Origin of the sequence: Alicyclobacillus suci, assembly GCF_017329615.1 — a bacterium.
GTDB classification, from domain to species: Bacteria; Bacillota; Bacilli; order Alicyclobacillales; family Alicyclobacillaceae; genus Alicyclobacillus; species Alicyclobacillus suci.
Genome location: NZ_JAFMTW010000025.1, coordinates 1 through 48,260, shown reverse-complemented (window position 1 = coordinate 48,260; position 48,260 = coordinate 1). Strand labels below are relative to the sequence as shown.

The window sequence follows — 48,260 nt, the reverse complement described above, 5'->3', positions numbered from 1 at the left end:
GATCTTATCCGTATAAGCCATCGAAGTGCCTCCTCTACTGATTGCTGCACACTTTTAGTAGATTGCACTCGATGGCTTTTTCGTCAAGATTCAGCCTCCAGAAGAATTTACACCACTATTTGAGACTTTAACTCAAATTGATACATACCGCACGCCATTGCTTACGAATGGTGCGCAACGGAATCAGCGTACCCATGTGAATAATGAGCGGGCAAATCATGATGGAGCCTATCGTCGGCATCGTCGAATTGGTGAGCAAATCTTGCGGAATCACGCGAAGTCGCGCGCAGGTGCGGATATTATCAAGGTGCATGCGACAGGTGGCGTCCTTAGTCCAACAGATCACCCTGAATTTACGCAATTCTCACAAGAAGAGCTGCATGTCATGCTAGAAGAGGCGTCATTCCGAAAAGGGATTAAAGTCATGGCTCACGCCCAAGGTGCAGAGGGAATTAAGAATGCAGTTCGAGCCGGTATTCACTCGATTGAACACGGAATTTTCCTAGATGATGAAGCGATTGAACTCATGCTGGAACACGGCACATACTTAGTACCCACCCTGCTCGCCCCCGTCGCTGTCCTGGAATCGGCTGAAAAAAACGACGACATGCCAGAATACGGAATCCGCAAATGCCGTGAAGTGATTGAACAACACTAGGAGAGTATTGCAAAAGCGTATCGCGCTGGTGTCCGCATCGCAATGGGCACGGACGCCGGTGTCATGGCACATGGAACGAACCTGCGTGAACTCGGGCTGATGTGCCAAATTGGCATGTCGCCCATGGAAAGTATCGTCGCTACGACAAAGACAGCGGCCGAATGCCTGGGATGGGACCACATTATTGGCACCTTGGCAGTCGGAAAGCTGGCCGACATCATCCTGACAAACACCACCCCCTGGACGACATTCGGTCACTAGAGAACCCGAATCATATCGTGACTATCATTCAAAATGGAAATATCATGAAGACCTTGCAGACCAAATCGGCATTGAATGCTGTCTACGCGTAAATGTTCGTAGATGTTAGGGTTCGAAAAGGTTCACCTGTGAAAGTAAAAATTCGGGATGCATATAATCGCCTTCCGAAGCGAAACACTGTGAACCTTTTCGAACAAAGCTTAAGGTCTTTGTCAAAAAACGCTGTTGGGATACCCGTATTAATTCCCCAGTTATATGCAACCACAGCAGCGGCACAGACTGCAATCTGATTCCATGGGGCATTTAATGCACTGTGTCCCCGACCAAATATCCCCATATAGGATGAGCGTTTTGCAAATTCCTAAACCCTTTGCAGGGCAAGGAATAACAGGACACAAAAAAGAATCCTGAAACATAAAAGACAATATAACAAAAATGTAATTTTATCCATTTATCACAATATAGTTACTTTTTTACTTTCTCAAAAATATTCATTCTGTAAAAGGCTCATATAAGAACGTGTAACAGTGCCTCTACCTATCCCTCTACATGAGCAAGATGTTGCACATCATTCTCTGAAGTTGTAGTGCGTTTGCGAATTATCCGAGCATAACCCGTTGTGATAATTGGTACCAGAATTGCTGTAACGATAACGCTAGCCGCAACCTGCACAGTCGCCGTTGCAGCAATTCCCTTATACCCAACATAAGTTGCTGCTACAGCTACAGGTACCGCAGAGGCATTTCCGGCTGTGGACGAAGCAGCCAATCCAGCAATACCATTACCCTTTGTCAGCTTGTCTAGTATGAACATGACGGCCCCAGTTAACACAACCACGCCAAGACCCAAAACAATGCCAGTACCTCCTGCCTTGACCACTTGCGTCAAGTTAATGCCACAGCCCAATGCCAAAGAAAATAGCGGGATTAACACATCTTTCCCCTTGCTTAAAAATGATCTCATTTCCTCGTCCAGATTGCCTAAAATCATTCCAACAAGCATCGGTAGAATGACGAACACAAACGACATAAAAGGAAAACTTGCGAGTCCCACCACACCGAGAATTAACATAGTGAAAAACGGACCAGACTCCAGCGATATAATGGAGCAGGCGGCGACTTCCTCGGCCGTACCGAGTTGCCCTAATAGAGCCATGTACATCCCGCCATTTGTATCAGAAAACGCAGCGACAATCGCCAAGGCTGATAGCCCTAAAAAGAGGTGATTCGGATCATGGGCGAACAGCTTAATCAACAGCCCGACCAGCGCCGCAAACAAAACTTTCCCTAGCCACAATGTGATGCCCTTTTTAAGAATGATGCCAGCAGCTTTAAATTCGATGGTTGAGCCCAAACATACATAAAATGCACCTAACAAAGCACTAGTTCCGGACAACAATCCACCCGTAAACGAGCTCTGTAAAACCGTGTTATCAAACATATTTGGGTCGATAGTACGAATAATAGCTCCAATAAAAAGTGGAACAATCATCATTCCGCCGGGAATCTTATCTATAAAACGCTTAATCGGCACATGTATCCCTCATTTCTTTTAGGCTATCTAGTCTCTTCCCAACCAAGTAAAGCGCTTACTTTTTCTGTGAAACACAAATAACCCATCACTATCACCGTCTTTTGTTCACTTCATAGAACTAATGAATTGTATATCGCTCAACAGCACCGTCGTCGAGAACCAAACCGATTCCGGGTCTGTTTGGAATCTCAATTTGACCATGAATGGGCCGTAGCCTCTCAAGCAGGATTTCCTCAAAATTGTAAATATCCTCTTCAGGTACGAAATACTCCACGGTAAGCGCATTACTTACCGCGCCAACCAAGTGAATGTGTAAATTCGCATGCCAGTGCGGAGCCACCTCAATTCCAAAGGTTGATGCTGTATGAGCTACACGCAACCACTCCGTGATACCGCCTAATACCCCTGCATCCGCTTGGAGAATAAGAGCGGCATCTTTCGTAATGAGCTCGTGAAATCCAAATCTCGTCGCTTCGATTTCACCGGTTGCAATTGGGACTGTCGTCCGACGCGCCACCTGTGCATGCCCATCGACATAATCCGGTGACAAAGGTTCTTCGAACCACCATATATCGAACTTTGAAAAGGCCTCAATCGCTCGAACCGCCTCAGGAACAGACGTGTATGCATTATTCGCATCAATAGCAAGTCTCGCATCCTTACCAATGGTCTCGCGAGCAACACGTACACGTTCCACATCCTGCTGTATGGATACGCCACCAACTTTAATCTTAAAGTCAGAGAATCCCATCACTTGATATCGAGCAAGTTCATCTGCTAAACCTTGGAGGTCTTTTCCCTCTCTGTAATATCCACCAGAGGCATACGCCGGCACCGTGCTGCGATGGCCCCCAAGCAATTGATAGAGCGGTAACCCCGTCTTTTTCCCCATCAAATCCCACAAAGCGATATCCACGCAGGAAAGTGCTCTCAATCCAGCACCTCGCCGCCCTAACAGAAGCATTTCTTGATAAATCGACGCCCAATGTTTCGATATCATCGAAGGATCTTGACCGACCAACAGTGGTGTACAAAATTGATTGACCATCAGCGCAACAATAGTTGCACCTTTCGTGCCGGCGTAAATATATCCAACGCCGTCGACGCCTTCGTCCGTTTGAATTTTAACCAGAACATACTCCCTAGCAAATAAATCCCGTGTTGAGATGCGTGCCGGTTGCCGGAGTGGAATAGACAAAGGGATACTTTCTACATTCGTGATAATCAGTTTGAACCCGCCTTTTCAACTATTGAAATCTGATTCATCAACCTAGATAAGTGTCGTTCTCTACTAACCGCAGATTCCCTTTCCTGATAAGATGTCTACAGTGCTCAAGTCTACCCATAGCACCTTACCCTCGACACTCTCCACGAATACTTTGTCATCTGTGACTTGAACCACTCCAACCCGTTCATACCGCGTCAAAGGCTCCACAGCAACCTTCATAATTCCATAGATTTTGCTTTGCTTATCCATCACTAGCCCCCCTTTACATATGACTTAAGGAACCCTAGTAATACAGAATTGTTCGTCGTGACCGAGTATCTCCGCCTTGACCATTTTCCCTGATGCGACCTCGAGTATCTCCTGGTATATCTCCTCCCCCTTCTCCTCTAAGGTACTTTTACCGGCAATGACTTCGCCAATGTTTAGATCGATATTTTCTCTCATCTTGTTATACGTATTGGGATTTCCTGTAATTTTTATCACTGGAACACCTGGAAATCCAGTTGGCGTCCCTCGACCTGTTGGAAAAACGATGATTTGTGCCCCAGCAGCCACCAAACCGGTGCTGACTTCTCCATCGTGTCCTGGCGAGTCGAGTAACAACAGTCCTTTTTTATCTGCCTTTTGGCCGTAAGACAAGGTCCCGCTAAATGGCGCACTCCCTGACTTCTTCATACTGCCAAGCGCTTTTTCCACCACACTCGATAACCCGCCATCGTAGTTCCCCTTTGATATGAGGTGCGTACGATTCGGATTGCTCGAGTTCCTCGTCTGACGCGCTAGCTTAAGTTCTGTCTGACGAATAATCTCTCGTATTTCATCGGCCACCTGTTCATTCACCGCCCTTCTGGCCAGAATATCTTCCGTCCCAATCAGTTCTGTAATTTCACTGAGGATAGACGTTCCACCATGAGCGACGAGCTTGTCAGATGCCAACCCCAGCGCAGGATTCGCCACGAGTCCGGATGTCATATCTGATCCACCACAGTTCAGACCTATCACCAATTCGCTCACGTCTGCTTCTTCTCGTTGCTGCCTGGAGGCGATAAGTTGCATCTCTCTAGCGTACTTGGTTCCTTGTTGGATAGCGGATATAGAATCACCCGATTCCTGGATGACAACGGTTTCAAGCATCTTGTTCGTAGACGCTATCCCAGAGGCCAACTCATAAGGTGAAAATCGTTCACAACCCAGCCCCACCACCACAACACCGGCAAAATTCGGATTCTTCCCAATTTGAATCAGTGTTTTTGCCGTAATCTCTAGGTCTTCCCCAACCTGACTGCATCCAACTGGATGGCGAAAATATATCGATCCCGGTACTTGATATGCTATCCGTTCCGCCACCTTCGCGGAGCAAAACACGGAGGGGATAATCGCGATATGGTTTCTGACACCGATAGAACCATCTTTTCTTCGATAACCTAGAAACTTATCGGCCATATTTGAAACCCCTTTCACAATACATGTTGTGATTGTGAACCCAATCTCCTATTTCAATCGATTCCGCTGCCTTACCGATTTCTTCTCCATACTTCAAAACTGGCTCATCACGCACAAAAGATTTTAAAGCGACTTTGTGCCCAAACGGGATATCCACCAAAGCTGTAATTTCCAGAGCCCCTTCTGCCGTTTCGACACGAAAGTGGTCACCCTTTTTGATATCCTCTAGCGCTACAGCGACATTGTCCTTGACATCAATGACCAAAACCCGTTTTTGCATACTCCCCGCGACCACGTGTTGCTCTACTGCCACGCTGCCTCACCTCTTATCTCACATGTTGAATCATTCATCTGTCCTCGAGGCTGTCTTTCGTCGTTTCATCAGGTTCACTACATGTGTGAGTTTACATATAGATTTGAACGAAGTAAAATTGTTTTTTATAATCCATGTATAGAAATTGACTATATAATATTTGAGGGATGTTTCATGCGCCTGGAACAATTGGTGTACTTCGTTGAAATATCGCGACTAAAATCCTTTTCGCTCGCTGCTCAACACTTGCAAATTTCCCAGCCCAGTGTCAGTCAAGCAATCACAAACCTTGAGGATGAACTGGGCGTCAAACTATTTAAGCGATCCCGCTCGGGTGTCACCCTGACAAGCACTGGTGAAAAATTGTTGAAGAAAGCGCAGTCTGCCATCAACATTGTCAACGAGATAAGAGAAGAGGCACAAGCGGAAACCCTTTCCTTACGTGGAAAACTCCATGTCGCTGCAATTCCGAGTATGTGTAATACCTACCTTAGCTATGTCTTATCCGCCTACAAAAAGGCACATCCGTTTGTGCGGGTTGAAGTGAGAGAGGACGGCTCGAAACAAATTGTCGAGGATATCCTCGGCAATCAAGTGGATATTGGTCTCATCTCACACGTCCCGGAAGAGCCAGTCCCAGAAAAAATGATATTTCATCCGCTATTAACCAGCACATATGTCACTTGTATTGGGAAAAAATCAACGATTCCAGTGGCAAATCCCATTTCAAAAGACGTGATCGCCAATGAAGCGATGATTATGTTCGGACCCAACCATCGTCAAGAGGAATATATTAAAAAGATTCTTAACACAGAACAGTTGAATATTCTTCTCTATCTCGGGAATTCTGAGGCGGCGAAGAGAACCATCGCTGAGGGAGTTGCCATTGGATTTTACCCAGATTTTTCGCTGAAAAACGATCCCTATGTAAGTTCCGGGGATATCATTCCGCTAGAAATCGAAGACAATACATTGACGTTTTGGTTTGGTTGGGCTCGCGCAAAGCATCAGCACTTTTCAAAACAAGCACAGGAGTTTGTCAAGATTTTAAGACAAGTCATCCAAGAAAAATCAGCATAAGCTGGCCCAATGGCCAGCTTATGCGCATACTCCTCTTTACCCTTGGTAAACCAATCGACCGCGAACAATGGTATGCGTCACATTCCACTCTGCATCCACTGCAATCAGGTTGGCCGGCGCACCAACTTCTAATCGACCATGCGGCAGACTTAAAAAGCGCGCCTGGTTCAGCGACGTGACATGTTGAACGTCGTCTGGTGTGAGAATTCCTAGGTCGAGTAGATTTTTCACAGCGCGATCTAATGTTAAGGTACTCCCCGCCAACGTACCATCTGGTAACCGAACAGCGCCATTCTCCACGAGCACGCGTTGCCCAGATACCTTAAAGTGGACGCCCTCCGGCATGCAAGCTGCCATCACCGCATCGGTGATGAGCATCATTCTATCTAACCCTTTTGCCTGAAACGCCAATTGCATCGCCGCATCGTGAACATGAAGTCTGTCCGCGATAAGTTCTGCATAGACGTCCTTGGTCGTCAACGCGGCCCCGAGTAGACCCGGATCACGGTGGTGTAGACCAGACATCGCATTGTACAAATGGGTGACACTCTCAATCCCTGCCGCAAATCCTTCCTTTGCTTGCGCGTACGTAGCGGCGGAGTGACCCGCGGCAACTTTAATGCCCAATCTGCGAGCTTCTGCTACAACCGCGAGCGCGTCTGGCACATCCGGGGCGAGCGTCATGTAGCGAACCGTGCCACCAGACGCCTTCATCCATCGCTGCAGTTTTTCGACGCTTGGCGCTTGAATGTGCTCCTTTGGTTGAGCGCCTGCCTTTTTGACACAGATAAATGGCCCTTCGAGGTGAAACCCAAGGATTTCTGCACCGTCTGGTTGAACACCTGGGTGATAATTGCGAAGTGCCCGTTCAATCTGCTCATCCGCTGCTGTCACGGTCGTCAGGAGTAGGCCGGTCGTTCCGTGCTGCGCGTGTATCTTACAAATTTGCTCGTAGGCGTCTTCCGTGCCTAGCATCACTTCCGCACCGCCACCTCCGTGGACGTGGACGTCGATATACCCAGGCAATAACCTACCACCGGTGTCAATGGTGGCACTGCCCACAAGACTGCTAGAACTCGCCTCACCTATCGTCGTAATCCTGCCATCCTCGATGCCGACATCCATATGCTTCGCCCCAACTTGCCCGCGTATCACAAGGTTCACGCTATCTCACCACCGTTTAGATTCGCCCTCTGTAGCGAGCCGTCAACCGCTGATTGAATTCATCCGCACCGTCCACGTTGGCGCTCATCAGGATGGGCACTTCCACGGCGGCCTCAATCAAATTGCGCGTGATTTCTGCCGTCAGACACTGGGCAATCACCGCACCCGTCACAGATGAGATGGAACACACGCGCGTCGCAAGTTCCGGCGCTTCGAGCAATGCGTCACCAATCGGGCCACAATTGTCAATCACCACGTCAGCCACTTCAAACAAACGCTTGCCTGACGGATGGCGAGACGTCACGCTTTGGGTGTGAGCGAGTGAAGTCACACAGATAAGAGGCAACCCCCGCTGCTTCATGAGCAACGCCATCTCCACCAGTGCGCCGTTGCGACCAGAGTTCGAGACAATAATGACACCGTCCTCCGGGCGGATATCGTAGAGTTGGAGGAGCTCGTGTGCAACAGCGGGATCACGCTCAATGCTCGGGTCATGAATATCATCAGGAGTATTTTTGCTTCGCCACAAGTCGTCGATGCTCATCATGTGCATAGGCACTAAGCCCCCAGCGCGGTTCGACATCTCCATGGCGAACGCCTTTGAGTGACCCGTGCCAAAGATATGCACGACGCCCCCGTTCACAATCACTTCCGCCAATCGCTTCCCCGCCTCACGAATCGCATCCAGCTGAGTGCCTGCTACCTGTTTCACAGCATCGAGCGCAGCTTCTACAAACACGCTTGCGGATATCATCTCAAACTCCTCCTTGTGGCTGGTTGGCAAATAGCTCGTGCACGAGACGTTTCGTGACCACGAGCAGCTCGCGCGCGCCCTCTTGTCCGTAAACGCTCATCAGCACTTCATAAGATGGGTCTTGGTAAGGTGTGACGTCTGGCAGATAGCCGACACACCCACCGTAACCCACGAGTGCTATCGGTAGACTGACCTCGGCATCCAAGAGTTGTTGAAAAGTCGAAAATGGCTCACCCGGCCAAAATGCGAACAAACCAACGCCCGGAAAGTACCAGACGCGCAACGGGATTCGGACATCCGACACGTCGGCAGCGTGCACGACGTCATACCCGTTCATTGCCTGCGTGAGCGTCTCCGCTGTGCGCTGGTCCACGCAAGGCCGATTTAGCACGTCGCGCAATGCGGCGAGATGGATACGCGCCGCGGGTCGCAAGGTGACAAGAGAGGAGGCAACGACCAAATTGGGATTATCCACCGTGAAATCCGGCGCTTTCACCATTGTGGCAAGAACCACCTGGCCTGCACGTAAACCGAATCTCTCCATCTCCTCGAAGTCCTGCGCTCGACGGGTCTGGCGCGTACTGATGTCCCCTGCCGCACCGTTTAGAAACAGCGATTGCGTTCCATCGCCAAAATGCGCTTCAATGACACTGCGCGCTACACCAGGCCACTCGGCAGAATAGCGGAGATTAGCGGCACTGAGTACCGTTGGATGACAGGGTAAGTGAAATAGGACGAGAATCGGGTTCGCATGCTCCGCGTCCGCATAAAAGGCTTGCACGTGTAGCGGCAAAGGTGTCACTTTGCCTTGTCGGCGAATCGCGCCAAACTGGTCCATCTCGCCTGACCAACGCGCCGTTCTCACAACCGGCTGTAATCGACGGTAGGCCGCGACACACGTTTCTGCGATTTTTTCGATCACGATTGCCACAAATGTTTGATTCTGCGGCTCTGTCGCCACGAGCGACGGTGCGGCATGCGTATGGGATGATACCATCTGCACAGTGATGTTTGCACGCCGAAGTGTTGAGCAAAGTCGCTGTTCAATCGACTGCGGAAAATCTAATGGTACATCCAATAAATCCATCGTCACGAGGAAAAAGGCGTGTTGTCCGCGTGTTTGGAAGCAAGCAGCTTTGACGTATAACGTATCGTGCGTACGTTCACCGAGAGACAGCCGTGCGGCGTACCCCCACATCACAAGTCCAGGATCCGTCAACAACGCACATTCGGCCGTTCCAAGCTCGATCATCGCGTCTATAGACCCTTCTTTTCAAGGAGCGCCAAGAAATCCGTTTTCGCGTCTGACGGCAGCATCTGTGCTGTCAAGTGAAAACCGAGTTCGGCAATCTGACGGTAGACTTGTGCATCCTCCGGTGTAACAGCAATCGACTTCGTCAGCATCTTGTAATTCGTACCCGGAATAGGCGCTTGATTTCCCACGTTCACCTGTTCAGGTTGTACCCCCTGTTGAAGCAAGGCCAACGCATCGGTCGGAAACTTCGCCACCACGAGTACCTGTTCTCGCGCGTGGTCGGGATGCTGCATATAAGACACTGCATCCTCGATACTGAGAACGGATGTTTTGACGCCCCTGGCGGCGGCAGGAAGCAGTTTCTTTTGAATCGGATCATTCGCAACCTGGTCATTCACCACGAGAATCTGCGTGGCTCCTACCGAGCTCACCCAGTTGGTCGTCACTTGCCCATGAATGAGCCGATTGTCGATTCGAAGATGCTTGATTGGCATGATTATTCCTCCTTACAGCAAATCCCGAATGTCCATCACGCCGGCCCGGCCGCTTTCTACAGCCACCCGCGCCAAGTCTGACAGTGACTGATTTGCCCGATTGACCAGTACCTCGAGTAGCATCGGAAGATTCAAACCGGTCACTAAGGCAATGGAATCAGAGAGAAGCCTTGCCGATGTATTCGCCGGACTGCCACCAAGCAAATCGGCTAAGAGCAACACGCCATCTCCGTCATCCATGGATGTGACTGCCGCTTCAATTGCTTCCTGCAACGTCTCGAGATGGCTATCGTGCGCGAGCGAAATCGCAGAGAGTTGCGCTTGCGTGCCAATAATCATCTGACTTGCATCAAGCATGCCTGATGCAAGGGCCCCGTGACTCACTAAGATGACGGATACCATTTGGCACCTCCCAAAATATTTAGAACAATCCGATAGAACCCGTGATAAAAGCGAGCGCGACGAGTGACAAAAGCACCCAAATTGGAGATAGCTTCAGTTTGTGAATCATCCAAAACGCGAGGCCCACCACCAACACTGGAAAGAGCGAAGGCAAGATTTGATTCAACGTATCTTGAAGCGCGATGGTTTTTGTCGTGGCCTTCCCTGCCACCTCGACCGTCTTGTGGAATTGCAACGGTGTGGTCAGCCCTGACATAATACTTGGAACAAAACCACCGACCACCATCATGCCAAAAATGGTCGCCCACTCCGTGACTTTGGATAGCACGCCCTCACCCGCGACTTCATCGACCAACCCGACGCCGCGGCGATAGCCAAGGTAGAACAACGGAACCATCAACGCGCACCAGATTAACCCCAACACGAACATCATGGCAGGCCCCGCCCAACTTCCAGCAAGGGCCAATGCTGCCGCAAACACCGCGACCATCGGTCGCACGAGGACGCCTTGAATCGTATCGCCAATCCCGGCAAAGGGACCCATAAGGCCAATCTTCAAACTGTCGACCGCGTCCCCCATCTTCTGTGACTCTAGGGCGACTGTGGCACCGAAAATCGGAGGAGAACCAATCTGTGGATTGGTATTGTAAAACGTCAAGTGCCGTTTCATCGCGCCAATCATGTCATCCTTGTTGGGGTAGACCTTTTTGATGATAGGCAGCATTGACCACATGTAACCAAGTGCCTGCATCCGCTCGTAATTCCACGACCACTGCAAGGTGATGATGTGGCGCCACATGGCGGATCGGACGTCTTTTGGCGTCACCTCTGCCCTCTCTATAACTTGTTCCAAAGAATCCTCAGGACTCGGCACGCGCTTCACTTCCTCTCAACTTCAGGTACAATGCCGCACCCGCAAGTGCCACGAGTGCCACACCAATAATCGGCAGCTTCAAGTAGGCATAGAGGACATAGCCGATGACGAGAAACGCCCAATGCTTCTTTACAGGCATTTGATTCAACAACAGCGCAAATCCGAGTGCAGGCAGCATGGTACCCGTGACCTGCATGCCGTGCATAAACCAGTGCGGCAAAGCGTTGATGATATGTTGAATCGGTCCTGCGCCAAGCCATACGGCAATAAACACCGGTATTGCGCGCGTGAGTCCCCAAGGCAGTTGACCCAGCAAGTGCATGAGCGTGACGCCCCGAATATCCCCCCGCTCGGTATATTTGTCTGCCGCGTGAATAAACACGGTGGTGACCGCCCTGCCGAGCACATCCAATTGAGTCATAAGAATAGAGGCAGGAATCGCCACAGCAAGCCCAGCCGTCTCGCCGCCGCCAAGCGCCCCAACGGCAGTGCCCAAGATGGCACCCGTCATAAAATCAGGCATCGTCGCTCCGCCATATGTCCACATCCCAAGCGACATCAGCGTCAACGTAGCGCCGATGGTGAGTCCAAGATGGACATTCCCCACAATGAGGCCTGTGATGACGCCGACGACTAATGCCTCTTGCAACCACAGCCCAGGCCCCAAGTTGAGGACAATGCCCAAGTAGGCGAGAATTCCTAGCACCAAAGCTATCCAAATGCTATAAGAAGCCATCATTCACCCCTCCTCAATCGACTTCGTCAAGGTTGTTGGATTTGCAATTGGCAGTTCGACCCGGAATCGATAGCAATCCGCCCTATAAAAGGAGGTCACCCATTCCACCACCTCGCCATCCACATCCACCGTGGTCCTCTGCATCTTCAATATCGAATCCCCTGGATGGATGTCGAGTATCTCCGCACAATCTTCCGATGCCGTGGACGCCTCGATGATTTGACTGCCATTCGCGAGTTCAATCCCACATTGTGTGCGCAATTGATGGTAAAGCGAGTGAAGCGCGTTAAAGGTCACGCCCGTCAGCGCCTTGCATCGATGAAACGGCAAGATGGCAGATTCGAGACCTATCGGAGTGTCACTGGCCAAACGCAGGCGACGCAACTCAATAATGAGGTCAGTCGTGTGCGCGAGCCGTAGTTTGTACGCTTCAAATGGTGTCGCCTTGCGAATTTCCATCTTCAGAACTCGGGAGCTCGGCTCCATCCCCATGGCGCGGATGTCATCGGAAAATGACGTCAGCCGATGCAGCGGTTGCTGAATCTGTGGGCGCGTGACAAACGTTCCGACCCCTCTTTTGCGGTCTAACCAGCCCTCCGCAACTAAATCAGCCAATGCCTTACGCACCGTCAGTCGATTGACGCCAAACGCATGTGCGAGCTCCCGCTCTGGTTGAATCGTATCTCCCTCCTTCCAGAGTCCGGACTCTATCTGGCTCATCATCCAATCCTTTAGCTGTTGGTAGATGGGGACGTCGCTGTCTCGATTGATCATGAACCACTGAGCCTCCTCCGTGGTTTAGCTTGACTCATGCTGTGGTCTATACTTTGGTTTGATATGTATGCGCAGAACGAGAGGAGTAGTCTACACAAATAGAGGGTATTCGACATGTTTCTTTACAATTTTTCAGAACCTTGTCATCTCATCGCTGAGGCTTGTGAAGCGGTGTGGATGCGGATGCTAGGAAATATTACACCCCCGGCGCCTTTGAGGGGAGCGGCGCCGGGCGAATCGAGGAATCTCGTTGGAAAGGCCTGCTTGGAGAGCCGAGAGCTTTCACCTATGCCATCGACACAATCACACGTCCGCGAATCTCACCGTCTAGAATGCTACTCAATACGTTCGGCAAATCATCCAGTGTCGTCTCGTGGGCGACGGTGGCTAACCAATCTGGCGACTTCAACTCATTCGCCATCCACGACCAGATTTGTATCCGTTTTTCCATCGGGCAGGACACAGAATCAATGCCTAGCAAATTGACACCGCGCAAGATAAACGGATAGACATTTGTGGTAAATTCCGTACCAGCCGTCATCCCGCTCAAGGCGACGGAGCCGCCATATTTCACGGTGCTGAGCAAATAGGCGAGAAGTCCTCCACCCACTGCGTCAATGGCGCCAGCCCAGCGCTGGCGCAAGAGCGCCTTCCCCTCTGGAACCGTCAGCGTATCATGTGCGACTACGGCCTTCGCCCCAAGTCCATACAGATACTCGTGACCTTGCTGCTGTCTCGTACTGGCAACCACATCGTACCCCAGTTTACTCAGCATGTTAATTGCCAGACTGCCGACGCCGCCAGTGGCACCCGTCACCAAAATTTCTCCCATGGCGGGATGTACCCCATTATGCTGCATCTGGTAAATCGACAGCGCTGCGGTAAAACCAGCTGTCCCTAAGGCCATGGCTTCTTTGAGCGTCAATCCCGTGGGAAGAGGAACCAGCCAGTCGGCAGGCACGCGCGCCATTTCACTAAAGCCGCCGAAGTGACTGACGCCCAAGCCGTACCCAGTAGCAATGACTTCGTCCCCTTCATGGAATCGTGGATTGTCCGAATGGACGACATACCCCGCCAAATCGATGCCGGGGATAAACGGATAAGTATGGACGATGCGGCTATTCGGAACACTGGCCATCCCGTCTTTATAATTGACACTGGAATACATAACACGGAGGGTCACGTCGCCCTCCGGCAACTGATCTATTGTGAGCGTCTGCACCCCTCGTGTAAATTCCTCGCCGACATAATCGACCACCAGTGCCCGAAACGAATTCATACCCTACCATCTCCTCATTCGCGATTCATCATTGCAGATAGACACATGCGCGATACACCCACGGCGTTCGTACGTATACTCCGATACATTCAGCACAAAGCCTTGTGACTCTGCCACAACCGAATGACATTTTCAGCGGCCACCGTCAGGTATTCGTAGGCATGTGTCATCGCCGTCTCTTCCGCGACCGGTCCGGGACAAATACTAAACAGCGCGGACACGCCATGCTGATAAAGCGGGTGAAGGTCGCCGCTAAGTGATCCCGACAAACAAACGACAGGCTTCCCCGCACAGCGGGCTCTCCTCGCCACGCCGCTCACGACCTTACCATACAAGGTCTGCTGGTCCGTGCGGCCCTCGCCCGTGAAAATGAGATCTACGTGTTGTACCATCTCGTCAAACTGAAACAAATCCAAAACCACTTCAATGCCTGGTTCCAACTTCGCCTGACAAAATGCGAGAAGCGCGGCGCCGACGCCTCCTGCTGCTCCTGCACCAGGCATGTCAGCGACATCCATCCCAAGTATCTCTTTGATACAGGTTGCGAGATGTCGTAGATTTTCGTCCAACATGCGAATCATTTCCGCGTCGGCCCCTTTCTGAGGCCCATACACGGCCGACGCCCCAGCCTCGCCGCAAAGCGGGTTGGTCACATCGCACATCACCCGAATGCGAACTTCCTTCAGCCTCGGATGCAACTGGGTTACATCAAAACTACGTAGCAGCGCAAGGTGCTGCCCGCCAAAGGGAAGTTCGCGATTAGCAGCATCCAGCGCGCGAAGTCCCAGCGCCTGCAGCATGCCCAAGCCGCCGTCGTTGGTCGCACTACCGCCAATGCCGACAATCAGTTCTTCTACCTCGTCTACTTCAAGCGCACGAGCAATGAGCTGCCCCAAGCCATAACTCGTCGTCAACAATGGGTTCCGCTCATGAGGTGCGAGCAATGGAAGTCCGGACGATTTCGCCATCTCCACGATGGCCGTGCGACCGACCACCGCGAAGTACGTTTCCACGCTGCGGCCTAATGGATCTAACACCGCACAGTTCACTTTGCGTCCCGGCAACACTGCCAGAATGGACTCCAATGTCCCCTCTCCACCATCTGCAACTGGAATCCCGCGAACTTCGACCTCGCCACAGCGATTTGCGGCTTCTTGGACAGCTTCAATGACCTGACTTGACGTCAAACTGCCTTTAAAGGAATCGGATGCGACGAGAAGACGCATCGTTTAAGTCACCTCCATCGGGGCACTGCGAATCACGTCGTGAAATATGCCCTCATCCATGACCTTTAGTTCTGGAGACACGATAGGGGTAAAGTCCATGACGTCTAAAATATTTCGCTGAAGGTCAACGCCAGGGGCAACCTCCGTCAAAACCAGCCCCGCTTCCGATAAGACGAAAACCGCCCGCTCTGTCACGTACACGACTTCTTTCCCATGAACCGCCGCATATTTACCACTAAATGTGATTTGCTCAACACTGCATACAAATTTGCTGTGCCGTCCTTCTCTGATAATTTTAAGCTTACCATCCTGAACTACGACTTCCAATCCACCATTTGTAAATGTGGTACAAAAAACAACCTTCTTCGCCGGTTGGGTGACGTCAATAAATCCACCGCAACCAATTTTACGACCGCCAAACTGACTGACATTCACATTGCCGTATTGATCAATCTGGGCTGCACCCATGAATGTCAGGTCAATACCACAACCGTGGTAGTAATCAAATTGGCTCGCATGGTCTAAGATGGCTTCTGCGTTGACCGTGATTCCAAACTGATTTTTACCGGCTGGTACGCCACCGACCACACCCGACTCAATGGTCAACACCATCTGTTCAAGCAAACCTTCTTCAGCGCTCACCGGACCAATCACATCACCCGGTATCCCGATACCCAAATTGACCACGGCACCAGGTGTCAGTTCCTTGACTGCACGCCGTCCAATCAACTTACGCACACTGAATGGCAGTGTTGGTAGAGCTTTATCGGGAACCTTTAAATCTCCGGAATACCGAGGGTCATAGACGGCACTCGGTACCTGTCGATGATCTTCGGCCGGATTTTTGGCCACCACCGCGTAATCTACCAAATACCCCGGAATCGCAACGTCCTTTGGATGAATCGTTCCATGTTTGACGACGTACTTCACCTGTACAATCACCTTGCCGCCTTGCGCCTTCGCTGCCTGGGCTGCCGCCAGAATCTCCAATTTCAGAGGCTCTTCTTTGACACTGACGTTACCTGTCTCATCAATGGCGGTGCCGCGAATCAGTACATAATCAATTGGAACGGATTTATAAAACAGATAATCCGAGCCGAGGATATGAACCACCTCGACTGGATTATCGCCACTCGCCTTGGCTTTCTCGTTAAATTTGCCGCCTTCGACATTGGGATCGACAAACGTCCCTATCCCAATCGTCGAAAAGTGCCCCGGCAACCCATTCGCCATCGTTCGAAACAAATGAGTCAACTGCCCCTGAGGCAAACAGTACGCTTCCACGCGATTCTGTTCAATCAATTGTTGCATCCGTGGCAGCAATCCCCAGTGTCCCCCGACGACTTTCGAGATAAGTCCTTCAACCGCGATATATTCCAACCCATTGGTTCCATCCGACTGACCAGCTGCATGAAACACGCTGAGATTTTGCGGATGGCCTGTGTGCAGATAAAGCTCGCGAATGGATTTTAAAACCGCATCACATTGTCCCATGCCGCCAAACCCAGTCAATGCAATAGCGGACCCATCCTCTATCTTAGCGGCGACCTCCCTGGCTTCTATGAACTTCATACACGTTCCCCCTCACTGCCAATCCGCTTGGATGGGTGGGAAGTTCCCGCTCTGAAACGCTTGGATAGTCGGTTCGTGCCCTGGAAGAATATACTGCGCCAAATCACGAACCCGGGTCATGCTCTCAAAAATCTCCTTGGTGCTCGTAAGAATGCCCGCAGGGATATTTTCGCGAATATTCACGAGTAAGTTTGAGACGTCTCCGGAAATACACAATGTACCTTGCCCCGTTTTCACCAAGACGGATTGGTGTCCATCCGAGTGCCCAGGCGTCAAAAACACCTTGACGCCACCTACGACTTCCTCCTCCCCCTCGACAAACCGCCAAGAAAAATAGTCGACACAATCAAATAGTTGAGGGAGATAGATGCCACGCTGGCTTGGAATAGGTTGGTGGGCCGCCTGCCACTCCCGCTTTTGTACGACAAACTTGGCGTTTTTGAACATGTGATTATTACCGCAGTGGTCGTAATGAAGATGCGTGTTAATCACGATATCCACGTCGTCCGGCGTCCAGCCCATCCCTTGTTGCAGTGCGGATACCATCGTTTCCTCGGGAGATATCCTGCAAGGGCTTACATTTTCCGTCACCCAAGTAGCGTCGTGAATGCCGGTGTCAACCAAAATATTATACCCGCCACCTGTGATTGCCGCGGCCCAGACAGGAATATCAATGCGCGCCCCGTACCCCCGGTCATACGTAATGCTCGCCTGTTCCACCGTAAGTTCACCCATTTTTAACGCAACAACCTTCCACATTACGACTCCCTCCAATCTCGTGATGACACGCCACCTTCGTCATCGTCCGATGCCAGACAACGTCAATCCCTTACAACACCATGCCACCGCCCACATTGATAACTTCCGCTGTCACATACCCTGCCTCGTCCGACGCGAGGAACGCGATGACGTTCGCAACGTCCTCCGGTTTTCCAGCACGCCCCATGGGAATCTTTTTAATCATCACGTCCCAAACTTTCTCCGGTACGCCCCGGGTCATGTCTGTATCGATGAACCCTGGACAAATCGCGTTGACGGTAACGTTACATTTCGCCAATTCTCGCGCCGCCGTCTTTGTCAGCCCCACGACCCCAGCCTTCGACGCTGCGTAGTTGGCCTGACCAATGTTCCCGAGCCAACTAGCCGAAGCGATATTGATAATCCGACCAGATTGCTGAGTCCGCATGATTTTCGCTGCAGCTTGAACGCAGTGAAACGTGCCGGTCAAATTGACGCTTATCACCTGATCCCATTGTTCGTGCGTCAATTTGTGCAACATGCCGTCTCGATTAATACCGGCATTGTTCACGATGATATCGAGCTTACCGTAACGGGCCATGACTGCCTCAAACAAATCCTTGACTGCAGATTCGTCAGCAATATTACAAGTCTGAAACCACGCATCCCCACCATCGTCAACAATTTGCCTGACCGTTTCTTCTCCATTTTCAGCAACCATGTCGGAAACGACGACCGTCGCCCCATCCTTAGCAAGTTTTCTCGCTATCGCTCGACCGATTCCTCGACCAGCACCGGTGACCAATGCAATTTTTGAATCTAAGCGCATCCTACACGCCTCCTAATAAGTCTCGTAGTCCAAACGGATGATCTTGGTAAATACGTGGCGTCGTTCGAGCAAGCGTCGGCGAAATTCGCGGCGTAAACGCCATCTGACTGATGATGTCCCGGTTTACGTCGACGCCCGGAGCGACTTCAATCAACTCCCAGCCAGAAGGCGTCCAACGAAACACGGCGCGTTCCGTGACGACCAAAACACGCTGTCCTCGCTCTAATGCCAACAATCCGTTAAATGATACTTGCTCCACATGATTTACGAATTTTTTGAACTTCCCTTCGCGAACAATCCGCAGCTGTTGCCCCTTCCAATCGACCTGCAAGCCATTCGCGGTAAAGGTCGTACAGAACACGACAGTTTTCGCAAACTGCGTGATATCAATAAATCCGCCAGCACCCGTAGATTTCCCCGAAAACTTCGTCGCGTTTACATGGCCGTGGCCATCAATTTGGCCAACACCCATAAACGTAAAATCGACGCCAGTACCATTGTAGAAGTCAAATTGAGATGAATGCTCTAATAAAGCCTCCATATTTTTTGCAACACCAAAATCCACGCCGCCCAGTGGCACGCCACCATAAACCCCGGACTCGACGGTGATGAGGATGTCGTCCGACAGCCCCTCTTCCACAATGACGCCACCAATCTCATCATTCGGAATCCCGGTTCCAAGATTAATCGTCACATTGGGTTGTAACAGCATCGCGGCTCGCCGACCAATTAATTTTCGAACGCTCCATGGCGTCGGTTCCATCTCGCCATCCGGGACGCGGATGTCGCCACTATAGGCGGGGTCAAAATAGAAGCTAGACGATTGCCGATGGTCAGTCTCTGGGTTGTCGGAAACCACAACGACGTCGACAAACCCCCCAGGAATGAGGACCTGTTTTGCGTGCAACGAACCTGCCTTTGCAATCTGTTTGACTTGAACAATGACCTTTCCGCCAAAATGTTTGGTAGCGAGGACTGCAGGCAACACTTCCAGCTTTAAAGCCTCGTCTTCAAATGTGATATTGCCGTGCTCATCTGCAGTCGTACCACGAATGAGACACAAGTCAATCGGCACCTCGTGATAATAGAGATATTCTTCCCCTTGAAAATTGACGAGTTCTACGAGGTCGGGAAGCGCTTGCGTGCGTGCGTTCATTTTGCCGCCCTCGAACCGCGGATCGATAAACGTGCCCAGGCCAACTTTCGATAGGTGCCCTTTCAACCCAGCGCCCATATCCCGCAACAAATGCATAATCTGTCCTTGTGGCAAACAATACGCTTCGACCTTATCATTCGAAATGAGCTCCATCCACGTAGGCGCCAATCCCCAATGGGCCCCAATGATTCGTCTTGTCATACCCGGATGCGCAAAATGCTGAATGCCTTGTTCTCTATCCGACTGGCCCGCCGCGTGAAACAACGTCAAATCGCGTGGATGACCAGTTCGCAGAAAACGTTCCTCCAGTGGCTTAAGTACACTTTCTGCCGCGCCAACCAACGTCATCCCGACTGTTAAGACGGTCATCCCATCCGCAACATAGGCTGCTGCATCCGCGCCAGTCAAAAATTGTGGACGCAATGTCATCCCCTCGTTATCGACAGTTTTCAAATATCGTCGCGATGCCTTGGCCCCCACCAATACACATCGTCACCAGCCCAAATTGCACATCCCGCCGTTTCATTTCGTACATCAACTTAACCGTCAAAATGCCACCGGTCGCACCGACTGGATGCCCCAGCGCGATAGCACCTCCATTGACGTTCACTTTGTCGACATCCAAGCCAAGTTCGCGGATTCCGACAATCGTTTGCGAAGCAAACGCCTCATTCAACTCAATCAAGTCGATATCTTGAACCGATAAGCCAGCGCGCTTGAGTGCGAGCTTCGTCGCCGGCACCGGGCCATACCCCATCGTCGCCGGATCACAACCGGCAACCGCAAAACTCTTGACCTGCATGAGCGGTTTCAAACCGCGTTTCAGCGCCTCGTCGCGCCCCATTAAGACAACCGCTCCCGCCCCGTCATTGATACCGGACGAATTACCAGGGGTCACCGTGCCGCCTTCTACAAAAGCCGGCTTGAGGCGAGACAACCGCTCCATCGTAATCCCGATACGAGGGTGCTCATCCACACAAAACGTTTTGTTTTCCTTGCCAATTCGAACTTCCACAGGAACGATTTCGTCGACAAATTTTCCTGCCTCGATGGCCTTGGCGGCCCTCTCTTGGGTGAGCAGCGCCCATTCATCTTGCTCTTGTCGCGAAATTCCATATTCCTTCGCGAGATTTTCAGCCGTCACGCCATTCGGATAGGGGCCAAGAGGGTATGTCAAGATAGTCAACAACCCATCCTCCAATTGCCCATGACCAAAGCGGTAACCAAACCGACCTTTTCGCACGTAGTATGGGAGCTGATTCATATTTTCCGTCCCACCGGCGACCATCACGTCCGCATAACCCGACTGGATTTGAAGCACGGCAGAATTAATTGCTTCCAACCCAGAACCACATTGCCGATTGACCGCATAAGCCGTGGTCTTCAGTGGAAACCCAGCCTTGATGGAAACCATCCGGCCCAGGAACCCGCTTTCCGCGACTTGCCCTACATTTCCGACAATGATCTCGTCGACATCGTCGAATGCAATGCCTGAGCGCTTCACCGCTTCGGCGTATACCACTGCGCCGAGATCAGCCTGGTGCACATCTTGCAGACTCCCGCCCATTGTTCCAATCGCCGTTCGCGCACCACCAACAATCACCACATCTCGCATTGAATTTCATCTCCTCGCCCGTTTTTGGGAGCGGTCCCAAAAACGGGCGCAAATTTTGATCAGTAACTTTTTTGATTCATTCGTTACGCTGCGGACCTGTGGTCTTTCGGACGACAAGTTCAGGCCGGAAAATTTTTCGTTGTACGTTTTCCACCTTCTGCTCTATCCGCTGTTTCAAGAACGTCATTGCTGTGACACCCATGTCATAATGCGGCTGTCGAACCGTGGTGAGTGAAATTGGAGCCAACCCTGTCAAAGGCAAATCGTCGTAACCGACGATACTCACATCATCGGGGATTTTTACCCCGTGAGAAGCGAGAACGTCAATAATCCCGAGTGCCATCAAATCGTTGGCGGCAAAAATTGCAGTCGGTCGGCGTCGGGAATCCGCTTCCAACCACCACTGCCCATAACGTCTCCCACGCTCGATGGTGAGATCTCCCTCTTGAATATCGGAGTCCTCACGTTCAATTCCATAATCCTCCAGCGCACGTTGAAACCCTAAGGTTCTATCTCGGCTGGCCGTGGATAATGCTGATCCGGCGAGATGGCCAATTCGATGATGTCCCAACTCAATCAGATGCCTTGTGGCAAGATAACTGCCTTCGACGTTGTCGACGAGCACGACGTCCGTATCAAAACTACGCACGTACCGATTCAGCATCACAATTGGGCATCGAATGCTTTGCAGTACAGGGATCAACTCCTGTTGATCTAGCACCGACATCACAATGAGGCCACTCAATGCAAACTGCTGGACACCATGAAAGTAAAATTGCTCGCGTTTGATGTCGTAGTCCGTGTCACAGATAACGACCATGTAACCCGCTTCATGTGCGATATCTTCGACACCTCGAGCAATCTCAGCATAAAAGGTGTTCCGAATATCGCCAATCAAGAGTCCAATCATGTTCAATTGCCCGCGTGCCAGCCCCTGTGCCACTGAGCTGGGGCGGTAGTGCAGTTCTTCAATCACCTTTTCAACCATCATGCGAGTGGCCGGTTTTACATTGGGATGCCCAGTTAGAACTCTGGAAACCGTTGAACGAGATACCCCCGCCGCTTTGGCAATCTCGTAGATAGTTAAGTCACGTTGGTTTCTCATCGGCAATCCAGACCTCTCATCCCAGCTGTTTTGGAACCGCTCCCAAAATCCCTAAAGAAAATTTAACCGAATTTCACTAGACCGTCAACAATGAATTTTCCGACATCCATGTTTCCGCTAACATCCCTTTGCTGCCATTGTCGAATCGTCAATTGATAATTTCCTCTAAATCCAGACCCGGTTTGATTTTTGGCGTCCCTAACCCGCACATAAACGCAATCCATGCCGCCACCCCCAACCATATGAAGGCCGCAAGATTCACGCCTACAGAGTGAACCATCCACTGCGAAGTGATGCCCGCTAAAAATAGCGCAACCCAATTCGAAAAGGAGATGAAGGACGCGCCTGTACCGCGAGCACGGGTTGGAAAGCTTTCCAGCATATACGGCACGTACGCACCCATATGCCCCACAGTGAAGAAATAGTACGCGGCCCACCAAAACGCCATCTGGTCTATGGAATGGATGCCAAACGCGAAGAACGTCCCGGCAACGCCACCTAAAAACAACCAAATTAGCGATACCATTCGACGACCAACGATGTTCCCTAAGAACGCTGCAACCAAATAACCAATGGCTCCAACCCCAGTTCCCCAAGCGCTGACCATCCAACTGTTCGACAACGTAAACCCATGTGCGCTCGCGATGGAAGGTAAAAAATACGCAACACAAAACAGCCCATAATTATAGACGAATTGCCAAATCCACAATAGAATGGTAGTCCGCCGCAAATCGGGATTAAACAATTGCCGATACGTGAACTGTGTTGCTTCTTGTAGATTTACAGAGTATGCCGTCTGCGTAATTTCGGAAGCCTTCTCGCCTTCAGTCTGCTTTGCCTGTTGCCTAAACTGCTTTAAGTCCTCAAATCGGTCACTCTCTTTGACGAAGAAACGGGTGACTAAGATCAAGAAAATAGGAACCAAACCGGCCCAAAAAACACCCCGCCAGCCCCATATCGGTGCCAAACGGGCAACAACGACAGCCGTAAGAAACCAGCCTACGGGAAATCCCACTTGTGCGACGCCGGTCCACCAACCTCGCGACTTGCTCGGCGTGCCCTCCGTCACCATGACTTGCCCAATCATCCACTCTGAGGCGTTTCCAGCCATCGTGAGGCATCGAGCGATGAGAAGTGACGCAAATCCACCGGATAACGCACTCAATGCACTACCGACTGCGGTAAACAGAATCGTAAACTGAAAAACCATCTTTCTCCCAAAGTAATCCGACAAAGGCCCCGCAATCAGTGTCGCAAAACAAGCAGCGACAGCCATCGATGCAGTGATTGCACCAACCGTCCAATTCGCTAGGTGTAAATCTTTTTGAATCAGAGGATAGACATTGCTAAAAAAGGAACTGTCCATATTCACCATCGTCCACCCTAAAAAGGATGTCAATGTTACAAGAAATGCGTTTTTCTCAAGCCCAAATATTGTCTTGCGAGGTGCATACGTAAACTGTTCCTGCTTTGCGATTTTCCCCATGGCACGCCCTCCATATTTTTAATGACGACACACATAACTCAAAACGAATCTCCTCAGATAGAGAACATTCAGGAAAAATGAGTAGAATTGATGTGCTCGAAACGATACTTTTCGTCAGATCACTGATTTGTTTCATGGGGAATTTTAGGTGAGCCTGTTCAAAACAGAGGGAACTGGGGGATCCCGCTGGTCTTCTCTGACCGCAACCATGGCTTTTCAAACAACCAAATTCGCAAATGCCGTCTTCTCAATTTGCTCCATCGAAATCTCCATTCGTCGAAGTTACGTGATTATGTTCCTCCCTCCTATATTTGTAATCGCTTTCAAATTTCTGAGATACACGAACCATGATAACCATCGCTCGTGACAACGTCATTTTATTTTGCCGCACATTGTATTGTCAAGGGCATTGCTAACTGCGGCTGCGCAGCGCACAATCCACACTACGTAGCCAAACGAAAGGCGTATCTCTGCCACTTCCTCCCTTACACCCCTATGCCCTCGCTAACACCTGAGGTGCGAAGCCTCACACGGGAAGTAGCAGATGACAAACGCCACGAACAGTCCGACATCCACGCGATGTCTGCCCCATTCATGTGCCTTGGCAATCACGCCTACGGGATACGTCATATTCATAAACGGAACTGAACCAGCACGGCGACGACATAGGCGACAATCGCAATCCAATTCACTCCGCTGTACTCGCCATCTCGCGACAAAATCACGTCGATATTGTAATTGCTTTTTCGCAGTAGATAGAAATCGACAAGGTTAATCGCGGTCCACGGAATCATGAAGTACAAGAGCAGCAGAATAAAGTTAGAATAGTTGTCTAAAGTTTCCTTGGCCCCACAAACTAACTGATGTACAGACAATTCCCCAAAGTACGCGACCAATGCCTCCGACTGCTTCGGCGCAATCATCGCCGCGATGGCGCCCAAAATCATCATCCAGCTCGATCCGCTCACAAACCCCGCATAGGTCCACCAAAAGGCGAACGCAATCGAGACGTCACTTGCGCGAATCGTTCTTGTACCTCCGTGACAGCCTTACGCACCCTTACCGTTAGACACCCTTTGCAATTCACCATCACGCACGACCTCTTGCGCACCAACCAATTTGCCAATGGGCAATCGCAAAATTTCTCCGGCTGCGTGCGTACCCATGCCGCCAAGTGCTGCCGCGCCGCCTCCGCGAACGTCTCGTACGTCCCCTGCAAAATCCCCTGTGATCCGATATAAATCCAACTCCCAGCCGTCATCTGGCCGTACATCATAAGCCCCTTTTTATCGAGCTCGTGAAAATGTGCCCAATTCGCCCAAGCAGGGATCAGATTCGAGTTCGCCAACAACACGCGCGGCGCATCCTCGTGCGTCCGAAAAATCCCGACCGGTTTGCCCGACTGAATCAACAGCGTCTCGTCATTCGCCAATCCCCGCAGCGATTTCACAATCGCATCAAAAGCAGGCCAATTCCGTGCCGCCTTGCCAATGCCCCCATACACCACCAAATCCTGCGGGCGCTCTGCGACGTCCGGATCTAAATTGTTCATCAACATGCGCAGCGCCGCTTCCTGCTCCCACCCCTTACAGGACATATTCGTCCCACGCGGCGCACGAATCACCGGTCGCGTCCCAACTGACATAGAAACGCCTCCTCCTTGAAAAGTGACGACGTTACAAGTGACGGCGCGTTTTGGCTTGATTCAATCCGTCGTCTTGCTCCGGGTTCTAGGCACAGTGATGATTCTCATTCTGCCGTTGATGCCGTCGTTTGCCCTCGCCTCGACGTTTTACATCCTGCGCTCGGTGCTCAGCCGTGGAACACAAGGCGCAAGCTCTGCCCTCAGTACCAGTTTGACGCGCGACAAGCGAAGAGGGTTCTCCGTCAGTATGAATTCACTCGTGATACGCATGAGTTCAGCGATGCTCTACGACCGATTATTCCGGCGCTTTAACAGTCCACAAAAGGGGAACTGACGTGAAGATGGTGGGAACGGACACGGCAGCGACTGCAGAGGCGGATTGGCCCAAGTAGAGCAGGGAAGTCTACGCTCAACCACGCACGAAAGACCAAACTACGAACGCTCCTTCGTCTCCATCGTTGTCACACAATGCGACTCCCCTGCGGGAATCATACGTACACCCTCCGTTCATTTGTCAATCCTTCAAACACCAAGGTATCTGGGTTCACTAAAACGCCATAAACATCCCTGGCCTGGTCGACCCTAATCCAGCCATTCTTCACATCTTCTAGCACTGACGCGACCGCACGGCGCAACGGATTCCCGTAGCCGCCGCCCGTAGCCGTGATCAATCGTACGACGTCACCATTGTTCAGCGTGCGACGGGCACACTTTCCAAAGGGGCCCTCGTGCTTCCCGTTTGAACGGATAATCTCAACTTCATTACGCGATCCCGCCGTACCTCCAGCAGCACCCCACGGAACGTATTTGTGCCGACCGAAACTAGCCGTCACAAACTGATTGTCAGAGAGCGACTCGTAGCTGCGAACAACGCCGCAGCCACCCCGAAATTGCCCCGCACCAGCCCCATCACACCGAAAAGAATATTCTCGCACGCGCACGCCGTACCGGGTTTCGGCAACTTCAATAGGGACGTTGTACGTCTCACCGTCGCCGATGCAAAATTGACCGTTTTGCCCGTCCATACCAAGTCCGGCGCCCCAGCCGCCGACGGACGGTTCAACAATGAGGAACGGTTCATTCGTATCTGGTTTGGCGCCGCCGAGAATCACGGCGCAAACCGATTCTAAGTGCCCTGCTGTGAGACGGTCTGGGAGAGCCGAGGAGAGCGCCTTCCACGCTACGTCTGCAGCAAAGTTTCTCGATTCCCAGTTGGTCGAGACAGGGGCTGGGCGCTCGGCGTGAATGATTGATCCCGGTTCCGAAATCACTGTGAGCGGACGAAAGACGCCGTCGTTAACGTCGAGACCCGGGTTCGTCGCTGCGAGAAACACCGCGCGCACAGAGGAGACTAATCCACTATAAGAGCAATTAATAGGGCCAGGAGCCTGCCGATCACTCCCCGTGAAATCGGCGACAAAGTCGTCATCCGTGATGGTCACTTTGCAAACAATTCGGAACGGTCCATGTCCAAGCCCATCGTCGTCGATGAAGTCCTCCGCCATATACACGCCGTTTGGCAATTTGGCTAATTCGCGCCGAGCCAGTTGTTCCCCATGACCAAGCAAATAGTCAATCGATTGAAGAACTACGCTTGTTCCGTATTTCTGGCAAAGTTCGCGAACGCGTTTCTCCCCAGTGCGCACCCCCGCCACCTGCGCCCACAAGTCGCCAAGAGAGAGGTCCGGGAAGCGAACATTCGCGGCAATCACGTCGATCAAAGCCTGATTCAACTTCCCACCATCGAACAATTTGACCACCGGGAATTGCAGCCCCTCCTGATAAATTTCCGTAGAATCCGTTGTCCACGACCCTGGGTCCTTCCCCCCAACCTCCGTCCAGTGCCCTTTGTTTGCCGAAAACGCCACCAGTTCGCCGTCCACAAAAATCGGCATCACCAAGCCCACGTCGGATAAGTGCGATCCACCACCGCCATAGGGATCATTCAAGAGAATAATGTCGCCCTCGTGCAAATTCGTCCCAAACTTCTCCCGGGTCTCCTTCACCATAAACGTGAGCATCCCAATAAATCCGGTCACGCCGTTTCCCTGAGTCAACAATTGTCCCAAGGCATCCGTGAGACCAGATGCAAAATCCAGTACTTCGTAGATGATAGGACTCATTGAGGTGCGCGCCAGTGCGTAAAACATCTCTTCCCCAATCGCCATGAGCGAATCCTTGACGACCTCATAGGTAAAGACATCGGCTTTTTGCAAGCGATATACCCCCTCTAAATAACTGTCGTAGGTCAGGGAAAAGGAAAATATTACCTACCAAAAGCTTTCCTTAATTCAAAATTTTCCCTTCTGTTTCTTTCAGGAAGAATGTCATAATCACCGTCACGACAAGAAATGCAGTAATAAATGAGACCGTCCCCGCAAAGCTCGAATTGCCAGCCAACATCGCGCCAATGACCATTGGGGCAATAGAATTTGCCACCCTCTGCGCGGTCGCACCGACACTGTACCCAACCCCGCGAACTTCGGTTGGGTACAACTCACCGACCCATGTGTCCCACACACCCCATGCGCCGAGGCTGAAGAATGAGAGTGCAAAGTCCCAGATGTACATTTCCGTCATGTTGCTGGATTGAGCAAACCCGAATCCGGCGATGGCTGCGAGCGCGACGAAAATAATCATGATCTTTTTACGCCCATACCGGCCAGTCAGCCACGACGACACGATGTACCCTGGGAACATAAAGAGTGCAGAAAGTGCCATAAAACCAAGCCCAGCGGGCGTCGAGAGTCCTTTCTTCGCAAGCAACTCCGGCATCCACGTCGTTAGAGCCCAATACCCCCACGAAAAGCAGAAGTTAATCAACAGTTGCAACCAGGTGGCACGTGAAAGCTTCGATTTGAAGATTTCCAAAAATGATCCCCGTTGAACCGTATCCACCATAAGATGCGTGTTTTTGAGATCTTCTATTGAAACCTGACCGTTCGCAAGATACGAAATGGCATCTTTTGCAACCTGCTGTTGGCCATTCCCGGCAGCCCAGTACGGGGACTCTGGAACGAATGCCTTAATCACAAATGCCCATAACCCCGCGAGAGAACTCACGCCCAGAATCCAGTGCCAGCCGAGAGGCCCCATCACATAGGTCAGGCCAATCGCAATCAAATAGCCAATCGGCCAGCCCGATGCGAGATATACGGTAGCCCGACCACGGCTCTTCACTGGAAGTAACTCCTCAAAGTACGGGAATGACGCCACCATCAATCCGCCGAGGCCAAGACCTGCTGCAAAACGCATCCACCACAACATGTCATAATTTAGAGAAAAGGCACTAATGAGAGAAAGAATGCCATAGAGGCCGGTGCTCCACATCATTGTCTTCTTCCGGCCAATTTTGTCCGTGAGTTTCCCCCAGATAAGACAACCAGGAATCATACCAAGGTAGATGGAACCCATCAGCGAACCCACTTGTGCACTCGATAGCTTCAAGTCGCTTCCAATCATTCCACTGATCAGCGTGATAATCATCATTTCCCAAGACTCGATAACAAATGAAAAGAAAATAGCGAAACCAGATTTCCAATGTCTCTTCGTAAGCGGCATTTCTTGAAACAGTTCCCCGATTTGTCGATTTTGGACTTCAATCACTTCACCAATCACGGTACTCGGCATAACAGATTCACTTCCTTTGTCTTAAATGATTTTAGGATGCATCTCCCTAGCGCTTCAGATAAGCTTTCATCATCGAATATTCTAATAATTTATCAAAAGGAGCAGCCTCCATCTCTGAAGGCCCATCCTGATATGCATTACTCCATTGGACTCGTTACCGGGGTCGCCAGCGTGAGCGTTTGTTCATCGATGACCACACCGTAAATCTCCTTGGCCTGAGCAATAGTAATCCAACCATTTTTGACATCCTCGACGACTTTCTGTGGGTTCCGCAACAGCGGATCACCATAGCCTCCACCTGTCGCTGTAATCAAACGCACCACGTCCCCTTTGTTGAGGATCTTTCGGGCACACTTGCCAAACGGCCCTTCCTTGGTGCCATCTTTGCGGATGATCTCAATTTTGTTGTACGACCCATCCCGGCCCCCGGATGCTCCCCAAACTGGGTACTTGTTGCGACCAAAACTCGCAGTCACAAACTGATTATCGGTGAGCGCCTCGTACGAGCGAATCGCACCAGCACCGCCTCGGTACTGCCCAGCGCCCGTACCGTCGGCCGTCAAGCTGTACTCCTGAAGACGCACCCCGTAGCGGGTCTCAGCCACTTCTACCGGCACGTTAAACGTTTCGCCGTCTCCCAAGCAAAACTGCCCGCTTTGTCCATCCATACCAAGTCCGGCGCCCCATCCGCCGACGGACGGTTCAACAATGAGGAACGGTTCATTCGTATCTGGATGCGTACCGGACACAATCACCGAACAGACCGACTCAAGATGCCCTGCCGTCAACCGCTCCGGCAACACCGGCGCCAAAGCCTTCCACACCATATCCGCTCCAAAAATCATCGACTCCCAGTACGTCGACACGGGAGCCGGACGCTCTGCGTTGAGTATCGATCCCTTCTCCGCTATGATTGTGAGCGGCCGAAACACTCCGTCATTCACGTCTTGCCCCGGGTTCGTGGCCGCCAAGAAAATGGTTCTGACCGCGGAAACCAAGCCCGTGTATGAACAATTGATGGGACCCGGGACCTGCTTGTGACTACCCGTGAAATCGACGATGAACTCGTCATCCGTAATTGTGACCTTGCAGCGGACATTTAGTGGCCCATGACCAAGCCCGTCGTCGTCGATGAAATCTTCCACCTCGTACACACCTTTAGGCAATTTCTTCAACTCTTCCCGGGCCATCTGCTCACCGTAATCGAGCATATATTCGATAGATTGCAGTACCGTGTCCTTGCCAAACTTACCGCACAGTTCCTGAAATCGTCTTTCTCCCGTGCGCAATCCTGCCACTTGCGCCCACATATCACCAAGCGAGAGATCGGGGAACCGGACATTCGCGGCCAAAATATCGACCAAAGCTTGATTGATATGACCCTCGTCAAACAGTTTCACCGCAGGAAATTGCAGCCCCTCTTGATAGATTTCCGTAGAATCAGTCGTCCATGACCCCGGATCTTTTCCTCCAACTTCTGTCCAGTGCGCCTTGTTCGCTGCGAACGCAACCAACTGACCTTGATAAAAGATTGGCATCACGAGCCCCACATCAGAGAGGTGTGACCCACCGCCGCCATAGGGATCGTTAATGATGATAATGTCCCCAGGTTTCAAGTCATTCTCGAATTTCTTTAACGTCTCTTTGACCATCGAGGATAGCATTCCGATAAACCCGGTAACGCCATTGCCTTGAGTCAACAATTGCCCTTTCGCGTCAGTGAGACCAGAAGCGAAGTCCAGCACCTCATAAATGATGGGGCTCATCGAGGTTCGGGCAAGGGCATAAAACATCTCTTCCCCTATCGCCATTAATGAATCTTTAACAACTTCGAGCGTAAACACATCCGCCTTCGCCAATCATTGCACCCCCGTATAGATGATGAGGTTTCCGTATTTGTCAACCGTCAAGCGCTGTTCTGGATACACCAGCGTAGACGACGATGGCTCTTCCACGATAGCGGGTCCTTCGAGTTCAAACCCTGGGCCCAAGCGGCTGCGGTCATACACCCTCGTATCGACAAACCCAACGTGTTCGAAATAAACAGGGCGCGTTTCCAAAACAGCATCCGCAACCGTGTGGGACACCGGCTCAATCTCGGCAATCTCCGGTTTCGTCACTGTTCCAAACGCGACCAAGTGCAAGTTGACGATTTCGGTCGGATTGTTCTCAAGTTTAAATGTGTAGTTCTGCTCATGAATGGCATGAAATGTTGCATTGACGTCCGCAAGGACCTGCTCGGTAACCCTGCCACCTGGAACCGGTACTTTCACGGTATGTTCTTGTCCGAGATACCGCATATCCACGTATCGATGAAAGACAACTTGACCTTCCTCGATTGCTTCCGATTGATATTGCACAATAGCCTGTTGTTCGAGCGCTTCCCAAGCGCCGTTGAACTCACCAAGAGAAAGTTCCGACGTGCGCCGAATGTAAGTTTGCAAATAATCATGCCGCAAGTCCGTCATGAGCATCCCCCATGCCGAAAACACGGACGCCGCAACTGGAACAACCACCTTGGTCACGCCTAGTTCCCTCGCGAGGAATGCCGCGTGCATCGCTCCGCCGCCGCCAAAGGCGACCATTGCAAAATCCCTCGGGTCATACCCGCGGCGTACTGAAATGAGTTTCAAGGCATTCAACATATTCGAGTTCGCAATGCGAATAATCCCCAATGCCGCTTCTTCGACAGGTACTCCGAACTTTTTGGCAATTTTCTCGTCGATGGCGCTGCGAACCGCCTCCAAGTTTACAGCCATACTAAAATTCTTCGCCGATAGGCGACCCGTCACCAGATTGGCATCGGTTGTGGTCGGCTCAGTTCCACCACGGCCATACGCCACCGGGCCCGGCTGTGCACCTGCCGATTTCGGCCCGACTTTCAAGGCACTCGCCTGGTCAATCCAAGCAATTGACCCACCCCCGTTCCCCACCTCAACGATGTCGACAACGGGGATTTTGATGGGATAACCTGCATGCCGCTCATCCCACTCAATCCGATAATCAGTCGTCACGGTCACTTCTCCACCATCAATCAGCGAACATTTCGCTGTCGTGCCACCGATATCAAACGCAATCACATTCTCGTGCCCAATCATCTTGCCCAGCATCGCAGCGCCAAAGACACCGGCAACCGGCCCCGACTCTACCATGTGAATAGGCGATTGTTTCGATTGCTCAAACGTCGTCGTTCCCGCATTTGACTGCATGATGTACTTCTGCCCAGTTACATTTATCTCGAGCAACCTGTTATTTAAGTTATTGACATAGCGCTCTGCAACGGGTTTGACATACGAATTCAACACTACCGTGTTCGTCCGCTCGTACTCGCGCCACTCTTTTGTCACTTCATGCGATGCGGTCACAGCCACTTCCGGCCACATTTTGTGAATTAACTCCGCCGTCAATCGCTCGTGCTCCGGGTTCGCATAGGCGTGTAAATAGCAAATTGCGATAGCCTCGACGCCCTCTCTCCGCAACTGTGCCACTGCCGTCTCTACGTCATTCACATTCAACGGAGTGATGATTTCCCCTTTTTGATTTAACCGCTCCTCCACTTCCAAACGCAGTGCACGCGGTACGAATGGCTTTGGCTTTTGATAGCGGACATTGAACAAATCAGGTCGATTTCCCCGGGCAATTTCGAGGACATCTCGAAATCCTTTCGTCGTGATAAGCCCTGTCTTTACGCCATTTCGTTCTGTCAGAGCGTTGATAATAACCGTCGTTCCGTGAATAAAAGTCTCAATATCATCGCCTTTCAATTCCGCCTTGGCAATGACGTTCATAACGCCTTCCTCAAAATTGGGCGGTGTCGTGTCTGATTTCGCGATACAAATTTTTCCATCCTCATCCACAGACACTAAATCTGTAAACGTCCCGCCTATATCGGTTGCGACACGCACAACACAACTCCCCTTTATTGAAATATGGCTGGCTGCAAAACACACAAAACTCGTGATGTGATATCTAAGAGGTTTTCCATGGAGTGTTGAATGGAAGATGGAAAGTGAAGCGCATCTCCTACGCCCAAGACGTAATCCTTATCGTCGACCTGAAGGAGAATCCTTCCTTCCAATACATAGTAAAACTCTTCACCGGGATGCGCATACTTTGTCAAAATTGATTGATTCGGTTCCAACTCCACAATCATCGGTTCTAGATTCCGCCCCGCAAAATTACCCGCAAGCCGGATATACGTCATGCTCGTTCCTTCAATTTTGAATGGCTTTTGATCATCCACCTTCACAATAAAGTTCTTGTTCTCCACAGTCTCAAACAACGAACTAATTGGAATGCCAAACGCCTCCGCAATACGCTGCAACGAGGTTATGGTCAATGAAGAGTTCCCTCGCTCCACCTGCGAAAGAAAGCTAATCGACAATCCTGATTTTTCACTTAATTCTTGCAGTGTCATTTGGTTTTCTTGACGGATAATTCGGATTCTTTTAAATAAATCTTCCATCGTGCCTCCTGTGTAAAGCTTTTTGTGTTTTTATCGTATGAAAAAACTTTCTATATGTCAAAATAAATTTCTATAAATCAGAAAATAATTTCGATATATGAAAACACGATTTTCACTCGAACAACGACCACTCTGAAACTTCTGCTTCCGGCGGTGCTCCGTAGCCTCAATCTTGCTATGTCCCCAACCAAATTGGCTACGTCCAGTTCCATAGTGCCTTGATGGATCACAACTCCGTAATCGCGTTTTGCCGCCGTCACCGACACATACTCGTTCATGACATCGGCGAGGACTTCTGCCAGGTCGCGGTCGAATGGATGCCCAAAACCTCCTCCACCTCCGGTGTATCCTGTGACCACTGTTCCATATTGCAACTGTTTTGCATTGACTTTAAGCAATTCGACGGACTCGCCCGTTAACGATTGGATGGTTACGCTAGGCTTAGCGCGCCCCTCCTGCCCGCCGAAGAGACCCCAAGCCGGCGTGATAGAGCGCTCAAACCAAAAGTAAACCCAAGCTGCATTGCTCCGTACTTCATAGCCGCGAACAATGCCTGTTCCACCTCGTTTTGACCGGGACCACCGGAGTCCTGACGAAGCTGATAGGTGGTCATTCATGAGCCATCCAGTTTTGGATCATCCCCAGCAAACGTCATCACCATCGAATCTCCATAAACATGTTTCGTCGTGGCGAAAAGATTTTTGTTCTCACAAAAACGCCAACGAAGCGTCTCACACCTCTTGTACGGACTTGCCAAACGTCTGCAGGTGGTTCATCGACCCGTACAGCGCTTGAAATCTATGAAACTCCTCTTCATCGTAAAAAGAACACTTGCCTGCACCATACGCCTTTGCCACTTCGATGGCAAACCGAGCGGCCGTCGCAATGTCCGTCTCGTGACTTGCCCCGGTCGCACATCCTGGAACAATGCTCTGTGCTGTAATGGCAACGCCGACGACCGGTGCGTTCGTCGCGGTGCACGGCTGGAGGATACTGTTGATATGATACAAGTTGTTCCCGTACGGCGTGATATCCTGCATAGTAACCGCGAAGGTATGCGCCAATTGGCCGGATGAGATTTCGAGGAGGGAGACGAGATCATCACTGATTCGAAGGATGCAACCTTCTTTAATCGTCGGCGAAATCGCGACGCCACGGTGGTTAAACACGCGGTTTCCCTTCGTCGTATCGATGGTGAGAATCGCGTCCATCTCGGGACTCACTTCGTGTTGATTCATTGTCATCATATCCACAGGTGATCCCATAAAGGCAACCGGCTCGTGTGGAATCGTGGGTGCATTCGGACAAATGTGCGTCGCGATGAGAACGTCTCCAGGCAGCGTGTCGCCCTTTGCTTGCATTTCAATTAACTTCAGTGCACTCGTCAGTGCGGTAATGGCACCATCGCCATCCGACACAAGTCCAATTCGCTCAGGCCGCGCGCCAATGCCGCCAAGTCGCCCAATCATCCCAAGCGTCGGCGCGTCGCCACCCGCAGTCTTGCCGCTACGGCCGGGAATACGCACCTGAATGAAATCGGTCCATCCCGATTCTCCCTCCACCCGCTCAACTTCTACTTGCCCCGCGCCTCGGCGCAAGAAAAAATCCCGCACTTGTTCTCCATTGACGTTTGCGTCATCTAACAGTTCATAGATGTCCAATGTCTGCTTCAATGTCATCACACACCGCTCCTCGTCTCAAAATCGATGTAATATTGCACGTTTCAAACCTGCCTCAGTTAGGCCGTCCCAATCGATGACGCAAACACGTATTTGCAAATCTCCTTGTTCACGACAGTTTCAACGACTTTGAACAAGGCTTCGTCATGTATACCCGCGCCGAGCTTGAGATGGGTCCTTGGGACACAGACGACCGTGACATCCAATCCAGACTGCAACTCTGCCGTTAGCAGCGGCAGCCCCGTGTTCGTATCCATCGTCATGATGAGGTCTGGGAACGTCGCTAGCCGCTCACCTTTTCTCTCCAAGGTCATGTGCTCGTTCCAAAACGTCATATCCACGTCGCCGATGGTGACTTCTCCCACATCAAAGCCGCCTTCTGTCCGCAGCGATACATGCGCCACCTCGCCTGTCGCGATGCGCGCTCCGCCCATGAAGTCCAAGGCGGCCCCCACTTGCTGTTTGAATACTGACGAAGTCCTCCAGTTGGTGGAGGCCGATAGATCCCATCACACCCGTCGAATGTGCGCGCCCATTGCAGGGGGCATCAATGACTGGAATGCCCAGCTTCGCGGCTTGAATCCATCCATTCACCGTAGCCGTCGCGGCACTCATCTGCGCTGATGAGCACAGGCGCGTTCGTCTGCATCGCCTCGTTTGCAAAGGCAAGACCATCCTCTGTCCAGCCACCCCCGCCACCGCCAAGGAGCTTTCCGCCCAATACAGCCGCTTCCACATCACGAACGGATAATTGCCGCTCGTCATAGCACACACTCCTATCCATTCAGTCGCTTTAAAGAGGAAGGGAGGAATGCCTAGGTGGCACCCTCCCAAATCGCTTTCCCGTTCAACGCGAAGCATCAGATGATTGAACTAGATACTTCTCTTTCTCTTTTGGTACGCCGACCTGTTGATAAAAAGCCGGATACGCTTGCTCGAGCGGAACAAACGGGATATCGTAGCCAAACTGCTTCGGCCCCCATACCGTGAGTGCCACCTCACTGCGCATCATTTCCGGTGTCGGAATCCCAATGGCGACGACGCGTTGGCCGTAGCGCAGGCGTTCGTTGGTGACGGCGTGGCCCGTGTCCGGATCGAGTAAGGTGATTAAATCCGGCACGCTCGCGACGACTTGCCCATCTACTTTCGCAATGAGGTTTTCGTTTTGGAAGTCGATCACCATGGTCTTGTCTGCGTCTTCTTCAAATCCCTGTAGACGCGCTTGGCCGATTGCGAAGCCGTCCGAAGTCCGCCGCGAAATGTCGACAACTTTGCCTCGAAAAAGCGCAATTCCGTGCCCATAGATGGTATCGCGGGTGGCCGCAAGGACGGCTTCTACGGGATTCGAATGATTGCGATGCGCTGCTTGAACAGCCCTTCCCAATTGAATCCCCATGGTCACGGTCCCGCGAACGGCGGTGTTTTTCACCTGTTCACCCGTCATCGGATAATCGACGAGATGGGAATACCCGCCCATTTTGACGGTGCATGCGCGCGCAAACGATTCGAGCCGGAAGTTGTCCACCGTCTCAAACAGCACGACGTTCCCCCACTCGTCTGCAATACACGCTGGCATTCCCGAGACGCCAAGGATGTGGAACGTCTCCATCTGCAACTCCGGAAACGCGCGCCCCATACCATCTCCGTCGACGACCGGCAAGCCCATCTGGGCGGCGACGACAAACGGAATCATGCTGTTCATCCCGCCACATTCAATAGGGCATAGCGCTGTCACCGATTTGCCTAAATGGCGCTCCATGCGCCGCACCGCGAGATACCCTTCTTCTCCGGCCGGCACCTTTTCCAAAAAGACCGTCGGTGCCCCCATCATCGCGACCGGGAAGACGACGTCTTGATGCTCAACCTCATCCAAAGAAATCAAATCAACCGGGCCATGCTCGCGGATGGCCTGTTGTGCCATTAATTTTCCGATGAGCGCATCCCCCCCACCACCTGTCCCGAGAATGGCCGCACCAATCGACAAGGCTTCTAAATCCTCTTCAGTGACTCGCATAAGCGTCCACCTTGGAACCGAAGTTATACGTCGCAAGTGTCCCAGCAACAGTCACTTTGATTCGCACAGCATTGCCCGGCAGATAAGCAATCGGAATCTCTTCAATTTCGACAATTTCGATGGTCGACGCCTCCGCCCCTGCCCGAATGGCCTCTGCAATCGCGATGGACTTGGCCTCTTCCAGGACTTCCTCGCGCGACTTCTGATCCATCGCGAATATCCGATCCACCCGTCCACTCACCTGAGCAATGGCCGCGCCAATTGCGTTGGCTACGTCAAAGTTCTCCGGACGATGGACCTCCGAGGCGCCTTCCAACTCGCTCGGAAGCAAGACGCTGCCGCCGCCCACCAAAATCAGCGGCACAGGCTCTGCACTCGTCTTCATCCTGTCGATGGCCTCCGCCGTCTTTGCCATTGCGATATCGTAGGCCTTCTGTGCGAAGTCCGTCGGCAACTGAACCGGGTGCGTCCCAACGCTCGCTTTGCCGAGCGCCACGACGATGTCCGTGAAGGTCGTCGTGTCGCCGCCGAATGCGCGCCCTTCCTCCACAATGCGATACCCCACACTCTTCGGCCCCACTTCGATGCCAGCTTCCGACTCGGTCACGCGGCTTCCGCCACCCAGGCCAATCGAGTACAAGTCTGGCATCCGGAAGTTGGTTCTCACACCGCCGACATCGACCGCGACAAAAGATTCCCTCGGAAATCCATTCACAAGTACCCCAACGTCCGTCGACGTGCCGCCGACATCGACGACAATCGCATTCTTTAAGCCCGTAAGGTACGCCGCGCCGCGCATACTATTCGTGGGTCCGCAGGCAATCGTGAGAATCGGATACAACAGGGCGTACTCAACAGACATCAACGTGCCGTCGTTTTGCGCCAGGTAAAGTGCGGCATGCACGCCGAGATCGGCTAGCGCTTGTTGGAACGACATCGTCGCTCGCTTCGCGACACTCGACACAGCGGCGTTCAACACAGTGGCATTCTCTCGCTCTAACAGCCCAACGCTGCCCAATTGGTAGGACAAAGAGATAGGAATCTCCTCGCCGAGGACTTCGCGGAAAATCCCTCCTGCGCGTTCCTCGTGATCCGTATTCACAGGTGAGAACACGCCCGTGATGGCGACTGCCTGAACTTTCCCCTTCACGGATTCGGCGATACTGCGAATCTCCGCCTCGTCGAGCGGTGCGATTTCGCGGCCATCGAACTCGTGTCCGCCACCGACAATCCAGGAGTACTCAGCGTAGCGGGCGCGCAAATCGTCGGGCCAACCGGCCAGCGGCTTGACAGCCCGCGTCGCCGGCGCACCCAAGCGAACAATCGCCACATCATTCAGTTCGCGGCGCTCGATAATGGCGTTGGTCACCTGCGTCGTGCCAAGCATTGCGTGGGAAATTTGTGCACCATCCACGCCACTTTGCTCGAGCACGCTGCCTACGCCGGTGCGAATGCCCGTGACAATATCTGAAGTGACTGCCGTTTTCGTCTTCGCAATCACACGATTTTCCTTGTCCAATAAAACGACGTCCGTATTCGTCCCACCAACGTCAATTCCCAAGCGGTAAGTCATACAGTTTCCTCCTAGCCATTCTCGAGTCATTCACTTACGCGTTCTGTGTTGTCAGTGGCCGAAGCGGTTTAAAGTCGAAATCGTATCCGAAGTACCTAGGCCCGACCAGTTCCAAGCACTCGGGCCGGTGCCATACGGGTGCACAAGGCATCGTGATGACAATCACACGTTGGCCGTAGCGCAACTCTTCCGTCGTGATGGGGTGAATCGTCTCTTGATCTAAAACCGTAATCAAATCCGGCACCGTCGCAACGGGATCCCCATCGCGCATCACGATGAGATTCTCGTTTTGAAACTCGAGTCTGCAGACCGATCCGCTATCCACACCCATCCCTTCAAGCGTCACGGTACCACGGGCGAATCCATCGACGGTCCGACGCATGACATCCGTCAACTTGCCGCGAAACACTTCCACGCCATCCGTAAATTGAAGGAGGTTTGCGAGGCGAACTGCCGCATCCTCTTTCGCTTCGAGCAGTTGGCCAATCTTCATGGCTGTAGATAAGGTGCCATGCACTAAATTTGGCGCCATCTTATCCGCATTGGCGCCGTACAGCGCCAACATGGAAGAACCGCCCATGACAATTGTCGCATTTCGCGAAAGCGCCTCCGTCCAGGCCCCATTCACAGTAGACAGTAGCACCGTGTTCCCCTTTTCGTCCGCGACCATCATCGGCGTCGCCGAAATGCCGCCAAAGTGCAGTGCCGTCATCGGAATCTCTGGGAACGCACGCCCCATGCCATCTGCATCCACAATGGGGATGCCAAGTTCTGCCGCGACCACGAACGGGATCGTCGAATTCAGCCCACCCGCTTCAATCGACACGGTCGCTGCAGCCTTGCGGCCGAGGAATTTCTCCAATTGTGTAAATGCCTTCACCGGCTCATCGCCGCCCGGCATTTTCTCAACCATCACCGTAGGCGCCCCCATCATCGCCGACGGAATGACCAAGTCGTCGTCGTTCAACTCATCTATCGAAACCATCTCCACAGGCCCATATTTCTCAATGGCCTGCTTTGCCATCAAGGCACCAATGTAGGGATCTCCACCGCCGCCAGTACCAAGTACTGTTGCGCCTAAAGCAAGGTAATCGATGTCTTTTGCATGAATCAGTCTTCTCACCACGTCACCGCCCATCATAAAATTCAAATATCAATGGGGGACAGTTGACCCCGTCTCCCGGTCATCATTCGTTCGCAAGTTCTTTCGTATCTACACTTCCAAATGTCACCATCCGATTCCGATTGACCAACTTACTCAACACGAAATACGCCACAGCGGCCACGACGAGCGAATTGATAGACGGAATGCCCCACTTCACAAACTCGCCAACCACGAACGCCCCAATCCAGCAAATCAGTGTGATAGGATTCCAAGACTCATACGTATCCGGCAAAACACCCTGCTCTCTTGAGCGCGCAAGTTCATCTTTGTATCGCCGTATGCAGAAATACTCAACAACCATAATGCCACCAACAGGTGGCACTGCCACACCCAATAGCGAAAGGAACCCTTCAAATTGATTCAGGATACCGAGGACGGAGAGCAGCGTACCCAGTGCGCCAAACAAAATCGTGACACCGACGCGACTGACGCGCTTCTTAAACACGACGTCGAATAAGTTCACGATGCCCAGCGAAGAAGAGTATAAGTTCCAATCGTTAATCTTCAGCGTCGCCGTCACGAGCACAACCGTTCCAACCACCCCACTCGTCGACATGACAATTGTGATCACATTGGAAGATTTCATCGCGTGTGCAAGAAGTACACCAATTAGACCAATGAGATACTCCCCAAGGGTAATCCCAAGCACGGTTTGCTTAATGACATCGCCAACTGAACGATTGTACCGCGTCATATCTGGAGAAATAATCGCCCCTGTGATAAATCCACCGGCAACCATGCTCGCACCTGCACCCAGTGTCAACACGCTACCCGGCGCATGCATCGAGACGAGGTGTCCCAGCGAATAGTGACCTAACGCCCGACCAATCGAGATGAATGCAATGAGCATAAAAAGAGGTACCGTAATATAGGCCGTAAATCCCATTGACAAAAACCCATAAATGACGACCAGCGTGACTAGAATTCCTGTAACGATAGACCATGCCCAAATGGGCCCGCCAAGCAGTTGGTTCAGCCCATCTGCGAACACCTGATTCTGCACGCCAAACCAACCAACCAGTGAAATCGCGACAACCAGGCTCACAAGGACGGATCCAAACCTGCCAAAGCCCGTCCACCGAATCAGCATCGTTGTGCTGAGTCCCTCTTTCATCCCCGCAATCCCGACAAAGATAGAAACAATCTCGAGAATGACGGCCCCGAGCGTCAACGCCCAAAACGACTGCCAAAAACTCATGCCAAATCCTAATGTCGCACCTAATAGAAACTGAGAGAGTGCGGACATCTGACCAAACCGCATGGTCGCGATACCAAACCAGTGTCGGCGGTCTGTCTCAGGAACTCTCGATAACGAATAGTCATCCAACTTTTCGTTCACGGGCTCATTCAAAGATTCCGCTTTTGCCATCCGCTGTTCCTCCTTTACTATCGTTTGAATTATCTTAATTTAATTTCAACTCTGCGTGTATTGACGCCATGAACAAAAAGAGTGCCAAGTTTGTGCAAAGCGCACAATACAGTTCGGGCGAGAGGAGATGAGGTCAAACGAGGAAAGCGTGGCAGTACTGTACCTACGAAGTTAGTGGAATTGTTGCAGATAATTGGCTGTGATCACGACTGTATGTGCGTCTGACATTGATTAAACAGTATGACGAAATGCGGAAGAGGCGAGGCTTACCCCTATTATCAGAGACATCAGTGTGACTAGAAGACTAATAGCCACGACAAATACACGGTAACAATAAACCCTAGTGCAAATAAAACCAGTCCAGAAGCGAATAGTACCCCAGGCTCGTACTCTGGAAGTCCTGCGTTTTTTCAACAACCTCTGTACTTGAAACGCCAAGAACTAAACTCCATGAGAGACCATAGTACAAACTATTCAACAGTACCCTTTGATACCCAAAAAACACTCACAAAACACTCACAAAACATTGATCCCGATATTAAAAACGCCATGTCTGTCCCGTAATTTCCAAACAGTCGGCCAAACAGATGGATACCGCCAACATTATACGCGTCTCGTCTAACGCCAAGCGCACAACAATATGTGGCGACCCATTAACCAGAAGCTCACGCAAGACCACATCCGAAATTTTACGCCCCTCAATGAAACTTCCGTGACTAGATACTTGCCATCTCCTCAGCAATCCACACGTCGGAGTCACCTCAAAATCAAAAAAGTGACCAATCGGCATCGACGTGATAACACAGTTTTCTTCGCGCTCTTCCGGTTCCTGTGTCTCCACAATAATTCGGTTTAACACCGCAGCACAACATTTTTGGGTACCACGCGTGCCTAAGACGAGTTCCGTTTGAATCAATCCTACTTCTTCCGACTTCCGAACATTTGCAGACGCGGTGGACGGAGGAATGTCGAACATCTCTATTCTTAAATCAGAAGATAGCGCTTTCGCAATTTCCGCAAAATCGTTTAGCGTGACGTTCAAAATTTGGCTCGATCCGTCCATTCCCGATACTTTCCTTTTAATTCGACTGGTTCACGGTGATCCCGCACGAATGAATCTGCTCATCCCACGCACACTAAACCCAACAAAATTTGGTACCCTTGAGCGTCTTCGTTACTAGGGGTGCAAATGAAGTTATCGGAGGAAGAAATCCAATATGCCACACTGGAACGCGCGCCACGCGCAATCACTGCTGCCTCATGAGTTATCTGTCAATCCGTTATTTTCCCGCGATGAAAAGGAGTCCGTCCCGCGGTTTCACATGAGGGATCTAGGCATGTTGCCCGAAACCGCGTATCAAATCATCCACGACGAACTCGCATTAGATGGAAATGCCCGCCTCAATCTTGCCACATTCGTGACCACGTGGATGGAACCTGCCGCGAATCGCTTGTACACCGAATCAGCTGACAAGAACATGATTGATAAGGACGAGTATCCACAAACAGCAGCTATAGAGGAGCGTTGCGTGCGCATTTTAGCCCACCTGTGGCACGCTCCGAATCCCGAAACGACGATAGGAGTTTCCACGACTGGCTCATCTGAAGCATGTATGCTAGCCGGTCTCGCGCTGAAACGACGCTGGCAGAACGCACGGAAGAAAGCAGGAAAGTCCATTGATCGGCCCAACATCGTATTTAGCTCGGCGGTACAAGTCGTATGGGAAAAATTTGCGAACTATTGGGAAGTCGAACCGCGGTATGTGAACATTACGCCAGATAAGCCCTATCTTCATCCCGACGGCGTTCTCTCCGCCGTCGACGAGAATACCATTGGCGTCGTGCCAATTCTCGGCGTCACATACACCGGCCTGTATGAACCAGTCGCCACGATTGCACAGGCCCTAGACGATTTACAGGCGCGAACAGGGCTGGATATTCCCATGCACGTCGATGCTGCTTCAGGTGGGTTCGTCGCCCCATTCCTACAGCCAGACTTCATTTGGGACTTTCAATTGCAAAGGGTCAAATCTATCAACGTCTCCGGGCACAAATACGGACTGGTGTACCCAGGCCTTGGCTGGGTCGTGTGGCGTGAAGCAGAAGACCTACCCGAGGAGCTTATTTTCCGCGTGTCCTATTTGGGCGGAAATATGCCGACTTTTGCCCTAAACTTCTCTCGCCCAGGTGCCCAGGTGCTGCTTCAGTATTACAATTTCCTGCGTTTAGGTCGAAACGGCTACTACGCGGTGCAAAAGGCCAGCCAAGACGTAGCGCAATATCTCAGTCACGAAATTCAACAAATCGGGCCGTTTGAGTTACTCACAGATGGACGTGACATTCCTGTATTCGCGTGGCGGCTAAAAGAGGGCTATCCGGACAAATGGAATTTATATGACTTGTCTCGGCAACTGCGGACGTTTGGCTGGCAAGTGCCAGCGTACCCCATGCCCGCCAATATGAAGGACGTGACCGTGATGCGCGTGGTGGTACGAAACGGATTCTCGAGAGATCTCGCTCAACTGTTCTTAATGAATCTCAAACAGGCGGTTGCGTACCTAGATTCATTGGATGGGCCAATGCCGCATGACACGAAGGAAGACAATGGATTTCATCATTAAGATTTGAAAATGGGGGGCCAGGACCGGTTAGAAACAGTCCTGGCCAACCGTGTTCTTACTGAATATGGTTTTATTCCTAACACCAAGAAAATACCTTCAGTGAACATCCATCGCGGAACCGCTCAACCGTCCACTGTTTCATTCGCACTGTCAAAGTGAATCTCAGGGGGCACCCGTCGAAACCCACGCGTGAGGAATATCAAATAGACAACACCACACGCCAACCAAATGGCACCTAATCTCAACGCGTTCTTGTCCAAATTGAGCCACAGCCACCCGTCGAACAAGAATCCAACCACGGGCATTGCCAAATAAAGTAGAAAGTCAAGCGGCTTCTTGCGTAGGCCTGCGCGGAAAAAGTAATGGGCGATGACGGAGACGTTGACAAACGCAAAGGCGCTGAAGGCCCCAAAATTGATGAACGAAGTAGACGTCTCGACCGTCATGAAGAGCGCCAACAAGCCGACGACGCCCACCAACACAATATTGAAATGTGGCGTCTGAAAGCGTCCATTGAGTCTGCCAAACACTTTCTTTGGCAGTACCCCATCGCGCCCCATGGCGTACAGCAGACGTGCGGCACTCGATTGGGCAGAAATTCCAGAGGAAAATTGTGCGAGAATGAGACCAGCTGTGAAAATGGCGGTAAACAGGTGCCCCCCTATCTGCATTGCGATTTCCGATGCACCCGAATCGGCGTGCGCGAATTTCGTGTAATCCGGATACACCAGTTGCGTCACATAGGTTGCGATGATGAAGATGACGCCGCCGACGAGCGTGATCAAAAAGATAGCACGTGGAACCGTTTTCTCCGGCCGCACGGTTTCCTCCGTCATCGTCGTCACCGCATCGAATCCTAGAAACGAATACCCTGCGATGGCCGCCCCCGATAGTATCAGGGAAAAATGAAACTGATCAGAAAAGAATGGTTTAGGCGAGACAATCGTCGCGCTCCCCATTCCCCGAAGCACATCGTGCACACTCAACACCAAGAAGATTGCGATAACTAAGAACTGAAATGCCATCATCAAGACGTTGACATTGGTACTTATCCGAATACCGACGATGTTGAGAATGGTCGTGACGAGAATAAATAAGACAATCCAAAGCCAAGCAGGCACACCTGGAATCTCTGCGGAGAGATAAACACCGCCAATCAGCCATATGACCATCGGGAGAAAGAAGTAGTCAAGCAGCGTCACCCATCCAATTAAAAAGCCGATATGGGCGCTCATACTCCTACGCACGTACGTATAGGCCGACCCAGAGATCGGATATGCTTTTGCCATGCGCCCGTAACTATATGCAGTGAAAAGCATGGCAATTAAGGCGAGAATGTATGCATCCGTTGCCAAGCCGTGCGTCGTCTCGTCTTCTACACCAAAGGTACCAAAGACAATCATAGGTGCCATGTACGCGAGGCCAAAAAGAATCAGTGGAAATTGCGTCAACGTCCGACGAAGTGTCACCTGGTCTTCTTTCATACAATTCTCCTTCAAAAGGCGATGGCGACATTCCTCAGGAACCCAGTCCCCAAGAATGCCGCAAACCGCCATTTCGTTTTAAGAAAGTTCCGCTACAGCTTCCGTTATCGCCGATTCGAGGCGAGCGAGCCCCGCATCTAACTCCTCATCCGTCATCACGAGTGGCCCCAATAACCGAATGACATTGCCGTAAATCCCCGCTTTGACCGTGATAAGCCGCTTCTCAAAACACTTTTGACTAATCTTCGCCACCAACTCAGGATACGGTTCTTTGCTTACCCTATCCCGTACGAATTCGACCCCCACCATCGCACCAAGCCCGCGAACGTCGCCAATGTACGGAACCGTCTCTTGCAGGCGGCGAAGTCGTGCAAAACTTTGCTCGCCGATTTGTTGCGCTCGGCGTGGAAGATTGTCGCGCTCCATAATTTCAATGACTTTCAGCGAAGCGGCCGCCGCAAGTGGATTGCCCCCGTACGTCCCGCCGAGTCCGCCAACTTCAGTCGCGTCGAGAATATTCGAGCGACCTACGACCGCGGAAATCGGCAGACCTGCGCCCAGCGATTTCGCCATCGTGATAATGTCTGGGTTGAGCCCCTCATAGTGCTCGGTTGCGAACAGTTTACCGGTGCGCGCGAAGCCGGTCTGTATCTCGTCGACGATGAAGACGATACCGTGCTCTGTACAAATGTCGCGTAACGCTTGCATATAGCGCGGTGGCGTTACGACAAATCCGCCCTCCCCTTGGACCGGTTCGATGATAATCGCGGCGACGTCATTTGCATCCACATAGGTGTCAAACGCGCGCTTGAGCGTCGCGATGGACTCGTCGATAAACGCCTCTGCGGATTGGTCCTCTGCTTTTCTATAGAGATTCGGGAACGGCAGGCGGTAGACTTCAGGTACAAACGGCCCGAATTTTGCCTTGTACGGGTGAACTTTACTGGTCAGCGAGAGGCCGAGCGCGGTCCGGCCGTGAAACGCCGACTCAAACGCGATGACGGCAGAGCGACCGGTGTAACTCTTCGCCACTTTGATAGCGTTCTCGACTGCCTCCGCCCCGCTGTTGAGAAGTAACGCCTTTTTTTGGCCATCGATTGGGGCAATTCTGCACAACTGTTCGACAAGTCGAAGATAAGGTTCATTCAAGCTCACGTGAACACACGTGTGAAACAGTTTCTGGGCTTGCTCAGTGACGACTTCAACGATTTCCGGATGGGCGTTTCCGATATTAAGTACGCCGATCCCGCCAGCAAAATCCAGGTACTCGTTGCCCGCCTCATCCCACATGCGAGCGCCACTAGCCCGCGTGATGACGACTTTATTCTGGACGCTGACGCCTTTCGGCACATACTGTGCATGAAGTTGCAATAGGCCTTGCGAAGTGACGGTTTCAGTCCCCATCGTGATCCTCCTCTTGGTGGTTCCTCTGCTCATGATTTCACTTTTCGTGATTTCACTTCTCTTGGTTCCACTTCAATGGTTCTCAAGCGTTCGGTTGAACGGTGTACCCAGTTGAATCGGTCAGTCCATCGGTGATTCGGCCAAAGACTTGTACACGTGCGGTTGGCGCATCTTCACATACTGAACGCAGTCCGGCAAATTCCGGCGCTCGTGCAGCGGTACATCGACGACAAATACGCCAGATTCGGAGTCTGCCTGAAGCAACCACGAAGAATCCGGATGTACGACACACGATTCGCCACAAAAATTGATGCCGTTTTCCATCCCGGTCCGGTTCAGACATGCGACGAACATCGTGTTTTCCATGGCCCGAGCCTGTGCGTAAATGCGATGGTACGATCCGTATGGAACCATGTTCGCGGAAATATTGACGAGTAAATCTGCATCTTGCAAACCCGCCATCCGCGCCGATTCCGGAAATTCGATGTCGTAACAAATTTGGACGGCGATTTTGCCCCACGGACTTCGCCACACTGGCCACGAGCGTCCCGCTACAAACGTCTTCCCCTCATCGCCAAACAAATGAACTTTAGCGTACGTCCCCACGATGCCATCTGGCGAGATGATAGATGCTGCATTGGTCAACTCAGGGCGCTTTGCCCCGTCGGTAACACGCACTCGATACGACGGATGCCCGACAATTACCCATACATCACACTCCGCCGCCATGCTTTGCAACCGCACCAACCACTCGAGTTCCGCTTCGGCCGTGGGCAAAAACGACCAGTGTTCAGGCAAATAGCCTGTGATAAACAACTCGGGAAAGACCACGAGATCGACTGAATTGTCTCGGCACGTTTTTCGAACAATGTCCTGCATGCGTGCCAATGTCGCTTCGACATCTCCGAGGACAGGCGCGTCCTGAACGAGGGCGAGCTTCATCATGTAATCCCCTCTCCGTCACGTACACAAACACGGTCTCACGTGTACGCGTATGATGGACAAACTTGATTTATGCCAACTGCATCGCGACAGCGCGTACTGGGCTCCCGTCACACCCGACAAGTTTAAGTGGAAATAGGCAGACGAGGGGCTGAGGAAAATCTATGGCGTCAAAATTCGTCAAGTTCTCGGCAACTGGTGTTAGGTTAAAAGTGTGGACACAACGAATCGGTGCGCCACGAGGCGCTGTATGTTGAGGCCATCACACAATGTGGCTGGTGGGTACCTCATCCC

At 51.6% G+C, this 48,260-nt stretch carries 43 protein-coding genes and 2 pseudogenes; 4 read left to right on the top strand and 41 right to left on the bottom strand.

Annotation, left to right across the window (positions count from 1 at the left end; genetic code table 11):
* Window positions 1–283: 283 nt before the first annotated feature.
* Window positions 284–1,011 (top strand): annotated as a pseudogene (locus J3482_RS12775) (metal-dependent hydrolase family protein); the annotation flags it as partial.
* A 445-nt stretch (window positions 1,012–1,456) separates the two neighbouring features.
* Here the strand turns inward: J3482_RS12775 and J3482_RS12770 are convergent.
* The 5 genes from J3482_RS12770 to J3482_RS12750 form a co-directional block, all read right to left on the bottom strand.
* Window positions 1,457–2,452, bottom strand: a complete 996-nt coding sequence (locus J3482_RS12770) for a 2-keto-3-deoxygluconate permease (RefSeq protein WP_146821357.1) — start codon at window positions 2,450–2,452, stop codon at window positions 1,457–1,459.
* A 118-nt stretch (window positions 2,453–2,570) separates the two neighbouring features.
* The gene (locus J3482_RS12765) at window positions 2,571–3,650 is read right to left on the bottom strand and encodes a mandelate racemase/muconate lactonizing enzyme family protein (RefSeq protein WP_206917895.1); all 1,080 of its coding nucleotides are present in this window, start codon (window positions 3,648–3,650) and stop codon (window positions 2,571–2,573) included.
* A 93-nt stretch (window positions 3,651–3,743) separates the two neighbouring features.
* Complete coding sequence (locus J3482_RS12760) at window positions 3,744–3,929, bottom strand: hypothetical protein (RefSeq protein ID WP_146821361.1); 186 nt, start codon at window positions 3,927–3,929, stop codon at window positions 3,744–3,746.
* A 24-nt stretch (window positions 3,930–3,953) separates the two neighbouring features.
* Window positions 3,954–5,123, bottom strand: coding sequence for a UxaA family hydrolase (locus tag J3482_RS12755; protein ID WP_146821363.1), 1,170 nt, complete (start codon window positions 5,121–5,123; stop codon window positions 3,954–3,956).
* Window positions 5,113–5,436 (bottom strand): UxaA family hydrolase, encoded by a 324-nt coding sequence (locus J3482_RS12750; protein ID WP_206917899.1) that lies wholly within the window; start codon window positions 5,434–5,436, stop codon window positions 5,113–5,115. The genes J3482_RS12755 and J3482_RS12750 overlap by 11 nt, the downstream gene beginning before the upstream one ends.
* An 81-nt stretch (window positions 5,437–5,517) precedes the next feature.
* Here J3482_RS12750 and J3482_RS12745 point away from each other — a divergent pair, with 81 nt between their 5' ends.
* Complete coding sequence (locus tag J3482_RS12745; protein WP_223203973.1) at window positions 5,518–6,516, top strand: LysR family transcriptional regulator; 999 nt, start codon at window positions 5,518–5,520, stop codon at window positions 6,514–6,516.
* 36 nt (window positions 6,517–6,552) lie between these two features.
* Here J3482_RS12745 and nagA read toward each other — a convergent pair whose 3' ends face one another.
* The 19 genes and pseudogenes from nagA to J3482_RS12650 form a co-directional block, all read right to left on the bottom strand.
* Window positions 6,553–7,680 (bottom strand): N-acetylglucosamine-6-phosphate deacetylase, encoded by a 1,128-nt coding sequence (gene nagA, locus J3482_RS12740; RefSeq protein WP_206922494.1) that lies wholly within the window; start codon window positions 7,678–7,680, stop codon window positions 6,553–6,555.
* 16 nt (window positions 7,681–7,696) lie between these two features.
* Window positions 7,697–8,434, bottom strand: a complete 738-nt coding sequence (locus tag J3482_RS12735) for a sugar isomerase domain-containing protein (protein WP_206917909.1) — start codon at window positions 8,432–8,434, stop codon at window positions 7,697–7,699.
* A gap of 1 nt (window position 8,435) precedes the next feature.
* Window positions 8,436–9,686, bottom strand: coding sequence for a hypothetical protein (locus J3482_RS12730; protein WP_206922493.1), 1,251 nt, complete (start codon window positions 9,684–9,686; stop codon window positions 8,436–8,438).
* A 5-nt stretch (window positions 9,687–9,691) separates the two neighbouring features.
* Window positions 9,692–10,183, bottom strand: coding sequence for a PTS sugar transporter subunit IIB (locus J3482_RS12725; protein WP_206922492.1), 492 nt, complete (start codon window positions 10,181–10,183; stop codon window positions 9,692–9,694).
* A gap of 12 nt (window positions 10,184–10,195) precedes the next feature.
* Window positions 10,196–10,585: a PTS sugar transporter subunit IIA gene (locus J3482_RS12720; RefSeq protein WP_206922491.1), complete on the bottom strand. Its 390-nt coding sequence runs from the start codon at window positions 10,583–10,585 to the stop codon at window positions 10,196–10,198.
* A gap of 19 nt (window positions 10,586–10,604) precedes the next feature.
* A complete protein-coding gene (locus J3482_RS12715) occupies window positions 10,605–11,459 on the bottom strand; it encodes a PTS system mannose/fructose/sorbose family transporter subunit IID (protein ID WP_206917918.1) in 855 nt (284 codons plus the stop codon).
* Complete coding sequence (locus tag J3482_RS12710; protein WP_201766387.1) at window positions 11,446–12,195, bottom strand: PTS mannose/fructose/sorbose/N-acetylgalactosamine transporter subunit IIC; 750 nt, start codon at window positions 12,193–12,195, stop codon at window positions 11,446–11,448. The genes J3482_RS12715 and J3482_RS12710 overlap by 14 nt, the downstream gene beginning before the upstream one ends.
* 3 nt (window positions 12,196–12,198) lie before the next feature.
* The gene (locus J3482_RS12705; RefSeq protein WP_146821373.1) at window positions 12,199–12,969 is read right to left on the bottom strand and encodes a GntR family transcriptional regulator; all 771 of its coding nucleotides are present in this window, start codon (window positions 12,967–12,969) and stop codon (window positions 12,199–12,201) included.
* 286 nt (window positions 12,970–13,255) lie between these two features.
* Window positions 13,256–14,248 (bottom strand): acrylyl-CoA reductase family protein, encoded by a 993-nt coding sequence (locus J3482_RS12700; protein WP_146821375.1) that lies wholly within the window; start codon window positions 14,246–14,248, stop codon window positions 13,256–13,258.
* An 89-nt stretch (window positions 14,249–14,337) separates the two neighbouring features.
* The gene (locus J3482_RS12695) at window positions 14,338–15,474 is read right to left on the bottom strand and encodes a glycerate kinase family protein (protein WP_206922490.1); all 1,137 of its coding nucleotides are present in this window, start codon (window positions 15,472–15,474) and stop codon (window positions 14,338–14,340) included.
* Window positions 15,475–15,477: 3 nt separating this feature from the next.
* Window positions 15,478–17,046: an acyl CoA:acetate/3-ketoacid CoA transferase gene (locus J3482_RS12690; protein ID WP_146821379.1), complete on the bottom strand. Its 1,569-nt coding sequence runs from the start codon at window positions 17,044–17,046 to the stop codon at window positions 15,478–15,480.
* Between the two features lie 12 nt (window positions 17,047–17,058).
* Window positions 17,059–17,805: an N-acyl homoserine lactonase family protein gene (locus J3482_RS12685; RefSeq protein WP_146821381.1), complete on the bottom strand. Its 747-nt coding sequence runs from the start codon at window positions 17,803–17,805 to the stop codon at window positions 17,059–17,061.
* A gap of 70 nt (window positions 17,806–17,875) precedes the next feature.
* Window positions 17,876–18,613: a 3-oxoacyl-ACP reductase FabG gene (gene fabG, locus J3482_RS12680; protein ID WP_206922489.1), complete on the bottom strand. Its 738-nt coding sequence runs from the start codon at window positions 18,611–18,613 to the stop codon at window positions 17,876–17,878.
* Between the two features lies 1 nt (window position 18,614).
* Window positions 18,615–20,192 carry an acyl CoA:acetate/3-ketoacid CoA transferase gene (locus tag J3482_RS12675; protein WP_206922488.1) on the bottom strand — a complete coding sequence of 526 codons (1,578 nt, stop codon included), beginning with the start codon at window positions 20,190–20,192 and terminating at the stop codon, window positions 18,615–18,617.
* A gap of 13 nt (window positions 20,193–20,205) precedes the next feature.
* Window positions 20,206–21,384, bottom strand: coding sequence for a thiolase family protein (locus tag J3482_RS12670; protein WP_206917930.1), 1,179 nt, complete (start codon window positions 21,382–21,384; stop codon window positions 20,206–20,208).
* A gap of 76 nt (window positions 21,385–21,460) precedes the next feature.
* Window positions 21,461–22,489 (bottom strand): LacI family DNA-binding transcriptional regulator, encoded by a 1,029-nt coding sequence (locus J3482_RS12665; RefSeq protein WP_146821389.1) that lies wholly within the window; start codon window positions 22,487–22,489, stop codon window positions 21,461–21,463.
* A 148-nt stretch (window positions 22,490–22,637) separates the two neighbouring features.
* Complete coding sequence (locus J3482_RS12660) at window positions 22,638–23,975, bottom strand: MFS transporter (RefSeq protein WP_146821391.1); 1,338 nt, start codon at window positions 23,973–23,975, stop codon at window positions 22,638–22,640.
* 632 nt (window positions 23,976–24,607) lie between these two features.
* The gene (locus J3482_RS21305) at window positions 24,608–24,943 is read right to left on the bottom strand and encodes a cytosine permease (protein ID WP_206922487.1); all 336 of its coding nucleotides are present in this window, start codon (window positions 24,941–24,943) and stop codon (window positions 24,608–24,610) included.
* Window positions 24,944–25,149: 206 nt separating this feature from the next.
* Window positions 25,150–25,620: pseudogene (locus J3482_RS12650) on the bottom strand (urocanate hydratase); the annotation flags it as partial.
* Window positions 25,621–25,657: 37 nt separating this feature from the next.
* On the opposite strand from J3482_RS12650, the gene J3482_RS12645 reads away from it, so the two are divergent.
* The gene (locus J3482_RS12645) at window positions 25,658–25,954 is read left to right on the top strand and encodes a hypothetical protein (protein ID WP_146821396.1); all 297 of its coding nucleotides are present in this window, start codon (window positions 25,658–25,660) and stop codon (window positions 25,952–25,954) included.
* Window positions 25,955–26,108: 154 nt separating this feature from the next.
* On the opposite strand, the gene J3482_RS12640 is transcribed toward J3482_RS12645, so the two are convergent.
* From J3482_RS12640 to J3482_RS12580, 14 genes are all read right to left on the bottom strand, one after another.
* The gene (locus J3482_RS12640) at window positions 26,109–27,836 is read right to left on the bottom strand and encodes a hydantoinase B/oxoprolinase family protein (protein WP_223203974.1); all 1,728 of its coding nucleotides are present in this window, start codon (window positions 27,834–27,836) and stop codon (window positions 26,109–26,111) included.
* 70 nt (window positions 27,837–27,906) lie between these two features.
* Window positions 27,907–29,250: an MFS transporter gene (locus J3482_RS12635; protein ID WP_146821398.1), complete on the bottom strand. Its 1,344-nt coding sequence runs from the start codon at window positions 29,248–29,250 to the stop codon at window positions 27,907–27,909.
* A 137-nt stretch (window positions 29,251–29,387) separates the two neighbouring features.
* On the bottom strand, window positions 29,388–31,109 hold the full coding sequence (locus J3482_RS12630; RefSeq protein ID WP_223203975.1) for a hydantoinase B/oxoprolinase family protein: 1,722 nt from the start codon (window positions 31,107–31,109) through the stop codon (window positions 29,388–29,390).
* Window positions 31,110–33,155, bottom strand: coding sequence for a hydantoinase/oxoprolinase family protein (locus tag J3482_RS12625; protein WP_206922486.1), 2,046 nt, complete (start codon window positions 33,153–33,155; stop codon window positions 31,110–31,112). It lies immediately after the preceding gene.
* A gap of 14 nt (window positions 33,156–33,169) precedes the next feature.
* Window positions 33,170–33,715, bottom strand: coding sequence for a cupin domain-containing protein (locus J3482_RS12620; RefSeq protein ID WP_146821402.1), 546 nt, complete (start codon window positions 33,713–33,715; stop codon window positions 33,170–33,172).
* 77 nt (window positions 33,716–33,792) lie between these two features.
* A complete protein-coding gene (locus tag J3482_RS12615) occupies window positions 33,793–34,332 on the bottom strand; it encodes a hydantoinase B/oxoprolinase family protein (protein ID WP_146821404.1) in 540 nt (179 codons plus the stop codon).
* A 114-nt stretch (window positions 34,333–34,446) separates the two neighbouring features.
* Window positions 34,447–35,394, bottom strand: a complete 948-nt coding sequence (locus tag J3482_RS12610) for a DUF1177 domain-containing protein (protein WP_146821406.1) — start codon at window positions 35,392–35,394, stop codon at window positions 34,447–34,449.
* Window positions 35,395–35,453: 59 nt separating this feature from the next.
* Complete coding sequence (locus J3482_RS21580) at window positions 35,454–35,828, bottom strand: S-methyl thiohydantoin desulfurase domain-containing protein (protein ID WP_321198820.1); 375 nt, start codon at window positions 35,826–35,828, stop codon at window positions 35,454–35,456.
* 113 nt (window positions 35,829–35,941) lie between these two features.
* Window positions 35,942–36,178 (bottom strand): hypothetical protein, encoded by a 237-nt coding sequence (locus J3482_RS21575; protein WP_328702700.1) that lies wholly within the window; start codon window positions 36,176–36,178, stop codon window positions 35,942–35,944.
* Window positions 36,179–36,241: 63 nt separating this feature from the next.
* On the bottom strand, window positions 36,242–37,408 hold the full coding sequence (locus J3482_RS12600; RefSeq protein WP_206922485.1) for an S-methyl thiohydantoin desulfurase family protein: 1,167 nt from the start codon (window positions 37,406–37,408) through the stop codon (window positions 36,242–36,244).
* Window positions 37,395–38,981 carry a hydantoinase/oxoprolinase N-terminal domain-containing protein gene (locus J3482_RS12595; RefSeq protein ID WP_146821409.1) on the bottom strand — a complete coding sequence of 529 codons (1,587 nt, stop codon included), beginning with the start codon at window positions 38,979–38,981 and terminating at the stop codon, window positions 37,395–37,397. Before J3482_RS12595 ends, J3482_RS12600 begins: the two co-directional genes overlap by 14 nt.
* A gap of 34 nt (window positions 38,982–39,015) precedes the next feature.
* Window positions 39,016–40,104, bottom strand: coding sequence for an S-methyl thiohydantoin desulfurase family protein (locus J3482_RS12590; RefSeq protein WP_223203976.1), 1,089 nt, complete (start codon window positions 40,102–40,104; stop codon window positions 39,016–39,018).
* 64 nt (window positions 40,105–40,168) lie between these two features.
* Window positions 40,169–41,515: a purine-cytosine permease family protein gene (locus J3482_RS12585; protein WP_146821413.1), complete on the bottom strand. Its 1,347-nt coding sequence runs from the start codon at window positions 41,513–41,515 to the stop codon at window positions 40,169–40,171.
* Window positions 41,516–42,053: 538 nt separating this feature from the next.
* Entirely contained in the window at window positions 42,054–42,578 is a 525-nt protein-coding gene (locus J3482_RS12580; RefSeq protein ID WP_206922484.1) for a hypothetical protein, read from the bottom strand.
* Between the two features lie 154 nt (window positions 42,579–42,732).
* On the opposite strand from J3482_RS12580, the gene gad reads away from it, so the two are divergent.
* The gene (gad, locus tag J3482_RS12575) at window positions 42,733–44,136 is read left to right on the top strand and encodes a glutamate decarboxylase (RefSeq protein ID WP_146821415.1); all 1,404 of its coding nucleotides are present in this window, start codon (window positions 42,733–42,735) and stop codon (window positions 44,134–44,136) included.
* A gap of 122 nt (window positions 44,137–44,258) precedes the next feature.
* Here gad and J3482_RS12570 read toward each other — a convergent pair whose 3' ends face one another.
* From J3482_RS12570 to J3482_RS12560, 3 genes are all read right to left on the bottom strand, one after another.
* Window positions 44,259–45,620 carry an APC family permease gene (locus J3482_RS12570; protein WP_206922483.1) on the bottom strand — a complete coding sequence of 454 codons (1,362 nt, stop codon included), beginning with the start codon at window positions 45,618–45,620 and terminating at the stop codon, window positions 44,259–44,261.
* A gap of 78 nt (window positions 45,621–45,698) precedes the next feature.
* Window positions 45,699–47,024 carry a 4-aminobutyrate--2-oxoglutarate transaminase gene (gabT, locus tag J3482_RS12565; protein ID WP_146821419.1) on the bottom strand — a complete coding sequence of 442 codons (1,326 nt, stop codon included), beginning with the start codon at window positions 47,022–47,024 and terminating at the stop codon, window positions 45,699–45,701.
* 120 nt (window positions 47,025–47,144) lie between these two features.
* Complete coding sequence (locus tag J3482_RS12560) at window positions 47,145–47,969, bottom strand: carbon-nitrogen hydrolase family protein (protein ID WP_206919771.1); 825 nt, start codon at window positions 47,967–47,969, stop codon at window positions 47,145–47,147.
* Window positions 47,970–48,260: the final 291 nt, after the last annotated feature.

What these genes read in the sequence shown, in the direction of transcription:
- J3482_RS12760 (WP_146821361.1), bottom strand. Translation starts at nt 3,929, where the DNA reads ATGGATAAGCAAAGCAAAATCTATGGAATTATGAAGGTTGCTGTGGAG.
- J3482_RS12755 (WP_146821363.1), bottom strand. Translation starts at nt 5,123, where the DNA reads ATGGCCGATAAGTTTCTAGGTTATCGAAGAAAAGATGGTTCTATCGGT.
- J3482_RS12745 (WP_223203973.1), top strand. Translation starts at nt 5,518, where the DNA reads ATGTGTGAGTTTACATATAGATTTGAACGAAGTAAAATTGTTTTTTAT.
- J3482_RS12735 (WP_206917909.1), bottom strand. Translation starts at nt 8,434, where the DNA reads ATGATATCCGCAAGCGTGTTTGTAGAAGCTGCGCTCGATGCTGTGAAA.
- J3482_RS12730 (WP_206922493.1), bottom strand. Translation starts at nt 9,686, where the DNA reads ATGATCGAGCTTGGAACGGCCGAATGTGCGTTGTTGACGGATCCTGGA.
- J3482_RS12725 (WP_206922492.1), bottom strand. Translation starts at nt 10,183, where the DNA reads ATGCCAATCAAGCATCTTCGAATCGACAATCGGCTCATTCATGGGCAA.
- J3482_RS12720 (WP_206922491.1), bottom strand. Translation starts at nt 10,585, where the DNA reads ATGGTATCCGTCATCTTAGTGAGTCACGGGGCCCTTGCATCAGGCATG.
- J3482_RS12710 (WP_201766387.1), bottom strand. Translation starts at nt 12,195, where the DNA reads ATGGCTTCTTATAGCATTTGGATAGCTTTGGTGCTAGGAATTCTCGCC.
- J3482_RS12705 (WP_146821373.1), bottom strand. Translation starts at nt 12,969, where the DNA reads ATGATCAATCGAGACAGCGACGTCCCCATCTACCAACAGCTAAAGGAT.
- J3482_RS12700 (WP_146821375.1), bottom strand. Translation starts at nt 14,248, where the DNA reads ATGAATTCGTTTCGGGCACTGGTGGTCGATTATGTCGGCGAGGAATTT.
- J3482_RS12695 (WP_206922490.1), bottom strand. Translation starts at nt 15,474, where the DNA reads ATGCGTCTTCTCGTCGCATCCGATTCCTTTAAAGGCAGTTTGACGTCA.
- J3482_RS12690 (WP_146821379.1), bottom strand. Translation starts at nt 17,046, where the DNA reads ATGAAGTTCATAGAAGCCAGGGAGGTCGCCGCTAAGATAGAGGATGGG.
- J3482_RS12685 (WP_146821381.1), bottom strand. Translation starts at nt 17,805, where the DNA reads ATGTGGAAGGTTGTTGCGTTAAAAATGGGTGAACTTACGGTGGAACAG.
- fabG (WP_206922489.1), bottom strand. Translation starts at nt 18,613, where the DNA reads ATGCGCTTAGATTCAAAAATTGCATTGGTCACCGGTGCTGGTCGAGGA.
- J3482_RS12670 (WP_206917930.1), bottom strand. Translation starts at nt 21,384, where the DNA reads ATGCGAGATGTGGTGATTGTTGGTGGTGCGCGAACGGCGATTGGAACA.
- J3482_RS12665 (WP_146821389.1), bottom strand. Translation starts at nt 22,489, where the DNA reads ATGAGAAACCAACGTGACTTAACTATCTACGAGATTGCCAAAGCGGCG.
- J3482_RS12660 (WP_146821391.1), bottom strand. Translation starts at nt 23,975, where the DNA reads ATGGGGAAAATCGCAAAGCAGGAACAGTTTACGTATGCACCTCGCAAG.
- J3482_RS12635 (WP_146821398.1), bottom strand. Translation starts at nt 29,250, where the DNA reads ATGCCGAGTACCGTGATTGGTGAAGTGATTGAAGTCCAAAATCGACAA.
- J3482_RS12620 (WP_146821402.1), bottom strand. Translation starts at nt 33,715, where the DNA reads ATGGAAGATTTATTTAAAAGAATCCGAATTATCCGTCAAGAAAACCAA.
- J3482_RS12615 (WP_146821404.1), bottom strand. Translation starts at nt 34,332, where the DNA reads ATGAATGACCACCTATCAGCTTCGTCAGGACTCCGGTGGTCCCGGTCA.
- J3482_RS12610 (WP_146821406.1), bottom strand. Translation starts at nt 35,394, where the DNA reads ATGACATTGAAGCAGACATTGGACATCTATGAACTGTTAGATGACGCA.
- J3482_RS21580 (WP_321198820.1), bottom strand. Translation starts at nt 35,828, where the DNA reads ATGGGCGGAGCGCGCATCGCGACAGGCGAGGTGGCGCATGTATCGCTG.
- J3482_RS21575 (WP_328702700.1), bottom strand. Translation starts at nt 36,178, where the DNA reads ATGGATAGGAGTGTGTGCTATGACGAGCGGCAATTATCCGTTCGTGAT.
- J3482_RS12600 (WP_206922485.1), bottom strand. Translation starts at nt 37,408, where the DNA reads ATGCGAGTCACTGAAGAGGATTTAGAAGCCTTGTCGATTGGTGCGGCC.
- J3482_RS12595 (WP_146821409.1), bottom strand. Translation starts at nt 38,981, where the DNA reads ATGACTTACCGCTTGGGAATTGACGTTGGTGGGACGAATACGGACGTC.
- J3482_RS12585 (WP_146821413.1), bottom strand. Translation starts at nt 41,515, where the DNA reads ATGGCAAAAGCGGAATCTTTGAATGAGCCCGTGAACGAAAAGTTGGAT.
- J3482_RS12580 (WP_206922484.1), bottom strand. Translation starts at nt 42,578, where the DNA reads ATGGACGGATCGAGCCAAATTTTGAACGTCACGCTAAACGATTTTGCG.
- gad (WP_146821415.1), top strand. Translation starts at nt 42,733, where the DNA reads ATGCCACACTGGAACGCGCGCCACGCGCAATCACTGCTGCCTCATGAG.
- J3482_RS12570 (WP_206922483.1), bottom strand. Translation starts at nt 45,620, where the DNA reads ATGAAAGAAGACCAGGTGACACTTCGTCGGACGTTGACGCAATTTCCA.
- gabT (WP_146821419.1), bottom strand. Translation starts at nt 47,024, where the DNA reads ATGGGGACTGAAACCGTCACTTCGCAAGGCCTATTGCAACTTCATGCA.
- J3482_RS12560 (WP_206919771.1), bottom strand. Translation starts at nt 47,969, where the DNA reads ATGATGAAGCTCGCCCTCGTTCAGGACGCGCCTGTCCTCGGAGATGTC.